The sequence below is a fragment of the Comamonas sp. JUb58 genome, from assembly GCF_004364775.1.
In the GTDB taxonomy this organism is placed as follows: domain Bacteria; phylum Pseudomonadota; class Gammaproteobacteria; order Burkholderiales; family Burkholderiaceae_C; genus Comamonas.
Window position 1 is genome coordinate 1 of sequence record NZ_SOAL01000021.1, and the last position, 56,229, is coordinate 56,229.

Annotated in this window: 51 protein-coding genes (1 of these 51 only partly in view); 27 read left to right on the top strand and 24 right to left on the bottom strand. The window is 63.6% G+C overall.

Features of this window, described 5'->3' with window-relative positions:
- Window positions 1–195 precede the first annotated feature (195 nt).
- The 3 genes from EDF71_RS20055 to gudD all read left to right on the top strand — a co-directional run bounded on the left by EDF71_RS20055 (window position 196) and on the right by gudD (window position 3,838).
- Entirely contained in the window at window positions 196–1,242 is a 1,047-nt protein-coding gene (locus tag EDF71_RS20055; RefSeq protein WP_133858315.1) for a LacI family DNA-binding transcriptional regulator, read from the top strand.
- A 174-nt stretch (window positions 1,243–1,416) separates the two neighbouring features.
- A complete protein-coding gene (locus EDF71_RS20060; RefSeq protein ID WP_133858316.1) occupies window positions 1,417–2,412 on the top strand; it encodes a tripartite tricarboxylate transporter substrate binding protein in 996 nt (331 codons plus the stop codon).
- A 73-nt stretch (window positions 2,413–2,485) separates the two neighbouring features.
- Entirely contained in the window at window positions 2,486–3,838 is a 1,353-nt protein-coding gene (gene gudD, locus EDF71_RS20065; RefSeq protein ID WP_133858317.1) for a glucarate dehydratase, read from the top strand.
- A gap of 67 nt (window positions 3,839–3,905) precedes the next feature.
- Here the strand turns inward: gudD and EDF71_RS20070 are convergent, their stop codons facing one another.
- Window positions 3,906–4,838, bottom strand: coding sequence for an alpha/beta hydrolase-fold protein (locus EDF71_RS20070; protein ID WP_166656593.1), 933 nt, complete (start codon window positions 4,836–4,838; stop codon window positions 3,906–3,908).
- Window positions 4,839–4,845: 7 nt separating this feature from the next.
- A complete protein-coding gene (locus EDF71_RS20075; RefSeq protein WP_166656594.1) occupies window positions 4,846–7,338 on the bottom strand; it encodes a TonB-dependent receptor in 2,493 nt (830 codons plus the stop codon).
- A 265-nt stretch (window positions 7,339–7,603) separates the two neighbouring features.
- Between EDF71_RS20075 and EDF71_RS20080 the strand changes: the two genes are divergently transcribed.
- The 3 genes from EDF71_RS20080 to EDF71_RS20090 all read left to right on the top strand — a co-directional run bounded on the left by EDF71_RS20080 (window position 7,604) and on the right by EDF71_RS20090 (window position 9,672).
- Window positions 7,604–8,101 (top strand): DoxX family protein, encoded by a 498-nt coding sequence (locus EDF71_RS20080; RefSeq protein ID WP_133858320.1) that lies wholly within the window; start codon window positions 7,604–7,606, stop codon window positions 8,099–8,101.
- Between the two features lie 131 nt (window positions 8,102–8,232).
- Entirely contained in the window at window positions 8,233–9,162 is a 930-nt protein-coding gene (locus EDF71_RS20085) for a restriction endonuclease (protein WP_133858321.1), read from the top strand.
- A gap of 21 nt (window positions 9,163–9,183) precedes the next feature.
- Window positions 9,184–9,672 carry a DUF4124 domain-containing protein gene (locus EDF71_RS20090; RefSeq protein WP_166656595.1) on the top strand — a complete coding sequence of 163 codons (489 nt, stop codon included), beginning with the start codon at window positions 9,184–9,186 and terminating at the stop codon, window positions 9,670–9,672.
- Between the two features lie 68 nt (window positions 9,673–9,740).
- Here the strand turns inward: EDF71_RS20090 and EDF71_RS20095 are convergent, their stop codons facing one another.
- From EDF71_RS20095 to EDF71_RS20110, 4 genes are all read right to left on the bottom strand, one after another.
- Window positions 9,741–11,312 (bottom strand): hypothetical protein, encoded by a 1,572-nt coding sequence (locus EDF71_RS20095; protein ID WP_133858323.1) that lies wholly within the window; start codon window positions 11,310–11,312, stop codon window positions 9,741–9,743.
- 276 nt (window positions 11,313–11,588) lie between these two features.
- A complete protein-coding gene (locus tag EDF71_RS20100; RefSeq protein WP_133858324.1) occupies window positions 11,589–12,509 on the bottom strand; it encodes a PDR/VanB family oxidoreductase in 921 nt (306 codons plus the stop codon).
- A gap of 7 nt (window positions 12,510–12,516) precedes the next feature.
- Window positions 12,517–13,461 (bottom strand): pyridoxamine 5'-phosphate oxidase family protein, encoded by a 945-nt coding sequence (locus EDF71_RS20105; protein ID WP_133858325.1) that lies wholly within the window; start codon window positions 13,459–13,461, stop codon window positions 12,517–12,519.
- A gap of 49 nt (window positions 13,462–13,510) precedes the next feature.
- Complete coding sequence (locus EDF71_RS20110; protein WP_116924303.1) at window positions 13,511–13,882, bottom strand: DsrE family protein; 372 nt, start codon at window positions 13,880–13,882, stop codon at window positions 13,511–13,513.
- A gap of 301 nt (window positions 13,883–14,183) precedes the next feature.
- On the opposite strand from EDF71_RS20110, the gene EDF71_RS20115 reads away from it, so the two are divergent.
- Window positions 14,184–15,104, top strand: a complete 921-nt coding sequence (locus EDF71_RS20115) for a LysR family transcriptional regulator (protein WP_133858326.1) — start codon at window positions 14,184–14,186, stop codon at window positions 15,102–15,104.
- Between the two features lie 23 nt (window positions 15,105–15,127).
- Here the strand turns inward: EDF71_RS20115 and EDF71_RS20120 are convergent, their stop codons facing one another.
- The gene (locus EDF71_RS20120; protein WP_133858327.1) at window positions 15,128–16,042 is read right to left on the bottom strand and encodes a LysR family transcriptional regulator; all 915 of its coding nucleotides are present in this window, start codon (window positions 16,040–16,042) and stop codon (window positions 15,128–15,130) included.
- A gap of 136 nt (window positions 16,043–16,178) precedes the next feature.
- Here EDF71_RS20120 and EDF71_RS20125 point away from each other — a divergent pair, with 136 nt between their 5' ends.
- Window positions 16,179–16,934 carry an SDR family oxidoreductase gene (locus EDF71_RS20125; RefSeq protein WP_133858328.1) on the top strand — a complete coding sequence of 252 codons (756 nt, stop codon included), beginning with the start codon at window positions 16,179–16,181 and terminating at the stop codon, window positions 16,932–16,934.
- A 169-nt stretch (window positions 16,935–17,103) separates the two neighbouring features.
- Window positions 17,104–17,391 (top strand): hypothetical protein, encoded by a 288-nt coding sequence (locus EDF71_RS20130; RefSeq protein ID WP_133858329.1) that lies wholly within the window; start codon window positions 17,104–17,106, stop codon window positions 17,389–17,391.
- Between the two features lie 55 nt (window positions 17,392–17,446).
- Here EDF71_RS20130 and EDF71_RS20135 read toward each other — a convergent pair whose 3' ends face one another.
- Genes EDF71_RS20135 through EDF71_RS20145 form a run of 3 tightly spaced genes read right to left on the bottom strand, consistent with a single transcriptional unit; the run spans window position 17,447 to window position 21,088 of the window.
- Window positions 17,447–17,839 carry a hypothetical protein gene (locus tag EDF71_RS20135; RefSeq protein ID WP_133858330.1) on the bottom strand — a complete coding sequence of 131 codons (393 nt, stop codon included), beginning with the start codon at window positions 17,837–17,839 and terminating at the stop codon, window positions 17,447–17,449.
- Entirely contained in the window at window positions 17,836–19,095 is a 1,260-nt protein-coding gene (locus EDF71_RS20140) for an MFS transporter (protein ID WP_133858331.1), read from the bottom strand. The genes EDF71_RS20135 and EDF71_RS20140 overlap by 4 nt, the downstream gene beginning before the upstream one ends.
- Window positions 19,082–21,088, bottom strand: a complete 2,007-nt coding sequence (locus EDF71_RS20145) for a TonB-dependent receptor (protein WP_133858332.1) — start codon at window positions 21,086–21,088, stop codon at window positions 19,082–19,084. Before EDF71_RS20145 ends, EDF71_RS20140 begins: the two co-directional genes overlap by 14 nt.
- 126 nt (window positions 21,089–21,214) lie before the next feature.
- On the opposite strand from EDF71_RS20145, the gene EDF71_RS20150 reads away from it, so the two are divergent.
- Both EDF71_RS20150 and EDF71_RS20155 read left to right on the top strand, forming a co-directional pair.
- On the top strand, window positions 21,215–22,207 hold the full coding sequence (locus tag EDF71_RS20150) for an AraC family transcriptional regulator (protein ID WP_133858333.1): 993 nt from the start codon (window positions 21,215–21,217) through the stop codon (window positions 22,205–22,207).
- Window positions 22,200–23,123, top strand: coding sequence for an AraC family transcriptional regulator (locus tag EDF71_RS20155; RefSeq protein WP_166656596.1), 924 nt, complete (start codon window positions 22,200–22,202; stop codon window positions 23,121–23,123). Before EDF71_RS20150 ends, EDF71_RS20155 begins: the two co-directional genes overlap by 8 nt.
- Window positions 23,124–23,146: 23 nt before the next feature.
- Here EDF71_RS20155 and EDF71_RS20160 read toward each other — a convergent pair whose 3' ends face one another.
- From EDF71_RS20160 to EDF71_RS20180, 5 genes are all read right to left on the bottom strand, one after another.
- Window positions 23,147–23,566 (bottom strand): DoxX family protein, encoded by a 420-nt coding sequence (locus EDF71_RS20160; protein WP_279586300.1) that lies wholly within the window; start codon window positions 23,564–23,566, stop codon window positions 23,147–23,149.
- Window positions 23,563–24,207: a nitroreductase family protein gene (locus EDF71_RS20165; protein ID WP_133858335.1), complete on the bottom strand. Its 645-nt coding sequence runs from the start codon at window positions 24,205–24,207 to the stop codon at window positions 23,563–23,565. Before EDF71_RS20165 ends, EDF71_RS20160 begins: the two co-directional genes overlap by 4 nt.
- A gap of 306 nt (window positions 24,208–24,513) precedes the next feature.
- Window positions 24,514–25,407, bottom strand: a complete 894-nt coding sequence (locus tag EDF71_RS20170) for an ABC transporter permease (RefSeq protein WP_133858418.1) — start codon at window positions 25,405–25,407, stop codon at window positions 24,514–24,516.
- 36 nt (window positions 25,408–25,443) lie between these two features.
- Complete coding sequence (locus EDF71_RS20175) at window positions 25,444–26,304, bottom strand: ABC transporter ATP-binding protein (protein WP_133858336.1); 861 nt, start codon at window positions 26,302–26,304, stop codon at window positions 25,444–25,446.
- Between the two features lie 80 nt (window positions 26,305–26,384).
- The gene (locus tag EDF71_RS20180) at window positions 26,385–27,341 is read right to left on the bottom strand and encodes an ABC transporter substrate-binding protein (protein ID WP_208301102.1); all 957 of its coding nucleotides are present in this window, start codon (window positions 27,339–27,341) and stop codon (window positions 26,385–26,387) included.
- 254 nt (window positions 27,342–27,595) lie between these two features.
- Between EDF71_RS20180 and EDF71_RS20185 the strand changes: the two genes are divergently transcribed.
- Both EDF71_RS20185 and EDF71_RS20190 read left to right on the top strand, forming a co-directional pair.
- Window positions 27,596–28,276, top strand: coding sequence for a response regulator transcription factor (locus tag EDF71_RS20185; protein ID WP_133858338.1), 681 nt, complete (start codon window positions 27,596–27,598; stop codon window positions 28,274–28,276).
- Window positions 28,277–29,764 (top strand): sensor histidine kinase, encoded by a 1,488-nt coding sequence (locus tag EDF71_RS20190; protein WP_133858339.1) that lies wholly within the window; start codon window positions 28,277–28,279, stop codon window positions 29,762–29,764. It begins immediately after the preceding gene.
- Here EDF71_RS20190 and EDF71_RS20195 read toward each other — a convergent pair.
- On the bottom strand, window positions 29,761–30,678 hold the full coding sequence (locus tag EDF71_RS20195) for a LysR family transcriptional regulator (protein ID WP_133858340.1): 918 nt from the start codon (window positions 30,676–30,678) through the stop codon (window positions 29,761–29,763). The genes EDF71_RS20190 and EDF71_RS20195 overlap by 4 nt on opposite strands.
- A gap of 109 nt (window positions 30,679–30,787) precedes the next feature.
- Between EDF71_RS20195 and msuE the strand changes: the two genes are divergently transcribed.
- The 3 genes from msuE to EDF71_RS20210 all read left to right on the top strand — a co-directional run bounded on the left by msuE (window position 30,788) and on the right by EDF71_RS20210 (window position 33,553).
- Window positions 30,788–31,369, top strand: a complete 582-nt coding sequence (gene msuE, locus EDF71_RS20200) for an FMN reductase (RefSeq protein ID WP_133858341.1) — start codon at window positions 30,788–30,790, stop codon at window positions 31,367–31,369.
- A gap of 41 nt (window positions 31,370–31,410) precedes the next feature.
- Window positions 31,411–32,394, top strand: a complete 984-nt coding sequence (locus EDF71_RS20205; protein ID WP_133858342.1) for a DUF1852 domain-containing protein — start codon at window positions 31,411–31,413, stop codon at window positions 32,392–32,394.
- A 133-nt stretch (window positions 32,395–32,527) separates the two neighbouring features.
- Window positions 32,528–33,553 (top strand): methionine synthase, encoded by a 1,026-nt coding sequence (locus EDF71_RS20210; RefSeq protein ID WP_133858343.1) that lies wholly within the window; start codon window positions 32,528–32,530, stop codon window positions 33,551–33,553.
- A 176-nt stretch (window positions 33,554–33,729) separates the two neighbouring features.
- Here EDF71_RS20210 and EDF71_RS20215 read toward each other — a convergent pair whose 3' ends face one another.
- Complete coding sequence (locus tag EDF71_RS20215; protein WP_133858344.1) at window positions 33,730–34,038, bottom strand: DUF4236 domain-containing protein; 309 nt, start codon at window positions 34,036–34,038, stop codon at window positions 33,730–33,732.
- A gap of 395 nt (window positions 34,039–34,433) precedes the next feature.
- Between EDF71_RS20215 and EDF71_RS20220 the strand changes: the two genes are divergently transcribed.
- The 4 genes from EDF71_RS20220 to EDF71_RS20235 are packed head-to-tail and all read left to right on the top strand — an operon-like array spanning window position 34,434 to window position 38,386.
- Window positions 34,434–34,802 (top strand): hypothetical protein, encoded by a 369-nt coding sequence (locus EDF71_RS20220; RefSeq protein WP_133858345.1) that lies wholly within the window; start codon window positions 34,434–34,436, stop codon window positions 34,800–34,802.
- A 16-nt stretch (window positions 34,803–34,818) separates the two neighbouring features.
- Complete coding sequence (locus EDF71_RS20225; protein WP_133858346.1) at window positions 34,819–35,493, top strand: VWA domain-containing protein; 675 nt, start codon at window positions 34,819–34,821, stop codon at window positions 35,491–35,493.
- Window positions 35,490–36,440, top strand: a complete 951-nt coding sequence (locus tag EDF71_RS20230; RefSeq protein ID WP_133858347.1) for a PP2C family serine/threonine-protein phosphatase — start codon at window positions 35,490–35,492, stop codon at window positions 36,438–36,440. Before EDF71_RS20225 ends, EDF71_RS20230 begins: the two co-directional genes overlap by 4 nt.
- Window positions 36,437–38,386, top strand: coding sequence for a helix-hairpin-helix domain-containing protein (locus EDF71_RS20235; protein WP_133858348.1), 1,950 nt, complete (start codon window positions 36,437–36,439; stop codon window positions 38,384–38,386). Before EDF71_RS20230 ends, EDF71_RS20235 begins: the two co-directional genes overlap by 4 nt.
- A 91-nt stretch (window positions 38,387–38,477) precedes the next feature.
- Here the strand turns inward: EDF71_RS20235 and EDF71_RS20240 are convergent, their stop codons facing one another.
- The 4 genes from EDF71_RS20240 to EDF71_RS20255 all read right to left on the bottom strand — a co-directional run bounded on the left by EDF71_RS20240 (window position 38,478) and on the right by EDF71_RS20255 (window position 42,696).
- Window positions 38,478–39,569 (bottom strand): nitronate monooxygenase, encoded by a 1,092-nt coding sequence (locus EDF71_RS20240; protein WP_133858349.1) that lies wholly within the window; start codon window positions 39,567–39,569, stop codon window positions 38,478–38,480.
- Window positions 39,570–39,596: 27 nt separating this feature from the next.
- Window positions 39,597–40,592, bottom strand: a complete 996-nt coding sequence (locus EDF71_RS20245; protein ID WP_133858350.1) for a tripartite tricarboxylate transporter substrate binding protein — start codon at window positions 40,590–40,592, stop codon at window positions 39,597–39,599.
- An 82-nt stretch (window positions 40,593–40,674) separates the two neighbouring features.
- On the bottom strand, window positions 40,675–41,829 hold the full coding sequence (locus EDF71_RS20250) for an acyl-CoA dehydrogenase family protein (RefSeq protein WP_133858351.1): 1,155 nt from the start codon (window positions 41,827–41,829) through the stop codon (window positions 40,675–40,677).
- 57 nt (window positions 41,830–41,886) lie between these two features.
- Complete coding sequence (locus tag EDF71_RS20255; RefSeq protein ID WP_133858352.1) at window positions 41,887–42,696, bottom strand: IclR family transcriptional regulator; 810 nt, start codon at window positions 42,694–42,696, stop codon at window positions 41,887–41,889.
- A gap of 157 nt (window positions 42,697–42,853) precedes the next feature.
- On the opposite strand from EDF71_RS20255, the gene EDF71_RS20260 reads away from it, so the two are divergent.
- On the top strand, window positions 42,854–44,071 hold the full coding sequence (locus tag EDF71_RS20260) for a CoA transferase (RefSeq protein ID WP_133858353.1): 1,218 nt from the start codon (window positions 42,854–42,856) through the stop codon (window positions 44,069–44,071).
- Between the two features lie 25 nt (window positions 44,072–44,096).
- Window positions 44,097–45,098, top strand: coding sequence for a YhdH/YhfP family quinone oxidoreductase (locus tag EDF71_RS20265; RefSeq protein ID WP_133858354.1), 1,002 nt, complete (start codon window positions 44,097–44,099; stop codon window positions 45,096–45,098).
- 87 nt (window positions 45,099–45,185) lie between these two features.
- On the opposite strand, the gene EDF71_RS20270 is transcribed toward EDF71_RS20265, so the two are convergent.
- The 3 genes from EDF71_RS20270 to EDF71_RS20280 all read right to left on the bottom strand — a co-directional run bounded on the left by EDF71_RS20270 (window position 45,186) and on the right by EDF71_RS20280 (window position 47,431).
- Window positions 45,186–46,142 (bottom strand): FecR family protein, encoded by a 957-nt coding sequence (locus tag EDF71_RS20270; protein WP_133858355.1) that lies wholly within the window; start codon window positions 46,140–46,142, stop codon window positions 45,186–45,188.
- On the bottom strand, window positions 46,142–46,645 hold the full coding sequence (locus EDF71_RS20275; RefSeq protein WP_133858356.1) for a sigma-70 family RNA polymerase sigma factor: 504 nt from the start codon (window positions 46,643–46,645) through the stop codon (window positions 46,142–46,144). Before EDF71_RS20275 ends, EDF71_RS20270 begins: the two co-directional genes overlap by 1 nt.
- Window positions 46,646–46,768: 123 nt before the next feature.
- Complete coding sequence (locus EDF71_RS20280) at window positions 46,769–47,431, bottom strand: TetR/AcrR family transcriptional regulator (protein ID WP_166656597.1); 663 nt, start codon at window positions 47,429–47,431, stop codon at window positions 46,769–46,771.
- Between the two features lie 258 nt (window positions 47,432–47,689).
- Between EDF71_RS20280 and EDF71_RS20285 the strand changes: the two genes are divergently transcribed.
- The 5 genes from EDF71_RS20285 to EDF71_RS20305 all read left to right on the top strand — a co-directional run.
- Window positions 47,690–48,766 carry an alcohol dehydrogenase gene (locus EDF71_RS20285; protein WP_133858358.1) on the top strand — a complete coding sequence of 359 codons (1,077 nt, stop codon included), beginning with the start codon at window positions 47,690–47,692 and terminating at the stop codon, window positions 48,764–48,766.
- A gap of 25 nt (window positions 48,767–48,791) precedes the next feature.
- Window positions 48,792–50,222 carry an NAD-dependent succinate-semialdehyde dehydrogenase gene (locus tag EDF71_RS20290; protein ID WP_133858359.1) on the top strand — a complete coding sequence of 477 codons (1,431 nt, stop codon included), beginning with the start codon at window positions 48,792–48,794 and terminating at the stop codon, window positions 50,220–50,222.
- Window positions 50,223–50,303: 81 nt separating this feature from the next.
- Window positions 50,304–53,585 (top strand): carboxyl transferase domain-containing protein, encoded by a 3,282-nt coding sequence (locus tag EDF71_RS20295; protein ID WP_133858360.1) that lies wholly within the window; start codon window positions 50,304–50,306, stop codon window positions 53,583–53,585.
- A 72-nt stretch (window positions 53,586–53,657) separates the two neighbouring features.
- The gene (locus tag EDF71_RS20300) at window positions 53,658–55,295 is read left to right on the top strand and encodes an AMP-binding protein (protein WP_133858361.1); all 1,638 of its coding nucleotides are present in this window, start codon (window positions 53,658–53,660) and stop codon (window positions 55,293–55,295) included.
- On the top strand, window positions 55,292–56,229 hold the 5' portion of the coding sequence (locus EDF71_RS20305; RefSeq protein ID WP_133858362.1) for an AMP-binding protein. Its footprint extends 877 nt past the window's final position; the window shows 938 of its 1,815 coding nt (coding positions 1–938); its start codon is at window positions 55,292–55,294; its stop codon lies beyond the right edge, outside the window. The genes EDF71_RS20300 and EDF71_RS20305 overlap by 4 nt, the downstream gene beginning before the upstream one ends.

Here is a 56,229-nt window from a genome sequence, read left to right on the forward strand (position 1 = left end):
GTGGGGTGGGATGGGTCTAACACGGTCGGTCTGCGCTAACAGCCGATAGCGGCTCTAGTCCCTCACCCCGACACCTGAAGCATACAAGCGGCTCTAAACCTCGGAGTGATGGCTATTGGCACGGGACGACTACCACCACTCCAACTTCGTCCAAATACCAGCCAAATCCCGCTGCACCGCCCCGCAGCAGCTGGCATGGACTACGATAGCGGCACTTTCAGCCACCATCCCCACCAGCCCGTGCAAGACAGCAACCGACCGTCCAAAATCCAAGATGTAGCCCGCGCTGCGGGCGTGTCTGCGATGACGGTGTCGCGGGCGATCAACCACCCTGAGCGGCTCAACCCGGAGACCTTGCAGCGTGTGCGCGATGCCATCGCCAGCATGCGCTATGTGCCCAATGCGCTGGCCAGCGGGTTGCGGCTGTCGCGGGCGCGGCTGGTGGCGGCCTTGCTGCCGACCTTGGTGGGGCCCGTGTTCCAGGAGCTGATCCAGTCGCTGGACCATGCGCTCAACCAGCACGGCTACCAGCTGATGTTTGGCCGCACCGGCTATGACGCCGCGCAGGAGGCTGACCTGATCCGCGCCATCATCCAGCGCCGGCCTGATGGCATTGTGATGATCGGCATGGCGGCATCCGAAGAAGGCCGGGCGCTGTTGCAGGCCTCGCGCATTCCGGTGGTGGAGACCTGGGACCTGACCGATTCGGCCATCGACATGCTGGTGGGCTTTTCGCACAGCGCCATTGGCCAAGCGGTGGCGGCGCATTTCATTGGCAAAGGGCACCGGCAGCTGGGCATGGTCAGCGGTGACGATGCGCGTGCCCGGGTGCGTGTGGCGGCCTATGCACAAGCAGCGCAAGCGGCCGGCCTGCCCGAGGTAACCGTGGCCTATACCCCAGCCCCCAGCACCTTGGGTGGCGGCCGGCGCGGGCTGGCCGAGATCCTGGCCCAGCGCCCCGAGGTGACTGCTGTTTTCTGCAGCTCGGACACCCTTGCCTTGGGCGCCTTGATTGAGGCGCAACACCAGGGCCTGCAGGTGCCGCAACAGTTGGCCGTTGTGGGTCTGGGCGACCAGGAGTTTGCCAAGGACACCGCTCCGCCCCTCACCACTGTGCGGCTGGATGGCACCCGCATTGGGCAACTTGCGGCCGACATGATTGTGGCCCGCACCCTGGACCAGCCCGTCGATGCGCAGCGTGTCGATATCGGCTTTTCCATCACCCAGCGCAGCAGCGGCTAAGCCGCCGCACCCGCAAAACTCCCTCTCCTGCCCACTTATAACATCGGGTAATTACTGATTTCTCAGAAAAAGTTAACGTTAACAATACGACAAATTCCAATGTTAACGTTAACTATACGAAGCGATCCATCGCTCAGCCAGATTTCAGCAACGCCTTAGAAGCAGGAGACAAACATGAGCACCACCCCAAAACAAGGATGGAAAAAGATAGCGGCCCTCGTCTGCGCCAGCGCTGCGGCCTTGGCCGCCAGCCCTAGCGCCTGGGCCTGGCCGGACAAGCCGATCACGATCATCGTGCCCTTCCCCGCAGGCGGCGCGACCGACACGGTGGCCCGCGCCATTGGCAACAACCTGGGTCAGCAGTGGGGCCAGACCGTGGTGGTGGAAAACAAGGCCGGAGCCACTGGCAGCATTGGCGCCGCCCAGGTGGCCCGCGCCCCGGCGGATGGCTACACCTTGCTGGTGTCGTCCCTCGCGCCGCTGGTGGTGGCACCCCATTTGATCAAGGGCCTGTCCTATGACCCGACCCGCGACTTTAGCTACATCACGGTGGCAGTACAAACGGCCAATGTGCTGGTGGTCAACCCCAGTCTGGCGCCCAAGGTCAACAACGTGCAGGATGTCATCGCCATGCTCAAGGCCAAGCCCGATTCGGTCAGTTTTGCGACCTCGGGCGCGGGCTCGTCCGATCACCTGACCGCCGAACTGTTCTGGCAGAAAACGGGCACCAAGGGCCTGCATGTGCCCTACAAAGGCGGCGCACCAGCCACTGCCGATCTGCTCGGCAGCCAGGTCGCCATGTCCTTCCAGAACGTGAACAGCGTGTTTCCGCATATCAAGTCGGGCAAGCTCAAGGCCATTGCGGTCACCGGCGACAAGCGCTCTGCCGTGCTGCCCGATGTGCCCACGATGGCCGAAGCCGGCATTGACGGCATGGACGTCTATGCCTGGCAAGCCTTTGCTGCCCCCAAGAACCTGCCGGCCGATGTCAAGGCCAAGCTCTATGACGGTATCGCCAAAGCCCTGCATGACCCCGCCGTCAGCAAGCAGTTCACCGACATGGGCCTGGAAGTGGTCGGCAACAGCCCCGAGGTCTTTACCGAGTTTCAGCGCAAGGAGTTTGCGCGTTGGAAGCAGGTCATCACCACGGGCAACATCACCGCACAATAAACAGAAAACTAACCCCGCAGCGGGCCAGCCAAGGCGCCCGCTGCACACCCCCAACATTCAACCTTTGCCCACCATGCAAGCCACCCCCAGCACCTCCCCCAGTTCCACCCCCCGCATCACCGGCTACCGCGTGGTGCCCGTGGCCGGGCATGACAGCATGCTGCTCAATCTGAGCGGCGCCCACGCGCCGTTCTTCACCCGCAACCTGCTGATCCTGACCGACAGCGAAGGCCGCACGGGCGTGGGCGAGGTGCCCGGTGGCGAGAGCATTCGCAACACCCTCGAAGATGCGCGCGCGCTGATCCTGGGCCAGCCGGTGGGCAACTACAACGCCGTGCTCAACGCGATGCGCAGCAACTTTGCCGGCCGCGACAGCGCCGGCCGTGGCCTGCAGACCTTTGACCTGCGCACCACCATCCATGCGGTGACCGCTGCCGAATCGGCCCTGCTGGATTTGCTGGGCCAGCACCTGGGCGTGCCGGTGGCGGCACTGTTGGGCGAAGGGGTGCAGCGCACCTCGGTGCAGATGCTGGGCTACCTCTTCTACGTGGGCGACCGCGCATTGACCGACCTGCCCTACCAGAGCTTTCCCGACGAGGCCGATGACTGGAAGCGCCTGCGCCATGAAAAAGCCATGGACCCGCAGGCCATCGTGCGCATGGCCGAAGCCGCCTATGCGCGCTATGGCTTTGAAGACTTCAAGCTCAAGGGCGGCGTGCTGCGCGGTGAGGACGAGGTCGAAGCCATCCGCGCGCTGCACGAGCGCTTTCCCAAGGCCCGCATCACCCTGGACCCCAATGGCGGCTGGTTGCTCAAGGATGCGGTGCGCATCACCCGCGATCTGCACGGCATCCTGGCCTATGCCGAAGACCCCTGCGGTGCCGAAGAAGGCTTCTCCGGCCGGGAGGTGATGGCCGAGTTCCGCCGTGCGACCGGTCTGCCAACGGCCACCAACATGGTCGCCACCGACTGGCGCCAGATGGCGCATTCGCTGTCGCTGCAATCGGTCGATATTCCGCTTGCCGACCCGCACTTCTGGACCTTGTCTGGCTCGGTCCGCGTGGCCCAGCTCTGCCAGGCCTTTGGCCTGACCTGGGGCTCGCATTCGAACAACCATTTCGATGTCTCGCTGGCCATGTTCACCCATGTGGGCGCCGCCGCGCCCGGCAAGGTCACCGCCATCGATACGCACTGGATCTGGCAGGACGGCCAGGGCCTCACCAGAAACCCGCTGCAGATCAAGGGCGGCTACATCGAGCTGCCGCAAAAGGGCGGCCTGGGCATTGAGCTGGACATGGATGCCGTCGAACGCGCCCACCAGCTCTACCTGCAACACGGCCTGGGCGCCCGCGATGATGCGATCGCCATGCAGTACCTGGTGCCCAACTGGCGCTTTGACAACAAGCGCCCTTGCATGGTGCGCTAAGCCAAAACAAAGCCGCCTTCAGCACCACTAGGAAACGCTGAAGGCGGCTAAAAATGGGAGCTTCTGGCTAACGCAGCGTAAACGCAAAGCGCATCGTGTCATTGGCCGCCTGCGCCGGCACGCTGGCATGCACCTCATTGGGGTAGCGCTGCAGCCGCACGCGCAGGCCCCAGCCTGACAGGGCTTCCAGGCGCTCGGCCAGCATGCGGGCCGATTCGGGATCGCCATCGGCATCGCGGTCGCCCACGACCACCATCAGGCGGCTGGTGGCACCCAGCTTGCCGGCCTGCACCTTGTCGCGGAACACGCGCTCCTCGTCCAGAATGCTCTGGCCGTTCCACTCCATCGAGGGGCTGGCCGCCACAATCGCCTCAAAGGCCTGGGGACGCTCGTACAGCGCATAGAGCGCAAACAGCCCGCCAAAGGAATGGCCGAACAGCGACTGGCGCTCCAGGTTGACGGGGTAGCGCTGGGCGATTTCGTTGCGCAGCTTGCCGGTCAGAAAGTCCAGAAACGGCGCGCGTGCGCCGCTCTTGTACTTGGCAAAAGGGCGCACCTCGGGCGACAGCGGCTCGCGCAGCTGCGCCGTGTAGTCGGCCATGCGGCGCACATCCCAGGCCTTGTCGCCCGGGTAGCCCACGCCCACGATGATGGCCTTGCCCACGGGCAGGTAGTCCTGCACCCAGCGCGCCTGCGCGAAGGAGCCAAAGTAGGCATTGCCATCGAGCACATAAAGCACTGGGTAGCCGCCCTTGGGTGGCTCGCCCTTGTCGGGCGCGGAGACAAAGATGCGGTAGACCTCGCCGTTGTCCGATGGCATGTCCCAGACCTGGGTGGCGGGCATCACATAGGGGCTGGCCGGGGTGGCTGCAGTGCTGGGCGTGGCTGCATCGGCTGCAGTGCCCTGCTGGGCGGTTTGCGCCCAGGCTTGCGGCGCCGTGGCCAGCAAGCCGGCCAGCAGCGCCGCGCAGGCGCTTGGGTAGAGGGTGGACAAGCGCATGGGTGGCTTAGAAATCATGGCGCAGGTTAGCACTGAACTTGCGCGGCTCGCCAAACGGCGCGTACTCGCGGCCATACAGGTGGCGGTAGCTGCGGTCCGTGAGGTTGCTGACGACCAGGTTCAGCTGGGTCTTGGGGGTGATGCGGTACTTGGCGTTCAGGCCCACCAGCACCAGCGCGCCTTGCTCGATGGTCCAGGCATTGGCGCCCGAGCCGCCGTTTTTATAGGCCTTGCTGGTGGCAGATACATTGCCGCCCAGCGACCACTGGGTGCCCGGCAGCTGGTAGTTAGCGGCCACGCGCATGCTGTGGCGAGGCTGCTCGGTGCGGAAGCGCTGGTCCTTTTGCGGGCCGGCCACATACTCGGCACTGGTATAGGTATAGCCCGCTGCCAGGTTCAGCTCGCGGCTCACCTGGCCGTTCACGCCCAGGTCAATACCCTGGCTGACGACCTTGCCCGCTGCGGTATAGCAGGCACCACCGCAGGCATTGCTGGGGTTGTTGGGCACCGAGGAATCAAGCACGGCCAGGTTGGACTGCGCCAGGCGGAACAGCGCGGCCGACACATTGAGGCGCTTGTTCAGCAGCTCGCCCTTGATACCCACTTCGTAGTTGGCACCCACCACCGGATCGAGCACATTGCCATCCTGGCTGCGGTTGGTCTGCGGGTTGAAGATGTCCGAGTAGCTGAAGTAGGCCGAGTACTGGGAATTGATGTCATAGACCAGCCCGGCATAGGGCGTGACTACGCCCTTTTCTTTGGGCGCAACAACGCCGGTCAAGGTGTTCTTGCGCTCGTAGTTGCTGATGCGGGTGCCGGTGATCAGCTTGAGCGAGTCGGTCAGGCTCCAGCGCGCGACGCCATAGGCGCCCATATTGCTGGTCTTGGTCTTGCTGGTCGATGCGCGCAGGCCATCGGGGACGGGGCCCAGGCCTTCGGGGTCAAAGGTGTAGACATTGATCGGCGTGGTGGACGAGTAGCCGGTGCCGGCGTTCTCATCGCGGTAGCTGGTGCCGTTGATGCCCAGGGTCAGCTCATGGCGGCGGCCCAGAAAATCAAAGGGGCCGGTGGCATAGACATCGACCACATTGGCGTGCATCACCGAGGTGTAGTTGCGCTGGCGGCTGCCGATGAAGAGGCCATCACCAGTAACAGGGTTCAGGCTGCCCGAGAGGCTGCTGAAGTTCTCGATGTCGTTGTTGGTCTTCTGCCAGGCGTAGTTGGCCTTCAGGCTCCAGGCGCCGGCCAGCTGCTGGCTCAGGCCCACGGTGTAGATGTTGTAGTCGCGCACCGAGCGGTGGTCGGCATCGCCCCAGAAGGACGAGCGCGACAGGCCGGCATCGCTGCCATCGGCCGCCAGCGGCACCCCAAAATGGCCGCGGCTGGTGTCCTTTTGCAGCTGCACGCTGGCGCTCAAGGTGGTCGTGGGGCCCAGGTCGGCCTCGACAATGCCGTAGCCCGCATAACGGTCGCGATAGACATAGTCGGTAAAGGACTCGCTGTTATCCGACACGGCCACCAGGCGGCCCCGGATCACGCCCGAGTCGATCAGCGGGCCGGACACATCGCCGACCAGGCGCCGCTCTTTCCAGGAACCCAGCTGTACTTCGCCCTGCGCCTGGAAGGTGTCGGTCGGGCGCTTGAGCACCATGTTGACCGTGCCGCCCGGGCTGCCTGCGCCCGCCAGCAAACCGGCCGCGCCTTGCAGTACCTCGACCCGGTCGACAAAGGCGCTGTCAAACTTGGGCGAGCGGTTGCCGCTGTCGATGCCCGAAGGCGTGGCCATGCCATCGACCTGGGCCTGCATGCTGAAGCCCCGGCTGTAGTAGTTGCTGCCAATGCTGCCGCCGTCGACCGCAAACACGCCGCTCACTGCGCGCAGCGCGTCATCGACCGAGGTCATGCCGGCATCGTCCATCTGCTCGCGGGTAATCACCGTCAAGGTCTGCGGGGTTTCGCGCTGGCTCAGGTTCAGTTTGGAACTGGTGCTGGACTGGGTTGCCGCATAGCTGCCCGTGCCTTCGGTGGTGCCGCTGCGGTGGGCCGCCGCCGTCACGGTGACCGTGTTCAGGGTCATGTCCGATGCCGCCGTGCTGGCCGCTGCCGCAGGGTTGGCCGCTGGCAGCTTGCGCAGCACATAGGTGGCCCCGCCTTGCTTGACCACCTCAAAGCCACTACCGCGCAGCAGCTGGGCAAAGCCCTCCGCCTCGCCATAGCTGCCTTGCAGGCCGCTGCTGCGCAGTCCCGCCAGGGTGGACTGCTCAAACACCAGCTGCACCCCAGCGGTGGCCGCGTACTGCGCCAGCACATCGGACAGCGGGCCCGCTGCAATCGCATAGCTCTTGGCGCCGGCTGCCGGCTCGGCCGCCATGGCAAACGGCGCTGCCAGCGCCAGGCCTGCGGCACTGCCCCCGACGAGGGTGGCGCGGATGGCGCCATGCAGCAAAGCCAGCGCAAAGCGTTCACGGTGCCGGCTGCGGCGTTGGGAAGAGAGAGTCATGGTTCGTCGTCCTGGTGATCTGGAAAAAAAAGCGGCACTGCGTAGCGCCATTGCCCTGTACACCGAACGAGATCCAAAAAGTGATCACCTGGATTGAAAAATAGTTGAAAAAAGTTTGCGCACCCGTTTGCCGCTCTCTGGCTGCCCCCACAACGCCACGGCGATGCATAGCATCCCGCAAACAAAAAACAATTATTGATAGTCACATTAGGAACTTTGATGAACGCCAGGCCCCCAAGCCAGACCTTTGTTCAGAAAGTCCTGCATGTCCCGCTATTCAGCGCTGCTGTCGTCGCCAGGCGGCGGCTTCTTTACGCCCCTGGCCCTTATCCGCATTGCCTTTGGTCTGTTCTTCTTTGCCTCCGGCTTCAACAAGGTATTTGTGCCGGCGAACCAGGCCATCATGCTGGAGACCATCACCGAGGCGGGCATTCCGTTCCCGCATTTCATGGCCGTGTTCGTGGCCGCCTGTGAAACGGTCTTCGGCCTTTTGCTCGCCATCGGCCTGCTGACCCGGCTCAGCGCCTTGGTGCTCCTGTGCATCAGCACCGTCGCCCTCTTCACCGTGGGCTTGCACCATATTCCCCCCAACCTCAACCTGCTGACCTGGTACAGCTGGCTGCTGTACCTGCCCGAGAGCGGCTATATCTTGATGGCCATGCTGCTCATCGTTCAAGGCTGTGGGCCTTGGGGGTTGGACCGCTGGATCCATCAACGACTCCACGAAGGTGACAGGCCCCGCCAAGGCGTCAGCCAAGCGTAAGATCACAAAGATACATTTTGTAATACAAGGCACCTGATGGTCTGTGCGTGGCGTTTAAAGAAGCGCTGCACCGCCGTCAGCCAGCCGCACAAAGACAGGCATCCATCAGCAAACCAGGACAGGGGGACACCATGGCAAGACGCAAGAAAAGCAGCGGGTTCGAAGACATGCTGGATCTGCTGGCGCTGCTCCCCTGGTGGATCTGCGTGGCACTGGCTGGGGCCAGCTACGTGTTCCTGCACCGTCTGGCGGTAGTGCCGCCAACGGCAGACCTGGTGGGCCGCCCCGGCGATATGATGGCAGCCGTGATTCAGAAGGGCTTCATCTTTGGACTGGCTTCCATCGGCCAATACCTGCTGCCCTTGATGTGTTTGATAGCCGCCGCTATGTCGGCCTGGCGCAGAAAGCAGCGCAAGGCCCTGGTCAGCACGGTGGCACAGGCACAAGACGCCGCAGCGCTTGACGGCATCAGCTGGCGCGAGTTTGAGCTGCTGGTGGGCGAGGCCTACCGGCTGCAGGGCTTTCGCATCATCGAGCTGGGCGGCAACGGGCCCGATGGCGGCGTGGACCTGGTGCTGCTCAAGGGCAGCGAGAAATTCCTCGTGCAGTGCAAGCAGTGGAAGGCCCAGCGCGTGGGCGTTGCCACCGTGCGCGAACTCTATGGCGTCATGGCCGCCAGGGGCGCAACAGGCGGCTTTGTGGTGACCTCTGGCCGGTTCAGCAACGATGCCCAGGAATTTGCACGGGGTCGCAATATCACCCTGGTCGATGGCCACCAGCTGTTTGCGATGGTGCAGCGCGCGCGGCAATCGCTAGTAAATGGGCCCAAGGTTACGCAAGCCAGCAGTACCCCGGCTGCAGCGCCAGCGCGCACCACTGTTGCGACTACCTCGGCCACCGCTCCTGTCGCAACCAGCCCTGCCCCGGCCCAACCCGCCTGCCCGCGCTGCAGCGCCGCAATGGAGCTGCGCACCGCACGCCAAGGTGCCAATGCCGGCAAGTCCTTCTGGGGCTGCTCGACCTTCCCGGGTTGCCGGGGCACGCTTGCGGCGGCGGTGTGATGGATGGCTGAGGATCTGCCGATGCGCTTGCCCTCCACCCCTCGCCATGCAAGCCGCGGTCAATCCGCGCGTTCGCTGCTGCTGCTGGCCCTGGTCTGCTGCGCCGCACCGGCCTTTGCGCAAAAGCCGGTCTACCGCTGCGAGACCGCCGGGCGCGTGAGCTACTCCGATGCGCCCTGTGTAGGTGCCAAGGAAATCGACGCCACTCCTACCCAGGGCATGGACAAGATGACAGGCAAGAGCCGCAAGGGCAAAGATGTGCGGCGCGACGAGTACAACACCGCCCTGGCAGAAGCCATCCAGCCCCTGACAGGGATGAACGCCGATGAGTACCGGGTGCACCAGCGCCGCTTCAAGCACAGCCCGGCTGACAAGCTGGAGTGCGCAAGGCTGGACAACCGCCTGCCCGGGCTCAAAACAGCTGTGCAAGCAGCAGCAGCCAACGACCTGGCCCAGGCGGAGGTCGATCTGTACCAGGCGCGCAAGCGCTTCAATGATCTGAACTGCTAGGCGCTACCTTGCGTTTTAAAACGGCAAAGCAGAGGCCAGCGCTTGCCAAAAGCCAGCGCTGACTTGTGTCAATCCAAGGGAACATTCCCCAAGCCCATTCCATGGCCGTGGCGATCCTTGACTTGGAGTTGCCCACCAAAGCGATTGTTGGGTTCGTTACTCAGATAGCCCGTCATCAGCACGCCATCGCGAGTCCACAGGCACCTCACCGACGGGAACTCGGCGTCGATACGGTTGCACACGACCTGTCCGTCTTCGCTGGTCAGGTAGTCACCCTCCAAGGTCGTCAGTGTCACGAGCTTGAAGACCGGGAGGCTTTGACCGTAGAAGCCCATCCACCACTGGCCCAGCAGGCCTTGCAAGCTGGCAGCATCCGGCTCCAGCGACATGCGCACAATGCGCTTGGGCTCCTCACCGGGGATGGAGGCAATGCCCACCAAACGGTTGTCATCGTAGCCTTGTCGTACCGCATTCTCAGAAAAGCGAATCGACAGATCACCTGCGGAATCCACCAGATGTCCGCTCGCTGCCGGTCCGCCCAAAGCGCGGCCGCCAGCGTATCGGTTGAGCGGAAAACTGGCATTGATGCCTTGGTACAGACCGCTTCCCATATGGAAGGTCGGTGCACCATCAGGCCGGTAATTGAATACCTGGGCCAGCACCATGCCGTTTTGCACATCGATGGCAAAACCCCGCCCCGGTTTACCGAGCAGCTCGTCCTCTACCACCCAGGTTCCACTGCTAGGGCTGGTCACCGGGTGGCAGTTGCGCGGATAGCCAACATATGCGTCGATAAAGGAGCCACAGCCAGTGATGGACACCTCTCCTCCACCAGCCACCGTGATGCCCTGAAGCGGCAGTTGTTGACTGACACCATTGCTCAGAATATCAACCGTGCCGTAGACATCGATACCCGCAATATGCAGACGCAGCGACTGTATATTTGCCTGCTCCGTGGGAATTCCACCGTCGACGGGTTTGCAGGTATAGACATCCCGACCTTCCAGCCGCTCGCAATCCATTCGCTGCCGCAAATCACCGGGTATGTCGCGCAAGGTCATCAGCATTCCACGACCCGGGGTGGCAGAAGCACTCAAAGACATATTCGCAATAAACGCCATCTGGCGATCGGCATCTACCGCCGAAACAATGAATCTGCGGGACCGTCTCTGGGCCCAATAGCGGTCTTCAAATTCAGCACTTTGCATATGAAAGCGCTGTATGGCGACCTCCTCTTCGCCAGGAAACTGCACCGTGCCTTGCAGGCCGTTGGCAAAGCTGACGGTGACATTGCCGGGCGATCCATCTTCCACGGCATCCCTTGCGGCGCTGCCAAAACTGCGCCCACCGCTGTAGCGGTTCAGCGGGGCGGTGATGGTATTGCCATCCATTTGGCCAGTGGCCATATAGAAAGTGGCATCGCCATTTTTCTCATAGCCAAAGACCTGCATGAAAAAGGTATTGCCCTGCACATCAATGGCAAGGCCACGCCCTGGTTTGCCATCGAGCTCTTCACTAATGATCCAGGTACCCGCTTGCGGCGTGAAATCTCGCGCAGCCCAGCTGGAGACATGTGAAAAAGCAAGGCCTGCTGCAAGCACGGCCATGCGTAAGGTTTGGATACGGATGGGAAGGCGCACTCTCTCTCCTATTTGATTATCAAATCAGTATAGATGAGTGACTTATAAAACCCGTAGGCAAAGTGACAGCTGGCACAACGGCACCGGCGATTTTCCGCTCGGGATCAGCGCCCCATTACTTGGGGTAGCCTGCATTTATCTAGCCAGTAAGCGCGCAGAGAGTATTGCGCCCGACTGCGCATGCTGCACCAGGGATACGCTGCAAAATCCTTGCCCCATGGAAAGAACGCGGATCTCCCGAGCGCGCATTCAGACCAGGGCAAGTTTTGCCGAGGGCTAGAGATTCAACGCCAAATCCGGCCCTTCCGCCCAGGACACACAGGTACACATCGCATTGCCGCGCAATGCAGGTGCGATGCTGTCGCGGTGGATGGGGGTGCCGCTGACCACCTCGGTCAGACAGGCACCGCAAACGCCGCGCCGGCACTCGTAACCCGTCCAGGCGCCTGCAGCCAGCAAGGCATCCAGCAGGGATTGGCCGGGCTCCACATCAATGCTCAGGCCCGACTGCACCAAGGTGACCCGCAATGGGCTGTCGCTGGCATTGGCAGCGGCCCCGAAGCTCTCGCTGTGGATGCGCTCTTTTGCCCAGCCCAGTTGCTCGGCAGCGGCGCGCACGGCGCCCACCAAACCGGCAGGACCGCAGACATAGACCTGGCTGCCGGGCACTTGCGCGGCCAGCAAGCCGGGCAGGTCCAGGCTGCTGCGGCCGATGTGGGTCTGGGCCGGCAAGCCGGGTGCCAGTGGCCACTGCCGGGTGGCGTCGTGCACGATCTGGTGCAAGGCAAAGCTTTGCTCTTGTTGCTGCAGGTGCTCGACCATGCTCAGCAGGGGGGTGATGCCGATGCCACCGCCGATCAGGAGCGCATGCGGCGCATCGGGCTGCAGCGCAAATTCATTGGCCAGCTCCAGCACGCGCAGTTGGTCCCCCACGGCCAGCTGGTCGTGGACGAAATGCGATCCGCCCTGGCTCTGCGCGGTGCGCAGCACGGCGACGCTGTAGTGGTCCAGTGCCGGGCCGGTGTGCAGCAAGGAGTAGCGCCGCACGCAACCGTCCAGATCCAGGGCGATGTGGGCGCCGGGTTCTGCGCCGGGCAGCATCTGGCCTTCGGGGTGGCGCAACACCAGGCGCACGATGTCAGTGGCGATGGCTTGCTTTTCAGCAACCACCAGGTCCAGGCTTGTCAGGGGTTCCATAACAGTCTCAAGGGTTGTAGGGCGAGGCTTCCAGCAGGCGCCAGCGCTGGGGCAGGTTCAGCGGCGTGCTGCGCCAGCTGTCCACCCGGAACTCGATCCAGCGCCCGGTTCCTCCTGTCTGGTCGATGTCGGCCTCGACACCAAAATGGGCGCGCGCATGGCCGGTCAGCTGCAACTGGCGCGCGCCTTCAAAGTCCGGAAAGACCAGGCCACAGCGCGACTCCAGCTCCAGATTGCCCAAGGTGTTGAACATGCTGTTGCCGTTGAAATCAGGGATGCGCAGCACCTGGCCCTGTTGTTGCACAAAGCCAGACCGGCCACCCCGGTGCGATACATCGGCGTCCTCGCTGGGGCCCAGGCTGGCGATGAACAAGGTGTCGGCGCCAGCAATCCAGGCGGATGTGGCCTCGTCCAGCAGCGTGCCCGAAGTGGCATCCGTGTCGGTGCTGTTGTCGGAGATGGGGTCTTCCTCCAGCGGCAACAGCTCGCGCTTCTGGATATAGCGGGGGCAGACCGGAAAGGCCTGGCCCACCGCCACCTCCAGCGCCTGCGCGGATGCCTGTGCTGTTACCTGGCTTACATGGCCATTGATACGCAGGCGCCTGCGGGTCTGCAGCTCGATCAACAGCACGGCAATGGATTGCCCGGGCTGCAGATCTGCTATCGGGGCCATGCGGGCCAGCACGCCCTGTGGATCGCTGCTGGTCACCTGCAGGCTGCGCAGGTCATCGCTGGCCTGCACAAAGCTGGGCTCGCCACCCAGCAGGCAAGCCCACATGGCGCCTGCCGCATCGACCGCGCCCACTATGCACCAGCGCTGCTGGCCCACAAAGTTGCGTGCGGCCGCCGGAATGCCGGGGCTGATGCTGCGGCTGTTGATGAGCGCGGTGCCGCGCTCGCCCGTGCGCTCCTGCACCAGGCGTTCGCCAGGGTGAAAGATGGTTTCGTCCATATCGGTTCCTTCTCAGGTGCAGGCTCGCAGCGGGTGTCAGCGAGCTGGCTTAGAACGTGACCAGGGTGTGGCCAGCATCCAGGTGGCGCGACAGATCCAGCACGCCGGTGGTACCAGGGATGGTCTTGTCGCGCACCAGTTCGATGCCGGTAGGGGCCAGGCCTGCGCCAGCACCAAACACGTCGGCGCAGCCGCCGCAGGCAACGATGTGGTCCAGCACGGCTTCGTACAGCGCATGGCCGGGGTGTTCTGGCTTGACCAGCTCGGCAGGCCAGCGCACGCCCGTGCCTTGGAACACCAGGTCGAAGTCCCGGTTCTTTTCCTTGAGCTCATAGGCCAGGAACAGCGCGTTCACGACGCGGCCCAGCGCTTCTTGCGTGCCGGATTGGGGATCGGAAAAAACAACGATGACGGTTTTCATAAATAGTCCTTTATGGATCGTCTGCAGAACCCTCGCCCAGTGGTATGGACGCTGATCGGGATGAGCCGCAAGGCGTCTTTTGCAGTCAATAGCGAGCTATTGACAAGAAAGACAACGCAGCGGATCGCCCGAGCCCGCGTTCAGACCAAAGCAGGGAGTTCTTGCAGAGGATCCTTATGGCGGCGTTGTGAAAGAAAACGAAGGTTGCCGCCACGGAAGTAAATTTATCTATTTACTCAAACGTGATAAATGCTAGAGAATTGATTTGATTCTTCCACTTTTTGCAGTAATCACTCCCACCATGGACCGCCTCCACGCCATTGATGTCTTTCTTGCCATTGCCGATTTGGGCAGCCTGACCCGCGCGGCCGAGGCGCTGGAGCTTTCCCTGCCCAGCGTGGTGCGCACCCTGGCTGCGCTGGAGAAGCACCTGGGCGTGCGCCTGTTCAACCGCAACACCCGGCGCCTGGCCATCACCGACGAGGGCCGGGCCTACCGCGTGCATGCGCTGGCCATTCGCGCCGCGGTTGCCGATTCGGAGCAGGCGATGAGCCGGGCGCAGGCCGAGCCCTCGGGCAGCATCAGCCTGACGGCCTCGGTCAAATTTGGAGAGCTGCATGTAGCCCCGCTGGTGGCCAGCTACCTGCAGCGCTATCCGCAGGTGGAGGTACAGCTCCTGCTGCTGGACCGCGTGGTCAATCTGGTCGAAGAAGGCCTGGACCTGGCCGTGCGCATTGCGCCGCTGCCCGATTCAAGCCTGGTGGCGCGCCATGTTGTGAACATCCACCAGGTAATTGCAGCCAGCCCCGCCCTGGTCGCCGCCTGCGGTATGCCCCAGCAGCCGCAAGACCTGGCCGCCCTGCCCTGCATAGAGTTCGGCGGTGTGGGCGATGCCAACCTCTGGGAGTTTGTTAGCAAGGGCCGGCTGGAGCGGGTCAAGGTGCAGGGCCGCATGCGCTGCAACACCGTCGGCGGCAATATCGCCGGTTGCATCGCTGGCCAAGGCTTTGGCCGCTTTTTGCACTACCAGGTGCTCGATGCGATTGCGCGCGGCGAGCTGGTCCGCATCCTGCCGGGCCTGGAGCCTGCGCCGCGCCCGCTGTCCCTGGTCTATCCCAGCAAGCAGCATGGGACGGCGCGGGTGTCGACCTTGGTCGAGCATTTGTCCGAGCATCTGCGTGCGCGGCTGGGGGAGTTTGCGCTGCCTACAGAACAACGCTGATGGGCTTGGCTGCAGCAGCGCCGCTAGCTCGCCGTTGCGGTATTGGCCAGCTCGCCTTTGAAGCGCCCGGCCAAATGCTCGATAAACGCCCGCACCACCGGCGGCAAGCCCCGCCTGGTGGTGAACACGATATGCACAATGCCGGTCTCCGTGCGCCATTGCGGAAACACATGGACGAGGCTGCCAAGCTCCAGCTCCTTGCTGCAAAAGTGCTCGGGCAAGAGCGCAATGCCCAGGCCAGCCAGGGCCGCTGAGCGCAGCGCCCCAAAATCGGCGCAGGTCATGCGGGGCGTGTGGCTGATGGCACTGGGCTGGCCATCGCCATCCCAGAACTCCCAAGTGATGGTGCCGGTCTGCTCGGTGCTGGCCAAAGTGGGCAGCTCGCCCAGCAGCTGCAGATCACCCTTTTTGCACTGCTTGGCCAGGCTGGGCGCAGCCACCAGAATGCGGCTTGAATGGCCCAGGGTGCGCATCACCAGGGCGGCATCGGTCGTCAAGCTGGTGCGCACGCGGATGGCCACATCAATGCGCTCATCGATCAGATTGACCGGCCGATCGGCGGCCACCATCTGCAGCTGCGCCTTGGGGTAGGTCTGCAAAAAATCGGTCAAGGTGGGCGAGAGGATTTCCATCAGCCCCAAGGGGCAGCTGCAACGTACGACGCCATGGGGCTCGCCGAGCGCATCGGACACCACGGCATCGGCCTGCTGCACATCGAGCACGATGGTGCGGCAGCGCTCGTAAAAGGCCTGGCCGACCTCGGTCACCCGAAAGCGCCGGGTGGAGCGCTCGATCAAGCGCACACCCAGCCGCGACTCCAGCGCCGCAATGCGCCGGCTCAAGGTGGACTTGGGCATGCCCAGCGCACGGCCCGCTGCAGCAAAGCCACTGTGCAACACCACCTCGGCAAACAGTGCGTAGTCGTTGATATCGCGCATGGGCTTCGCTCCCGGTTTTTGTCTCAATATTGGAACAATGATATCCATTTTGACCGTCTACTCAAAACTTTGTTCCACCTGCATCATTACATCACTGCGACGAATGGTTCGGCGCACAACCCAAGGAGTAGGAAAAATGGAACGCAAGTTTGACAACAAGGTCGTCGTAGTCACCGGTGGTACCAGCGGTATTGGCCTGGCCACCGCCAAGAAATTTGCCAGCGAAGGCGCCTATGTGTTTGTCACCGGCCGCCGCCAGGAAGAGCTGGACAAGGCCGTCAAGGCGATTGGCCCCCGCGCTACCGGTGTGCGTGCCGACATGTCCAAGCTGGCCGACATCGACCGCCTCTACGACGCCGTGCAACAAAGCCACCCACAAATCGATGTGCTCTACGCCAATGCCGGCGGCGGCTCGATGCTGCCCCTGGGCGCCATCACCGAGGAGCATTTCGACGCCACCTTTGGCACCAATGTGAAGGGCCTCGTGTTTACCGTGCAAAAGGCCTTGCCGCTGCTGCGCGATGGCGCCTCCGTCGTGCTGACCGGCTCGGTCGTTGGGTCCTCCGGCACCGCCGCCTTCAGTATCTACAGCGCCTCCAAGGCCGCCGTGCGCAATCTTGCCCGCAGCTGGACGCTGGACCTGAAGGAGCGCGGCATCCGCGTCAATGTCGTCAGCCCCGGTCCCATCCGCACCCCTGGCCTGGTCGAACTGGCCGGCAACGATGCCGCGCAGCAGCAAGGCCTGCTGGACTATATGGCCAGCCAGGTGCCGATCGGTCGCGTCGGTGAAGTCGATGAGATTGCAGACGCGGTGCTCTTTCTGTCTTCACCACAGGCAAAGTTCATCGCCGGTACCGAGCTGTTTGTCGATGGGGGCTTGGCCCAGGTCTGAGCGGCTTAAGACCCAGAGCAACAGCGGATCACCAACACGATCCGCTGCTGCATCCCACCGTAAGGGGTCAGGCGATCGGTCGGCTTGGCATCGCCTGGTTAAGCAGCGAGAATGCGCCGGTTACATGCCGCTCCAAGTGGTGCCCCACCAACCCACCGACACAAGCCCCATGAACCAACGCACTTACCGCGCCATCGGCTACACAGCATTGGTTGCCGCACTCAACCGCTGGCAGCAACGCCCCATCGCCGAGCTGGTGGCGTGGGTGGATTTGCCGGCCGAATCGTCTCTGGTCACGGTGGACGGCGAGGAAGTATTGGTGGATATAGCTGTGCGTTGGCTGGATGCCAAGCGCAGCGCCTTGCTGATCCAAGGCTTTGCCCATGGCAGCAGCCATTTGCACATCGAGCGGGTCAAGGAGCAGCTCGTTCTGCCGCTGCGACGCGCGGAGCCATGACCATGCCCCGGCATGGCCGGGACGAGCCTGGTTACCGCGGTGCCGCTGGATGGGCCTAGTGCTGCGCTGCATAGGCAGCCATTTGCGCGGTGAGCCAGTCCATCGCCTCAGCCTCCTCCACAAACAACTCGGCGTTGATGCCCAGCAGCTTGCCAGCGGGGAATTGCTTGAGCGTTTCGTACTCGGAGGCGGGCACCACGGTGGCCATTGCCATCACCGCGCCTTTCAGGCGGGGCACGGTGTTCTGCAGCCAGGCCTTGGCAAGCGGGGCGCTGCCTTCGGGGTGCTGCAGGGCGGCGGCGCTGCGGTAGATGCGCAGCAGCGCAAAGGGCTCCTTGCGCGCCAGCCAGAGGGCCCAGTTATCGAGCTGGCTGCTGTAGTGTTGCAGGTCCATCGCCTGGTCATAGACGCTGCGGACCAGGGGCCAGCGTTGAAGATCGCATGTCATAAAGAGTTTCCTGAAACCTGGGAAGTACGCACGTACCAGCGCGGCGCAAGCACCAAGCCCAGCAAGGCCAGCACGGCGCAGACCGCGAATGACCAGCCGTAGCCCAGGTGGTGGGTAAAGGCACCAGCGCTGAGGCCAAACACGATGGCGCAGAGCGCATCGGTGCACTGGAGCAAGGAGAAATCGGTGCCCGGCTGCTGGGGTGAGCACCAGTCCATCATGGCGGTGTAGAGCACGACAAAGCCCAGGGCCATCGTCGTGCAGAACAGCAGAAAGATGGCAGCCAGCACGGTGCTGGAGCGCAGGCCCGATGCCTCTATGGCCACATAGCCCAGCTGTATGGCGAGGTACAGGCCCAGGCAGACCTGCAACAAGGGCCGCCGGCCCAGGCGCTTGAGCAACCAGCCGCCCAGCACTGCACCCGCCACACCCGCCAGCGCAAGGCCCGCGCCCGACAGCAGACCCACCGAGCCCAGCGGCATGCCCCGGTCGAGCAGATAGGTCAGCATGATGGCGGTGAACCAGCGCGTGGAGGCCTGGCAGGCGATGACGGTGGCCATGCCCCAGCGCATGCCGGGACGGCGCCAGGCGGCTTTCAGGCTGGGCGCGGCATGGTTGGCTACGGCGATGACTCCGCCTTGCAAACCGCGCCGGCATGCCCAGAGCGTGGGCGCTGTACACAGCAGCAACAGCGCGCTGAGATAGAGCATGCCGCTGCGCCAGTCCGTCGCGTTGACGACGACTACCAGCATGCCGCCACCCAGGATGTAGCCGCTGTAGCTGCCGCCAATCTGCATGGTGTTGCCCCAGCGGCGCTGGTCGGCTGCGAGCATTTGCACGGCCATGCCATCGGTGGCGATGTCCTGCGTGACCGACAGCAGCATCAGCCCGAGCAGCACTACGATCACCGCGCCCCATTGCGACTGCAGCGTCAGCAGGCTCAGCGCCAGCACCCCGGCAAGCAAGGCACATTGCAAGGCACGCGCCCACTGCAGGCGCCGATGCGCGCTGCCTTGCGCCGCACGGTCCATCGCCGGCGCCCAGAGGAACTTGATGGCCGAGGGCAGAAACAGCAGGGACAGGAGACCAATGACATCCAGGCCCACGCCCTGGGCGCGCAGCAGCACGGGCATGGCCTCATGCACCAGGCCGCCCAGCAGGCCCTGGGTGGCGTACAGACCGCCCAGCAGCGACAGCATGCCGCCCGGGCCAACGCTGCTTGGCCTCAAGCGCCCGTAGGACTCAGAAGCGTACATTCAAGCGCGCTCCCAGGCTTCGGCCACGGCCCAGTTGGTAGGCCGTGCCCAGGCCCATCGATGCGGCATCAAAGGCATAGACCGCATAGGTCTTGTCCGTGGCATTGTCGACAAAGAAGTCGGCCGTCATCTGCGGGTTGATCTTCCAGCTCACGCCCAGATCCAGCAGCGCATAGCCGCGCTGCGCAATGCGGTTGTCCATGTCGAAATAGGTCTTGCCCACATAGCTGACGCCCATGCGCGGCGTGAGCTTGCCGCCCCCGGCCAGCGGGATGCCGTATTCCACGCTCAGGTTGGCGGTGGCCTTGGGGGCATAGGGGACGGTGTTGCCGCTCAGGTCGGTACCACTGCTGCCGCTCGGGTCGCGGTAGTTGTGCAGCTTGGAACTGTTGAGGGCCAGGCCCGTCTTCAGGTGCAGCTGGCTGCTGGCTTTCCAGTCCACATCGATGCTGGCGCCCCGTGTGCGGGCATCGCCCACGTTCTGCAGGTACTGGCCTTCAACCGGGCCGACCGACAGCTGGTAGTCCTTGATGCGCATCAGATAGGCGGCGGCGCGCAGCTCCAGCGTGTTGTTCAGCATCAGCGCCTTGAATCCCAGCTCAAAGTTGTCGGCCTTTTGCGGCTGGTAGGAGAAGGCGATGTTCTGCGGCGTCACGGCGCGGGTGAAGCCCCCGGCCTTGAAGCCCGTGCTGTAGAGGCCGTAGACCGAGACATCTTCCGTCAGGCGCAGGCTGGCACCGAGCTTGGGCGACGTCGATTGGAAGGACTTGTTGCGCTGCAGTGCCATGTCCTGCAGGCGAGTGTCCACCTTGGCCTGCTCGCGCTCGCTGCGCAGGCCGGCAGTCAGGTCCAGCCGGTCGGTCGCATGCCAGGTCGCATCGCCATAGAGCGCATAGGAGCGCAGGTTCTGCTGGGAGCTGAGTGCATAGGCTGGCACATTGCGCTGAAAGTCGATGTCCTGGTAGTAGGCGCCCACCACATAGTCCAGCGCACGGTCCTTGCCCGGCTTGGTGGCCAGGCGCAGCTCCTGGCTGAAGGTGGTCTGCAGCTCGGGGGGATAGCTGCCAAACACCGTGCGGTCAAAATCGCGGTCCTGGTAGCCGGTGAGCGCACTAAAGGTGTAGCCGCCCAGGTCATAGTTCAGATGCAGGCCGTAGCTGCTGGTGCTGAGCCGGTAGTACGAGGGCACGGGCAGCACCTCGCGCAAGCGCTTGCTGGGGTCGACGGCGAAATACTCCTCGTCGGTGGAGCGCTTGCTGTGCGCGGCCGTGAACATCACATCCAGCGGGCCGCCGGTAGGCGCATAGCGCAGCCGAAAACGGCCATTGAGGTCATCGCTGTTGCCGCGCCGCTCGCCCGTCTGCATCTCGTGCAGATCGCCCCGGGTGTTTTGCGAATCGATGGCCACATCGGCATAGAGCATGTCCTGCACGATAGGCGCATTGAGCAGCAGGCTGGCACCCTTGTCGCGGTTGCCGATGTTGCTGCTGAGGCTGCCGCGCAGCTGGTTGTCCGGCTTGCGCGTGACGATGTTGACCACGCCACCCACCGCGCCCCGGCCGTAGAGCGTGCCCTGCGGGCCATACAGAATCTCGACCTGTTCCAGATCCCCGGGCAGCAGCTGCGACAGCAGTGCATAGTCCTGCGGCAAGCCATCGACATACAGCTGCGCGGCCGGGTTGTAGAAGTCCGGCGAGGATTGGCCGCGGATGGTCAGGTTGGAGTAGGCCCGGTTGGAGCGCTGGCGGATGTTCACATCGGTGAACACGCGGTCCAGGTCGTCCACCTTGCGAAAGCCCCGGGGGGCCAGCTCCTCGGCAACCGCCACATCCGCAGCGCCTATCAGCTCCCTGCTGCTTTGGCCGCGCTTGGTGGCGCTCACGGTCACCACGGGCAAGGAGGCGCTGTCATCGGCAGAGGGATCGGTGGCAGGCTGGGCCACCGCTTGGGTGGCCAGAAACGGCAATAAAGCCCAGTAGGCTTGGCGCTGCATGGAGGAACTCGCTCATCAGTTGAAAGCCGTAACGATAGAAATACCGGGCGCTTTTGATGAGCACAATGCGGCGGAAATTAGCACCATCAGAAATATTAATGATATTTATTCTCGTTAAGATGCCGCATGCCCCGCAAAGCCCTGCTCCGCCAGACCATCCTGAACCATGCCGACTCGGCCGAGCCGCAGACGGGAGCGACTTGGAGCAGCCTGGAAGGACCGGTGCGCGTGGGCCGCGTCAGCCGCGTGACCGAGGCCGACTTGCGCCTGCCCTCGGAGGCCGCTGCGCCGCACTTCTCGCTGTTGCTGCTGCTGGAGGGACAAGGTCACTTCCACATGCCTGATGCGCAAGACAGCAAGCAGGGGCGCTACCTGGAGTTCCTGCCCGGCCACTGCTACCTCAGCTGCAGCTACCAGCCCTTTCGCTGTGAAGACTATGTGCCTGCCAACATCAGCTTCCGGGCGATTTTTCTGCACTTTCCGCTGGCCTTGCGCGGCGTGGTCGAAGGGGGTGCGCCGGCCAGCCATGCCGCCGCCCAGGTCCTGGCCCACCGCGAGGGCCATGCCTGGATTGCCCGCCTGGCGATGGCGCCCGCCATCCGCAGCTTTGCCAGCAGCCTGATGGCGCAAGGCCTGCCGCAGCAGCCCCTGGAGCTGCTGCAGGTGCAGTACCGCTCGCTGGAGATTCTGCATTCGGTCGTCAGCAGCCTGCTGCTCAAAGATGCGGCGGACATGGCGACGGCCACCACGGTCTCCACCGCTGCACCGCCGGCTGCATCCGCACATCCCCACCTCTCCAGCCGCGACCGCCGCCAATTGCTGGAGGCACGCCGCTTTATCGATACCCACCTAGCCGAGCCGCTGCGCCTGGCCGATGTGGCGGCCGCCTGCGGCCTCAGCGAATCGACCTTGAAAACCGGCTTCCGCGTGCACTTTGACAGCAGCGTCTACGACTATGTGATCCAGCAGCGCTGCCTGCAGGCGGTGCGCCTGCTGCGCGAGACCCCCCTGAGCGTGCTCGATGTCGCACTGCGCTGCGGCTTCTCCAGCGCCAGCTTGCTGGCCCGGCATTTTCGGGCGCATGTGGGGCGCACGCCCTTGCAGGTGCGCCATGGCTGAGGCGCTGCGCATGCCCGAGATGAGCGACCAGGCGCACTCTGGTTGGCAGCGCAGCCGCCTGCCCGAGGGTGCCGGCGCAGGCTTTGCCGACCGGCGCGTGCTGGAGTCCGGCCTGGCTTTGTCCTATATGCGCTATGCCCCCACGCGCCCGTTGCGCGAAAGCTCGGACATGGACTATGCCGAGCGCCACCTGACCTTGGCCATAGCGCTGCAAGGCCGTTGCCGCACGGTGGCCAGCGATGGCAGCCATATGGACTTTCTGGCTGGGCACAGCACCTGGGGACTGTTCCGCCAGGCGCGCGGCCAGCGGCAATTTTTGGCAGATGAGCCGGTGCAGCACATGCGGCTGATCGTCAGCGAAAGCTTGCTGCAACGCTATGGGCTGGAGCAGCTGCTGGCGACACCGGAGCAGCCCGCTTCGGCTGCTAGCGCCCATACCCGCAAAAGCAGCTATGTGTTGCAGCAACAGGCCGCTGCGCTGGTGCAGCTGCACCGCCGTGCTGCAGGCCCCTTGGAGCTGCACATTGCCGCGCTGCGTTTGCTTGCCGAGCAGGTCAGCTTGCTGCGCCCTGCCCCTGTGGCGGGCGCCAGCGCATGCAACGCGGCCCTGCAAGAGAAGGTACTCGCCGCCCGTGATCTGCTGCATCAGCAGTATGGCCAGACGCTCAGCGTGGCCTACCTGTGTGCGGCAGTGGGTACCAACGAATGCAGTCTCAAGCAGGGCTTCAAGTCGCTGCTGGGCACCAGCCCGCATCGCCTGTTGACAGCCGTCCGCATGCAAAAGGCGCGCGAACTCTTGCAGGCCGGGCAGCAGGTCGCCGCCGTGGCCTACCGTGTGGGTTACCAGCACCCCTCCAGCTTCAGCACCGCCTTCCAGCGCTACTACGGAGAAGCGCCCAAGGCCCTTCGGCCTTAGCGCATGGTTTGGGCGAGGTTGCCCTAGCGCCGCCCATGGCCGGCGATGGCCGCAGCCAGCAGGCCACCGATGACCGTGGCATGTTCCAGCGCAAAGAACAGCGCCTGGAGTGCCTGCGGCTCGGGCAGCGACCAGAACCGGTGCACGACTGCAATGGTGAGCAGCAGAAACACCGACAGCATCCCAGCTGCGATCCAGATCCAGCGGCCCAGCAGCAGCAAGACCGCGCCCAGCAGCAAGACCGCCGCCGTGGCCAGATTGAACAGCCAGTCGGGCTGCAGACCGGCCGCGCGCATTTCCGCCAGGCCGCCAGAGAAATCGATCAGCTTGGCCAGTCCGGACGACAGAAACACCACCGACAGCAGAAGGCGCGCCAACAGCCAGAGCCAGCGGCTTTCCAGCGCGGCATCGATGCCCTCGGCCAAAGCCCCGCGCCGCCTCATACCAGCTCCAGTACATCGGCCAGCGGCCGGCGCCGCTTTTGGCGTTCATCAGCGGTGGCCGCATGGCCGACGGCGACCAGCACGACAGGCACCTCCTCCGCGCCCAAGGCAAAGGCCTGCGATACCCCTTGCGGATCGAAGCCAGACATGGCACAGGACACCCAGCCCTGCCCCTGGGCAGCCAGCATCAGGGTCATGGCTGCCAGCGATGCCGAACGGATGGCCTCGTCGCGTTGCACAGCGGCATTGCCCTCATGCACCGCATGGGCCGCGTTGACCAAGGCGTCGGCGACGTCCAGCGCAATGATGCCGTCGTCCACCGATGGCTGCAGCACTTCTGCCAGCCTGCGGTGGGCCTGCAAGCTGCCGCAGATGATGAAGACCACCGCAGCGTCCTCCACCTTCTGTTGGCCATAGGCGACCGCACGCAGGCGCTGCTTGGCCGCAGGCGAGCGCGCCGCCACAAAACGCCAGTTCTGAAAATTGAAGGCCGTCGGCGCCTGGGTGGCCTGCTGCACCAGCTGCTCAATGTCGGCGTCGGCGAGCGCATGGCCTGGCGCGAACGCATGGATCGATACACGCGACGCAATCGCCTGTTGGATGGTGGTGGCCGCTGGGGCCAGGGCTTGGTGGATGGCCATAGGTAGTGCTCCGAAGATGGTTGGTTGAGCGCCCTGCCTACGCGGCTTGGCGCCCGATCAGCATCTTGTTCCCGCACCGCCCCTGCCGCCCTGCTCGTTTTTTGGCAAAACGGAGCCGTTCATAGGGCAATCGGAAGCCCGAGTCATGGACCGCTAAATTCCCGCGAATCCCAGACAAAAAAAAGCCAGCTCGGTTGGCGGAGCTGGCTTAAGGCCGGTAAGCGAGAGAGCGCTTGTTCCACCGGCGAGGAGACAGGCAAGCGGGCCAGGGCCGCGCTTGCATAAGGTTCAACAAAGGTCAGTGCATCAGAAGGCAGCGGGGCGCCATTTGAGCAGGCGTTTTTCCAGGCGGGTCAGCAAGAAGTCGGCGCCCAGGGCCACCACGGCCAGCACGATCATCGCGGCGAACACGCCGCTGGCGTTGAATGCGCCCTGCGCGGTGGAGATCAACAGGCCGATACCTTCCTTGGCGCCGAGGAACTCGCCCACCACAGCGCCGACCAACGCAAAACCAAAGCTCACATGCAGGCTGGCCAGAATCCAGGACATGGCAGAAGGAATCACCACCGACATGGTGACCTGGCGTGGCGATGCACCCAGGATCTGGGCATTGGCGATCATGTACTTGTCGGCTTCACGCACGCCCTGGAAGGCATTGGCAAACACCACAAAGAAGACCATCACGACAGCCAGCGCCACCTTGGAGGCCATGCCCAGGCCCAGCGCAATCACAAACACGGAGCCCAGCACCACGCGGGGGATGGAGTTGGCGATCTGGATGTAGATCGAGAACACATCGGACAGCAGCTTGTTGCGGCCCAGCACGATGCCGCAGATCACGCCGGCGATGGAGCCAATCAGAAAGCCGATCACCGTTTCCTCCAGGGTGACCAGCACCTGCTGCCACAGCGGGCCTTGCGATGTGCCGTCGCGCATCCACTCCACAATCTGGTTCCAGATCATTGAGGGCATCGAGTAGAAGAAGGGGTCGATCCACTTCATGCGGGCCGAGACTTCCCAGCCGCCGAGGACCAGCACCAGCACCAGCAGGCGCAGGCCGATGATGACGGCCTTGCGGCGCTTGATGGCCGCCTGCGCGGCAATGGATTCCTGCGCGAGCGCGGCATCGCTCACGGCAGCGGGGGTGTGGTCTGCCGCAGCCGACGCGGGTGCCGGGCTGCGGGAGGCGGCGGGGTTCATGGTGAGTTCAGACATGGTGTATTCCTTGCCTTGTGTTTACTGGATATGGACTTCTTCGCGCAGGTCATCCCAGATGCGCTTGGACAGGTCGATGAACTGCGGGTCGTAGCGCACCTCGCTCATCACGCGGGGGCGCGGCAGGTCGATCTCGTAGACACGCTTCAAGGTGGCGGGGCGTGCCGTCAGCACAAACACGCGGTCGGCCAGCGCAATCGCCTCTTCCAGGTCATGGGTCACAAACACCACCGAGCCGCCCGAGGCCGACCATAGGCGCAGCAGCTCGTCCTGCATCAGGGTGCGGGTCTGCATGTCCAGCGCCGAGAAGGGTTCGTCCATCAGCAGGATTTCAGGCTGGTTGATGAAGGTCTGCGCCAGCGCCACGCGCTTGCGCATGCCGCCCGAGAGCTGGTGCGGGTAATGGTTGCCAAAGCTGGCCAGGCCCACGCGGTGGATCCACTCATCGGCCAGCTTGAGCGCCTGCTCACGCGGCGTGCCGCGAAAAATGGGGCCGGCGGCCACGTTGTCGCGCACCGACTTCCAGGGGAAGACGGCATCGGCCTGGAACACAAAGCCGATGCGCGGATCGATCTGCTCGACCTTCTTGCCCATCACGCGCACCTCGCCCACCGTCGGTTGCAGCAGGCTGGTGATCAGGTTCAAGGTGGTGGATTTGCCGCTGCCGGTGGGGCCGACGATGGCGATGAATTCGCCCCGGGCCACCGACATCGAAAAGTTGCGCAGTGCCAAGGTCGCTGTGCCGTCCGGCGCGATAAAGCGCAGCGACACCTTGTCGAATTCAATGGCCGCATCGGCCTGGGTTGCAGAGGCAGCGGCATTTTTGGGCTGCACGGTGCTGGACGGTTGCTGGCTGGCAACCGCCTGAGTGGCATAGGACATGGTGGTCTCCCGAGTGGGTGTGGATGGCGGGCAAGCTGCAGCACGGCGTGGCCGCGCTGCTGGCCGGCTTGCGCCGCTTTTTACTTGGCGCTCAAGTAGGCGTTGGAATAGGTCTTGGCCAGGTCAATGTGCGCGCTCTTCACATTGGGCTTGTAGGCCGACAGCACCTTGAGCACCGTCTCTGGGCCGCCTTCGGGCATCTTGCCGTCCTTGGTGTACATGGGCAGCGAAGCCTTCAGGGCTGCCACATACAGCTCCTTGTCGTTGCCGTAGTAGTCCTTGGGCATCTTGTCGGCAATCTCTTCGGCGCTGTGGCTGCTGATGTACTGCATGGTCTTGCCAAAGGCGCGGGCCAGCTTGGCCGCTTGGTCCTTGTGGCTGGCGGCCCATTCGTTGCGCACATACAGGCTGGCAGCGGGGTACAGGCCGCCCAGTGCGGCCTGGGTGCCCTCTTCGCTGCGCATATCCACCAACACCTTGGCATCGCCGGTCTTGAGCATTTGCGACACGGTCGGGTCGGTGGTCATGCCGGCCTGGATGCGGTCCTGCTTCATGCCTGCGATGAAGGAGTTGCCAGCGCCCACGGGCAGCAGCGAGTAATCCTTGCTGGCCACGCCTTCCTTGTCGACCAGGTAGCGGGTCAGGAACTCGGTGGACGAGCCCAGACCTGTGACGCCCAGGGTCTTGCCCTTGGCATCGGCCATCGACTTGAAGCCGCCCGCGGCTGCCTTGGTGGACACCAGTTCCACCTCACCGGGCACCTTGCAGAACACCGCAATGGCCTGGATGTCCTTGCCCTTGGCCTGCAGGTCGATGGTGTGGTCGTAGAAACCCACCACGCCTTGCACGGCACCGGCGATCAGCTGGTTTTCTGCATCCACGCCGGCGGGCTGCGATTGCAGCTCGACCTTCAGGCCCTCTTCCTTGAAGTAGCCCAGCGACTCGGCCAGCTTGGCGGGCAGGTAGATGATCTTGTTGATGCCGCCCACCATGATGGTGACGGTATCGTCTGCCGCCTGGGCAGCCGTGCTGGCCATGCAGCAGACAGCAGCAGCGGCGATGGCTGCCAGGGCATTGCGGCGGGTAGCGTGGAATTGGGTCATGCAGTGTCTCCTTGAAGTTGTGGTCCTGGCATCTGCAGTGGTGGCTCCCCGAGCTGGGCGACCGCATAATGCACCGGATAGGAATAGAGTCTAGAAACTGCACCCTTTCAGTGCGCTTTCGCTGCACTGCAGCATTTTTAGTGGTTATCCCTGATCTATTTGCGGGCGCCCGGCGCCCCACCCCTCCGATGAAGATCCTTCTGGTCGAAGACAACTTGGAACTGGCCCAGTCCCTGGCCGAGCTGCTGCGCCAGCATGCTTTTGTGGTGGACCATGTGGACCGTGGCGATGCGGCCGACCAGCTGCTGAGCCAATCGCACTACGACTTGCTGCTGCTGGACCTGAACCTGCCCCAGCTCAGCGGCAAGGCCCTGCTGCGCCGCCTGCGTGAGCGGGGTGACAGCCTGCCGGTGATCGTGCTGACGGCCAGCGATTCGCTCGACCAGAAGGTGCTGTGCCTGGAGATTGGTGCCGATGACTACCTGGTCAAACCGGTGGAGGTGCGCGAGCTGCTGGCCCGCATGCAGGCCATTGCAAGGCGCCAGATGCCCGGGCGCGACAACCATGTGCGCTGCGGCAACCTGCAGCTGGACTTGCGCACGCGCCTGTTCAGCGTGGCGGGCGAGGAGCTGGCCCTGCCGCCGCGCGAGCGCAGCGTGCTCGAAGCGCTGATGCTGCAAAACGGCAGCGCCCTGCCCAAGCAGCGTTTGATGGATGTCATCTACGGCATGGATGAAGAGGCCAGCGCCGATGCGGTAGACCTGTATGTGCACCGCCTGCGCAAGAAGCTGCAGGCCAGCGACACCACCATCATGACCTTGCGCGGCGTGGGCTACCTGCTCAAGCAAAGACTGGCGGGCGGGGACTGAATGCTGCACAGCCTGCGCGCACGCCTGGCCCTGTGGCTGCTGCTGCCGCTGGCGGTGCTGGTGGGCCTGTGCGGCTGGTTTGCCCATGAGCATGCCGAGGACGCGGCCGACTATGTGCAGGACCACGACCTGCTGTCATCGGCCAAGATCCTGGCCGACCGCCTGATCTGGGAAGACGGCGATGTGCGCGCCAGCGTGCCACCCTCGGCGCTGAGCCTGTTCATGTCGCCCGCGCGCGACCATGTCTACCTGAGCGTGATGGATGCGCAGGGCCAGTTGCTGGCGGGCCAGCAGAATTTTCCGCAGCCGCCACAACTGAAGCTGAGCGGCAGCGACAACGCCCAGTGGTATGACGCCGTGTGGCAAGGCCAGCCGATCCGCGCCGTCATCACGCGCCGGGCGATGTACGACGTGGACGGCGCGCGCGAGATCACCATCCTGGTCGGCAAAACCACCCACAGCCGCGACGACATGGTGCAGACCTTGTGGTGGCCGACGATGGAATACCTGCTCTGGGCGCTGGCCGTGGCCGTGCTGGTGAGCGCCACCGCCCTGACCCTGGAGCTGCGCGCGCTGCTGCGCATGGCGCGCCAGCTGGCCGAGCGCCCGGCCCGGGATCTGGATTTTCACCTGGACTCGCGCCAGATCCACCAGGAGCTGCGGCCGCTGACCGACACCGTCAACCAGTTTGCCCGCACCATCCGCGCCCAGGTGGCGCGCCAGCGCCAGTTCATATCGGATGCGGCGCACCAGCTGCGCACACCGTTGGCCATCCAGGCCCATACGCTGGAGCAGGCGCTGGGCCAGACGCCGGCCGAGCTAGCGGCCCTGTCGGTCGCGCAACGTTTAGCCGTGTTGCAGCGGCTGCAGCGCAGCAACCAGCAATTGCTGAATGTGGCCAACCAGTTGCTGACCCTGGCGCAGGCCGAGGCCGGCAGCGCCGCGCATGCCACCCAAACGCCGCAGTGGGTGGACCTGCGCGCCCTCTGCCTGCAGTGCCTCGAAGCCCTGGCGCCGGCGGCCGACCTCAAGCAGATCGACCTGGGCTGGGAGGAAAGCGAAGCGCCTGCTGCGGCAGCAGCGGATGCGGCCCAGCGCTCGCCCGATCCGCATGCGTTTGCGCTGTACACCAGCAGCCGTTTGTTGCCGGAGCTGATTGCCAACCTGGTGGACAACGCCATCCGCTACACCCCCCCGCGAGGCCAGGTCACCCTGGGCCTGGAGGCCAGCGCCGACAGCCTGCTTTTGTGGGTGCAAGACAATGGCCCGGGCATACCGGCGCAAAGCCGCGACCTGGTGCTGGAGCGCTTTTACCGCCTTGCCAATGACACGCCCGGCACCGGCCTGGGGCTGGCGATTGTGCAGGAGGTGGCACGTGCAACCGGCGCCAGCCTGCAACTGGCCGATGCCCAGCAGCGCTATACGCCACCCTTTGGCCCAGGCCTGCGCATCAGCGTGCGTTTTGTGCGCGTGGCCGGCCCCGGCTAGGCTTTGTTGGCTGTAGCAGAAGCGGCGGTAGCGCGCGGCTGGCGCGCCAGATCGATAAAGGCGCGCACATAGTCAATGGCGGTGTCCGATTCGCGGGCACCCAGAAAGATCTGCTTGGCAATGCCGCGCGGGCCCAGCCGCACCGGCACCACGTCCATCTTGGCGGCGTACTCCTCCACCAACCAGCGCGGCAGCGCGGCCACGCCCCGGCCGCTGGCGACCATCTGCACCATGATGTCGGTGGTCTCGATGGCCTTGTGGCGCCGGGGTGTGACGCCCGCGGGCAGCAGGAACTGGTTGTAGATGTCGAGCCGCTCGATATCGACCGGGTAGCTGATCAGCACCTCCTGCGTGAGCTGCTGGGGCTTCACATAGGCGGCAGAGGCCAGCGCATGACCCCGGGGCACGACGAGTACCTGCTCATAGTCAAACACCGGCTCAAACTGCAGCCCGGGTTTGAACAGCGGATCAGGCGTGACCAGCAGGTCGATCTCATAGCCAAACAGCGCGCCAATGCCGCCGAATTGGAATTTCTGTTTTACATCCACCTCCACATCGGGCCAGGCGGCCAGATAGGGCGAGACGACCTTGAGCAGCCACTGATAGCAGGGGTGGCATTCCATGCCAATGCGCAGCTCGCCGCGCTCGCCCTGGGCAAACTGGCCCAGGCGCTCCTCGGCCAGGTCCAGCTGTGGCAACACGCGGTTGGCCACCGCCAACAGGTACTGGCCGGCCTGCGTCAGCCGCAGGCTGCGGCCTTCGCGCAGCCATACATCCGTGCCCAGCTGCTGCTCCAGCTTCTTCATGCTATGGCTCAGGGCCGATTGGGTGAGGTGGAGCACGCCGGCAGCGGCGGTGAGCGAGCCCTGCTTTTCGACCTGCTGCACGATGCTGAGGTGGATACGTTCAAGCATTCAGATGAACCATATTCATGGATTTATGAGATAAAACCATTTTACTTCATAGACCGATCTCCCTACCATGGGCGCCTATCGATGGTTCACGCCATCCCTGAAAGCCACCATGACCACTCCCCTCCGCGTCGTCGCCGTCTCCGGCGGCATACAGCGCCCCTCCAAATCTGCAGCACTGGCAGCGCACCTGCTGGACCTGATTGCCGACGAAGTGCCCAGCCAGCAGACCGTCGTCGAGATGGCGGCGCTTGCACCCCAGTTGGCGGGCGCGGTATGGCGCTCGCAACTGCCCAGCGCAGTGGAGCAGGCACTGCTGGCCGTGGAACAAGCCGATGTGCTGGTGGTTGCCACTCCGGTGTTTCGCGGTTCCTACACCGGGCTTTTCAAGCACTTCTTTGATTTCATCGACCAGGATGCCCTGATCGACAAGCCGGTGCTGCTGGCCGCCACCGGCGGCAGCGAGCGCCATGCGCTGGTGATCGACCACCAGCTGCGGCCGCTGTTCAGCTTTTTCCAGGCCCGCAGCCTGCCGCTGGGCGTGTATGCCACCGACAAGGATTTTGTGGACCACCGCCTGCACAACCCGGACCTGCTCGCCAGGGCCAGGCTGGCGGTGCAGCGGGCCAAGCCCTTGCTGGCCTTGGCCACCCCAGCCCCAACGCTGGCAGTACCCGCATTCACGCAAGCCTGAACCTTTACTTTTTTCCTGGGCCAGACGCTCAGCAGACCATGATGACCACCGAACTCCACTTTCAGCTCAAGCGCCTGCGTTTTGACGAGCACTACCAGCCCGCCGACAGCACGCGCATCACCACCAACTTTGCCAACCTGGCCCGGGGCCAGAGCCGGCAGCAGAACCTGCGCAACACCTTGCGGATGATCGACAACCGCTTCAACGAGCTGGCCCATTGGGACAACCCGAGCGCTGACCGCTATGCAGTGGAGCTGGACATCGTCACGGTGGAAATGCAACTGGGCGCGCAGCGCAGCCAGGAGGCCTTTCCGCTGATCGAGATTCTGCAGACCCATATCCTCGACAAACAGACGGGCCAGCGCACGGCCGGCATTGTGGGCAACAACTTCTCGTCCTATGTGCGCGACTATGACTTCAGCGTGCTGCTGCCAGCGCACAACCTGGACCGGGCCGGCTTCAGCACCCCGGAGCATTTTGGCGAGCTGCATGGCAAGCTGTTCAAGGCCTTTGCGGGCTCCAGCACCTACCGCGACAACTTCAGCAAGCCGCCGGTGATCTGCATCAGCGCATCGACCAGCAAGGTCTACCAGCGCACGGGCAACCTGCACCCGGTGCTGGGCATCGAGTACCAGCAAAACGAGCTGTCGTCGACCGACCAGTACTTTGCCAAGATGGGCATGCAGGTGCGCTTCTTCATGCCCGCCAACAGCGTTGCGCCGCTGGCCTTCTACTTCCATGGCGACCTGCTGGGCGACTACAGCAGCCTGGAGCTGATCGCCACCATCAGCACGATGGAGACCTTCCAGAAGATCTACCGCCCGGAAATCTACAACGCCAATGCCGCCGCCGGAGCGCGCTACCAGCCGAGCCTGAAGCACGAGGATTACTCGCTGACGCAGATCGTCTACGACCGCGAAGAGCGCAGCCAGCTGGCCGTCAAGCAAGGCAAGTTTGCCGAAGAGCACTTCATCAAGCCCTATCAAGGTGTTCTGCAAGCCTGGGCGGCCCAGGCCAGCGTTTAAGAACCTGTTCCAAGGCCTAGGTGACATCGGCAGCATCCTGCCGATGTCACCTAGGCAACCCCATTCAGCAGCGGCCTGCGCACAATGCCTTGCACGCCAACCTGCCCCTCATTTTTGAAAAAGGAAATCTTTGATGTTTGAAACCTCCATTGCCGGCAGTCTGCCCAAACCCGCCTGGCTGGCCGAAACCAACAAGCTCTGGCCCCAGTGGATGGCAGAAGGCGATGCACTGCGCCAGGCCAAGGCCGATGCCACCTTGCTGTGGATCAAGGCCCAGGAAGATGCCGGTCTGGACATCGTCGGCGACGGCGAGCAGGCACGCCAGCACTTTGTGCATGGCTTTCTGGAGCAGGTGGAGGGCATCGACTTCGACAACAAGGTGAAGATGGGCATCCGCGACAATCGCTATGACGCGATGGTGCCGCAGGTGGTGGCGGCCTTGCGCCTCAAGGGCCGCGTGCATGCGTTTGAAGCGCAGCTGGCACGCGCCCACACCAAGAAAAAGCTCAAGTTCACCCTGCCCGGCCCGATGACCATTGTGGACACCGTGGCGGACCGCTTCTATGGCGACAAGGTGAAGATGGCCATGGCCTTTGCCGAGCTGCTGAACCAGGAAGCGCTGGCCCTGCAGGCCGATGGCGTGGACATCATCCAGTTTGATGAGCCGGCCTTCAACGTCTACATGAAGGACGCAGCCGACTGGGGCGTGCAGGCGCTGGAGCGCGCAGCGCAGGGCCTCACCTGCACCACCGCCGTACACATCTGCTACGGCTACGGCATCAAGGCCAATACCGACTGGAAGAGCACCCTGGGCGACGAATGGCGCCAGTACGAGACGGTGTTCCCCGCACTCGCGCGCAGCAGCATCGACCAGGTGAGCCTGGAATGCATCCACTCCCATGTGCCACCCGACCTGATGAAGCTGCTGGCGGGCAAGGATGTCATGGTCGGTGTGATCGATGTGGCGAGCGACACCATCGAGACGCCCGAGGAAGTGGCCGACACCATCGCCCGCGCACTGGAGTTTGTGCCCGCAGACCGCCTCTTCCCTTGCACCAACTGCGGCCTGGCGCCCATGTCGCGCGATGTGGCCTGGGGCAAGCTCAAGGCACTGGCAGCGGGCACCCAACTGGCCAAGGAGAGGCTGGCTGCTGCTTGATAAGTGAGTTGCGTCATCCAGCAGTGAATAGTTAATACGGTAGCGTCCGGCCCCCAATGACGGCTGACGCCTGCCGACCTATTGCTAAAGGAGTACCCATTAGAACTTCGCCCTAGAGCTTACGCTGATGGATACCTATGGGACCTTTCGGGCTGACACTGCTGGCCTCCCTTATCTCATCTCAAATTGGCAACAACAAAAAATGCGGCTAGTGCAGCCGCGATGCCCAAACCCGATAACAAGATCCAGGCCAGCAACCGAATTAGCTTTCGGGTGCGACGATGTGACACTGATCCATTCAAATCCAATATCTGTCCTGAGCATGACAAGCCCGTTCCCCGAAGACCAGCATTGAGCCGTACTTTGCCACCTCGAAAGTTGATGGTGGCGCCTTTTCGCCCAACCGACGTACTAATTCCCGACTTGCTCACATTGAGCCAGACGCCGGGTAAGAGCTTGATCCGCCTTTGAAATCTCCAACGCATTGCTATCCCTTTCACAGGCGGACTAATCAATGGCCGGTCGGGAATTAGTTCAACTGCTCCTCCCCCGACTCAATTACCAACCATCACACATTGCACATTTTGCTACATAATCGAAGGTATTTCGATAGGGCTTTTTGCTCAGATTGGGGGACGTGGTGGCTCGGAAAAAGACGGATGACGGTTTTTTGGTGGGCGTCGGGTTGCTTGTAGGAGCCGTACTGTCAATGGCTCCATTCGCATTGTTGTATCTCGGCTGCCGTACAGGACCCAGACTGACCACTCACATTGACGACTACGCCCTTACCTCTGATGAGGCTCAGAGATTGCAGCACTTCAGCGCCCGCGCGACTTCATTGCATGCAACACACCAAGGATATCTTTCCCAAGGGCTGACGATGACCAAATCCGGCGAGTTCGACCGCCGCTCAAGAGCGGGCAAAATCGCGTATGACGTAAATGCTCAGCTCAGTGACGCGATTGACGAATGTCAAGATTTGCAGGAGCTTCCGCTTAATCGTCTGTCGTCCGCTATTGGTTTTGTGAAGCTGCGTGACTCAGCTCGCTTCGCGATTCTTGGCTTCATCGCTTGGTTCATCTATGCCGCAATACATCTACTGAACAAGGACTTCGGATGGATGAGTGCGTACTTCGCATCTTCAGCAGTCAGTCTCGGCGTATTTGCGGTCGCCTGGATCTGGTTCACCATTTATTACTGGGCCAGCTTCTCCCAGTTACGCAGCCAACTCAAGACCCAATCGACTTAAATTTCACGGAATAGCAATGATCGACCAAATCACCTTTAACGACTTCACCCCGAAAGGCGACGACTTCGCGGACAACCCAGAACCGCGATGCCCATGCGTACTGTTGCTTGACGTATCTGGATCCATGAATGGTCGCCCACTTGACGAGCTGAACGCTGGACTTCAAGTATTCCGAGAAGAGTTGCACTCTGACTCACTTGCCATGAAGCGGGTAGATGTCGCTATTGTGACCTTTGGCCCAGTGAAAACCGAGGTCCCCTTTACCAACGCGTCGTCCTTCTTCCCGCCTGCTCTGCGTTCGCAGGGAGACACGCCAATGGGCGGAGCAATCAATACAGCGCTGAACCTGTTGGAAGATCGAAAGCGGGAATACCGTGCCAATGGCATCGCCTACTACAGGCCTTGGGTCTTCCTTATCACTGATGGCGGGCCAACCGATGAGTGGCAATCGGCAGCTGCTGCGGTTCGAGAAGGAGAGGCTTCCAAAAAATTTGCATTTTTCTCAGTCGGTGTTGAGGGAGCAAATATGCAAACGCTGGAGCAGATTTCATCACGCCAGCCACTGCGATTGCAGGGATTGAAGTTCCGCGAGTTATTTAGCTGGCTTTCTGCCTCCATGAGCTCGGTTTCGCGCTCGACGCCAGGAACAGAAGTTGCACTCATTGCGCCCACAGGCTGGGGCGCTGTGTGAGCTGGCTAGTTATCTCAGCATCTGAGGTTGGAACATCCCACACGGCGACTGCAGCTCCATGCCAAGATTCATGTGGCGGTGGAGTCGAGACGCTCCACAGCCGTGAGCCGGAGCCGTTGTTATGGCTTTTTGTGGCAGATGGTGCCGGTAGCGCATCTATGGGCGGCGAAGGAGCAGATCTCGCTATCGGAGAAGGTATTCGGTTTGTAACGGAGAAACTTGCTCGCAAGGAGTTCGGTCTAGGTGATACCTTCGCCTGCGACCTCGTTCGCGAAGTTCGTCGCAAATTGCATATCGAAGCTGAAAAGCAAGATAGGCCTGTGCGTGACTATGCTTGTACCTTCCTAGGAATCGTGTCAACCAAAACGGGCACTATCGCTTTCCAAGTTGGCGATGGAGGAATAGTGCTGGACACCGGCGCTGGCTTGGAACTCGCTTTGATTCCCGCACAAGGAGAGTACGCAAACCAAACGTATTTTGTTACCGACGAAGATGCCATCAACCGGCTTCAAAGCAAGGCCTATCCAGACCGTGCGCTAAGAGTGGCTGCTTTCACCGATGGGATCCAGCGTTTGGCGCTCAATATGGCGACTAACAAGCCGCAAGAAAGCTTCTTCACACCCTTTTTCGCGGGCATGTCCAAGGCCAGCTTCGCTCATGAGGATCAATTAGCAGGACTACTTCAGCAGTTCCTCGCAAGCGATCACGTAAATGCGCGCACTGATGATGACAAAACCTTGGCCCTCGCATACTGGAAAGGGCAATGGCCCGAGACCAAGCTTGTGGCGTCATTGGACACGCCGCCAGAACCTTCCGAGATAGAAACTGGCCAAGGGGTCTCGGGTTCAAAAGGCCATGTTGATGACGGCCTAGACAAGGAAAATCCTTGCTCAGCGCAGTCGAATTCATCGTCTGACTCGCCAGCTGAAGGCGATCACGCAGCATGAACCGTACGCTGGTCGACAGCACCGGTCGGCAACTCAGACTCGGGCGCGAACTGGGCAAAGGCGGAGAAGGCTCAGTCTTTGAACTGCCGGACTTGCCTAAACAGGCTGCAAAGCTCTATCACAAGCCACTAGATCTGAAAAAGCAGGCCAAGCTGTCTTTTATGGCCCGCAGCAGTAACCAAGAGCTGGAGCAGTTTACGGCCTGGCCACAGACGACGTTACACGAAAGTGCGGGAGGTCCTGTAGTCGGCTTCGTGATGCCGAAGATGTCTAGTAGAGCTGAGCTGCACATGGTGTACGGTCCTGCTCATAGAAAGAAAGACTATCCTCGATACGGGTGGGATTTCTTGCTCTTCGTAGCTCGAAACGTCGCGAGCTGTGTGGATGTTGTGCACCGTCAGGGACATGTACTGGGGGATGTGAACCAAAGCAGCTTCATGGCTGCAAAGGACAGTACGGTCGTCCTGATCGATACAGATTCCTTTCAGGTGAGCGCCAACGGCACCTTGCACATGTGCGAAGTCGGGGTGGCCTATTTCACACCTCCTGAACTTCAAGGCACGACAAGCTTCAAGACAGTTCCACGCACACAGAATCATGATAATTTTGGACTGGCGCTACTGATCTTTCATCTGCTATTCGGGGGCAGACATCCTTATGCTGGTGTTCCTCTCACCAAAGGTGCTGGAGATGCATTGGAGAGTGACATCCAGGCGATGCGCTACGCATATGCACGCGATGCACAACGACGAGGCATCGGTGTTCCTCCACGCAGCTACCCTATAGACCTATTGCCTCCATCAGCAGAAGCATTGATGCATGCCGCATTCACTGAGCAAGGAGCCAGCGGCCAACGCCCCACAGCGCGTCAGTGGGTGAATGCACTCGATGAGATCCGCAAATCGCTTCTTAGATGTAGCAAAACCAAGACCCATGCCTATCCGGACCACCTGACAACATGTCCATGGTGTGTGATGGCTAACGATCCATTTCCAGACCCGGACATCCATGTAGGAACAGCAAATCTACCGCTCTTTGATTTCGAAAAAGTCTGGTCACTCATTGACACTTTGAAGCTGACAGGCAACTTCGGGACGCTCCCCAACCACACGACGTATACCGCCTCGGGTGCCCCAGCGCGAAAGCATGGGGAGGGGAACCATATGTTGCCCTTAGGCTTAGGCGTGGCAGCGCTATTTCTCGCATCTTTTGTAGCCGGAAAGCCGTGGTTGATATTTGCAGCGCTGGTGGCAGGAATACTGCTTCGCTCAGTTGCCCGAGGGTATGACGGGCGTCCAGAGGTCGTCAAGAGACGCGAAGCAGCTCGAATTGCAGAGGCAGAGTACAAAGCAGCGGTTGCTGCCTTGCACTCTGGAGTGGGAGCAGTGGCCGCAGAATTCCAAAAGCGAAAGGACCACCTCAACCAGGCCGTGAAGTTTTTGCGCCAAATGCCAGCTCGTGCAGCGGATGAATTGCGTAAGCTCGATGGGATGGCGCGCGAATACCATCTCAGAAAGCATTTAGAGCAGTTCTACATTGATGATGTGCAGATCCGTGGACTCGGACCCGCTCGAAAAGCAGCACTTCAATCCTTTGGTATCGAAACTGCGGCAGAGGTTGTGGAAGCCGATGTGCGACAAGTAAAAGGCTTTGGAGGCGCGCTCACGCAGGCACTGCTGGACTGGCGAGCCTCGCATGAGCGCTCTTTCGTATTCTTGGCACATATGCGGCCACCAGCAAGTGAGATCGCCAAGGTACAACAGAAGCAGAATGCAGAGCGCGCGCCCGCCGAAATGCTTCTGCGAAAAGGCCCTGATGTGCTTCGAGGGCTAGTATCCGATGCACAGCGTCAGCACAGCATGCTTCTTCCTCGCGTGGAGACTGCGGCAAAGTTACTCGCCCAAGCGAATGCCGACCTTTCAGAAGCGATCAACGCGATGCAGTGATAAATCTGAGACATATCGACAAGCCAAGCGCCTCAATTGTCCAGCTACTCATACGCAGAAGCACCGAGAAGCTTTATGCCTCTTTGCTTAGCTACTGCACAAACCCACTCACCCGCCCCCAGGCCTGGTGCATCTCGGCCACCAGCATCTCCATCTGCGCGGCGACCGTCGTGCGCGCCTTGATGCCAAAAACGCTCTGCCCGGCGGCTTCGTAGATCAGCCCCGCATGGTTGTGCTCATGGATGGAGGCGAACACATCGCCCGTCAGCGCCTGCTGATGGGGCATGCCCAGCGGCGCAGGCGCATCCGCCTCGTTCCAGGCGTCGATCCATTCACTGCGCAGCACACGGCAAGGCTTGCCGCTATGGGCGCGGGATATGACCGTGTCTTCGCTGCTGCTGGCGATCAGCCGATCCAATAGTGCTGCTGGTGTGTGGTTCTCTTGCGCGGCCATCCACAAGGTGCCGAGCCAGGCGCCCTGCGCGCCGCTGCAGATGCTGCCCAACACCTGCGCACCGGTGGCGATGCCGCCAGCGGCCAGCACCGGCGTGTTCTGCGCCACTTCCACAATCTGCGGCAGCAGCGACATGGTGCCCACCGTGCCGGTATGGCCGCCCGCGTCATAGCCCTGGGCCACCAGCACGTCCACGCCCATGTCCAGCGCCTTGCGCGCATGGCGCACGGAGCCGATCAGCGAGAACGTGAGCTTGCCTCTGCGCTTGGCCTCGGCAATCAGCTCGGCACGCAGGCCGATGGCGGTTGCCACCGCGCAGGCCTGGGAGTTCAGCACCGCATCGATCTGCGCCTGGAACAGCGCCTCCGAGCGCGCATGGGCAGTAAAAAAGCTGGGCTGCCTGGGCGGCTGGATGGCAAAGCGCTGCCGCAGCCCGGCCACAAACGCCACATGCGCGGGCGGCAGCGCCGCCTGCAGGCTTTGCGGATCGGCATGGCTGGGCACATGGGCCGGCAGCATCAGGTCAATGCCATAGGGCAGGCCCGCCAGGCGCTGCTGCACATCGCGCACGATGGCCGGAATATCCTGCGGCGCATCGCGCGCCAGCCCCAGTACCGGAAAGCCGCCGGCTTGGGCAATGGCGACCACGACATCGGGCTCATGCGAGAAACCAAAGATGGGATGCGCAATGCCCAGGTGCTGGCAGAGCGGTGTTTGAAATTGCGGCATGGTGCGGGCCTTGTCTGGGTGCTGTCATCAGTTCGGCTCAATGCCGGCCTGCTTGATGACCTGGCCCCACTTCTCGCTCTCCTGCGCGATAAAGGTATCGAACTGCTCAGCGTTCTGCGGTGCCAGCTCCATGCCCAGCGATTCGAGTTTGGTCTTGACATCGGGCTGCGCGAGGATCTGCGCAATATCCGCCGACAGCTTTTGCAGCACAGGCGCCGGCGTCTTGGCCGGGGCCACAAAGCCAAACCAGGTGCCCACGTTGTAGTTGGGCAGTTGCGCCGCCTCGGCCACGGTCGGCAGATCGGGCGATGCGCTGGAGCGCTTGGCGGTGGTGACGGCCAGCGCACGCAGCTTGCCGCTTTTGACATGCGGAATCGCCAGCGCCGAGGTCAGCGGCATCATGTTGACCCGGCCGGAGAGCAGGTCGTTCAAGGCCTCGGACTGGCCTTTGTAGGGCACATGCGCGAGCGAGATATGGGCCTCTTGCGCCAGCAGCTCGCCCGACAGATGGTTGGAGGTACCCAGGCCGGCGGTGGCATAGGTCAGCGGTGGCTCGCTCTTCTTGGCCAGCGCGACGAACTCGGCCATGGTCTTGGCCGGCAGGCTGGGGTGCACGACGATGATATTGGGCACATAGCCAAAGCCGGCAATCGCCTTGAAGTCGCGCACGGGGTTCCAGGTGATGCTCTTTTGCAGCGCGGGCGCCACCGCATGGCTGGGGCTGACCGCCAGCAGGGTGTAGCCATCCGGCGCGGATTTGGAGACATAGTCGGTGCCGATGGAGCCGCCCGCACCCGTCTTGTTCTCCACGATAAAAGGCTTGCCGTACTGGGTAGAGAGCTTGTCGCTGATGATGCGCGCGACCGAGTCGACCACCCCGCCCGCCGAGAACGGAACGATGACCTTGACCGGCTTGGTGGGATAGCCTTCCGCCTGGGGCTGCGCCTGCGCAAGCGCAGTGGCGGCCAGGCTGCACGCCAGCAAGGCGCGCGCCGCATGGGCAAGGGATGGGATGGTCTGCATGGCTTTGTCTCCTGAGAAGGGTGGATTGCGCTTTTGTCGGTCTGCTCTTGTTCTTGTCTCGGCGCGCGGTGGCGGCTGGCCGCTAAGTGCTCAGCGCTGCCATCGTGCGTTTGGCGATATTGGTGATGTGGACCTGGCTGGTGCCTTCATAGAGCCGGAACAGGCGCACATCGCGGTAGAAGCGCTCGGCCACGTTGCCGGCCACATAGCCGCTGCCGCCAAAGATCTGCACGGCCCGGTCGGCCACTCGGCCGCAGGTCTCGGAGGCAAAGAGCTTGCACATGGAGGCCTCCATGGTCACGTCCTGGCCATCGTCGCGCTTGCGGGCGGTCTCCAGCACCAGGGCGCGGGCGGCATGCACCTCGGTATTGCTCTCGGCAATCAGCTGCTGCACCAGCTGGAACTCGCTGATCGGCTGGCCAAACTGCTGGCGGCGCTGCGCTTGCAGGGCCATCTCCTGTACCAGGCGGATGGCCGGCCCCACGCAAAGACCGGCCAGGTTGATGCGCTGCTTGTTGAGCGCACGCATGGCCGTGCGAAAGCCCTTGCCCTCCAGGCCGCCGACGATGGCGCTTTCATGCACGCGCACCTGGTCCAGCAGCACCTCACCGACGGGCGAGCCATGCTGGCCCATCTTGCGCATCGCCGGTGGTGTGGACAGCCCGGGCGTGCCGCGCTCGATCAGAAAGGCACTGATGCCGTTGGCGCCCTTGCTGCCGGGCTCGGACCGGGCAAACACGGTGAACAGGTTGGCAATCGGCGCATTGGTGATAAAGCACTTGCGCCCGCTGATCACAAAATGCTCGCCGTCGCGCACGGCCGTGGTCCGCAGCGCGGTGGCGTCCGAACCGGCCTCGGGCTCGGTCAGCGCAAAGCAGCCGGTCACCTCGCCGCTGGCCAGCAGCGGCAGGTATTGGCGCTTCTGCGCCTCGGTGCCATCGACCACCAGCGACTCCGACGCAATACCGGTGTTGCCGCCAAAGCGCGCGCGGAAGGTGGTCGCAACCTGCGAGACCTCGATGTTGACCAGGGCCAGTTCCTCGGTCGTCAGGCCCGCGCCGCCATAGGCCTCCGGAATGCTGTGGCCAAACAGGCCCAGCTCGCGCATGCGCTGCACCACCAGCTCGGGGATCAGGTCCTGTTCATCGACCTGTACCTCAATCGGCTGGCATTCCTTGCGCAGAAAGACACGTAGCTCAGCCAGCATGGCGTCAAACTTCTGGGGGTCTCGGATCATCACTCTTCTTTCTTGGGAGGTGAACCGGCGCTGGCGGCAAGGCTTGGGCGGTGTGCCCTAGCGCATGCCCAGCGCCAGCTCCAGTTGAAAAACGGCTTCCTTGAGCAGCGGTGCCACCTCGCGGGTGAGCAGGTTCCTGGATGCACGGTGGGTGGACAAGGTGCAGTTCAGCGCCACCGGCAAACCGCCCAGGTGGGTGCGCACCGGCACGGCAATCGCATGGATCTCCTTGCGCCAGTCGCCCTTGGAGTGGCAGTAGCCCTCGTCCTTGAAGCGCGCTACATCGGCCTGCCAGTTGGGCAGTTGGGCCTCGTACTCGGCACGGTCCTTGACCTTGAGGTAATTGACGATGGCGCGCTGCTCGGCCGCCGGGCAGGCCAGGATCAGCGCCCGGCCTATGGCGCTGGACAGCAGCGGGCGGGTGGAGCCGATATCGGGCAGATGCTGGTTGGTGGAATCGGCCCGCACCGAGTCGATATAGACCACCAGATCGCGGTCGCGCACGCCCATGTTGACGGTGCAGCCGGTGCTGCGCGCCAGCGACTCCATCAGCGGCTTGGCCGACTGGCGCACGGCCATGCTGGCCAGCAGCGGGTGGCCCAGCGACAGCACGCCTGGGCCCAGCCGGTACTTTTGCAGCTGGCCGTCGCGGCTCAGATAGCCCAGCAAGGTGAGCGTATAGGTCAGCCGCGAGACGGTGGGCTTGGGCAGGCCGGTGCGGTCGGCAATCTCCCGGTTGCCCAGCACCGGGCTGGCCGGTGTGAACGCGCGCAGCACCTCCAGACCGCGCGCCAGGTTCATCGAAAACTGGCGGTCTTGCGTGAGGTCATGGGGGCTGACGAGCCCGGGCAGGGAGATGGTGTTCACGGGGCGTTGGGCGGTGGTTCGTGTGGTCATGATTGGGCGGCGGCCTTTCCAGGTCAATCGTTTGAGCCGAGTGTTTCGCTAAGCGAAACATGCTATTGCAGCCGCCATTCCGCTGTGGGACAAAGCGGCTATTGCGCTTACTGCACGAAGAGTTTTCATGACCCACCACAAGACCAAGACCAACCCGGGCTCGCTGGCCGGCATACGCATCCTGGACATGGCCACGGTGCTGGCTGCACCCAGCGGCGCGACGATGTGCGCCGACCACGGCGCCGATGTTGTCAAGCTGGAGCTGCCCGATGGCAACGATGCACTGCGCCATATGCAGCCCATCAAGAATGGATCGCCGCTGTGGTGGAAGGTGGCCAACCGGGGCAAGCGCGGTATCACCCTGGATGTGCGCAAGCCGCAGGGGCGCGAGTTGCTGCTGGCCATGCTGGCGCAGTTCGATGTGCTGGTGGAGAACTTTCGCACCGGCAGCCTGGACCGCTGGGGCCTGGACATTGCCACCCTGCACCGCGCCAACCCGCGCCTCATCGTGGTGCGTCTGACCGGCTTTGGCCAGACGGGCCCCTACAGCGCCCGCGCCGGTTTTGCACGGGTGTTTGAGGCGATGAGCGGCTTCACCAACCTGACGGCCCCGGCAGGCGGCGCGCCGATGCACAGCAACTACCCCATCGGCGATGCGGTGGCCGGCATCTTCTGCGCGTTCTCGATCGCCGCAGAAATTGCCCGCCTGCGCGCCGACCCCGAGGCCCGGGGCGTGGAGGTGGACCTGTCGGCCACCGAGGCGCTGTTCCGCATTCTCGATCCGCTGCCCGTCGAGCATGAACAGCTGGGCCTGGCCCGGCGCGGCGAAGGCAATCTGGCCACTTACACGGCGCCGTCCAATATGTACCGCAGTGCTGACGGCGTGTTCTTCTCGATGGTGGCCTCGTCCCAGGCCGTCTGGCTGCGGCTATGCAAGGCCATGGACAAGCCCCAGCTGGCCGAGGACCCGCGCTTTGACAGCCTGCCCCATCGCGTGGCCCATGTGCATGCGCTCGATGCCATCGTCAGCGGCTGGTTTGCCGAGCATGGTTTTGCGCTGATCTGCCAGAAGCTGGAGGCCTGCGAGATTCCGTTCAGCAAGGTCTACGACATAGCCGACATCGAGGCGGATCCGCATTTTCAGGCGCGCGAGGCCATCATCCGCCTGCCCGATGCCGACCATGGCAGCCTGCCTGCGCCCTGCATTGTTCCGCGCATCATCGGCCGCGACATGCCGGTGCCCCGCACCGGCCCGGCGCTGGGCGAGCACAACGCCGAGGTCTATGCCGCGTTGGGCGTATCGGCCGATGCATTGGCACAGTTGCGCGCGCAAGGCGTGGTCTGACCGAACAACTTACCAGGAGAACTGCATGAACTGCTACCAGGCCATGGTCACGCGCAGCGTGGACAGAGCCATCCACTCCCAGATGGAGACCTTGCAGCGCGGCGAACTCGCGCCCAGCGAGGTGCTGGTCCAGTCCCACTATGCGGGCGTGAACTACAAGGATTGTTTGTCGCTGCATGGGGCGGCCAGGATCATCACGCAGTTCCCCCGGGTGGCGGGGATCGAGGTGGTGGGTGAAGTGCTTGAATCGCGCAGCGACCAGTTCCGGCCTGGTGACATGGTGCTCAGCCATGGTTTCCAGCGCGGCATTGATGTGGACGGCGGCTTTGCCGAGCTGGTGCAGGCGCCCGCCGAGCACCTGCAAGCGCTGCCCCCAGGCCTGAGCGCCGAGCAGGTCGCCATTCTGGGCGTGCCCGGTTTTACCGCAGCGATGGCGCTGGAGCGCTTTGAAGAACTGGGCCTTCAGCCCGACAGCGGCCTGGTCGCCATCTCCGGCGCTGGCGGCGCCGTGGGCCGGCTGGCCATCCATATGCTGCACCGGGCCGGCTACCGCACAGCAGCGCTCACCCGCAACCTCAGCAACGAAGCGGCTTTGCGCGCCCTGGGCGCCAGCGAAGTGATCGACATCAGCCAGGTGGTAGATTCCAAGCGCCCCATCGAGAAGCCGCAGTTCGCGGCCGGCATCGACAACGTGGGCGGCGCGGTGCTGTCATGGATGCTGCGCTCTCTCAGCGATGGCGGCCTGCTGGCCAGCGTGGGCAATGCCTCGGGCAACAGCTTTGATGGCAGCGTGCTGCCCTTCATCATGCGCCGCGCGCAGATGTTGGGCATCGTCGCCAACGCCCCCTGGCCGCAACGGCGCAGGCTGTGGGACAAGCTGGCGGGCGACTGGAAGCCGGACTTTGCCGCGCTGCAGCCCGATGTGCGCTTTATCGGGCTGGACGAGTTGCTGGGGCATGCGGCACGGCAGTTGGAGGGGGTGACGAGTGGGCGTACGGTGGTTCGGTTTGGGGCGGCTAAGCCATAAAGTGGGCCTCCCTGAGGTCAGTCCGTGCATAGGCTACTGCGGCTGAATGCAGTTTCCCAACATGGTCACCGCAAGCGCACAGCAACGCTAACGTCCCACCACCCTCACCTGCCCATTCCCCAACCGCTCAATCCGCACCGGCAGCGACTGCGCCAGCAGCGCCAGACTGGCATCCGTGTCCTTGAGCGACAGGGCACCCGATAGCCGCAGCTGGGCCACGGCAGGGTCGCAGTGCAAACGGCCAGTTCGATAGCGGGCGATCTCGGTCACAACCTCGGCCAAGGGCATGTTCTTGGCCAGCAGCATGCCCTGCTCCCACAGCGCGGCGCTGGCTTGCACATCGGTTTGCGGGCCGATGCCGCTGCTGCTGAAGTCGGCGGTGTGCCCCTCTTGCAGCAGTAGGGTGGCGCCTTGCTGGTTGGTGATGGCGACGGCGTGGCTGAAGACAGCGACGCGGCTGGTGTCCGCATCCACACGGCGCACGCTAAAACGCGTGCCCAGCGCCTGCACCGTGCCTTGCCGGGTTTCCACGACAAAGGGGCGGTAGCTGGGCGATGGGTCGGCATGCGTGGTCACCAAGATCTCGCCACCCAGCAGCCGCACCCGGCGCTCTTGTGCGTTGAAATGGATGGCCACTGCGCTGGCGGTGTTGAGCGTCAAGGTGGAGCCATCGGGCAGCAGCATGGAGCGCGACTGCCCCACGGCGGTGGCCTGGTCGGCCATCCAGTCGCGCCAGGACAGCTCTCGCCAGGCCAGCCAACCAGCGGGCGCCGCCACCAGAAGGCCACCCAGCCAGGCCAGGCTTTTGCGCCGGTCGGGCCGCTGCACGGCGTGCAAGGTTTGCTGGCAGACCTCGGCTGGCACTTGGGCGAACACACCCAGCATGGCTTCGGCCTTGTGCCAGGCGGCCTCATGCGCGGGGCTTTGGCTGCGCCATTGCTCAAAACGGGCCTGCTCCTTGGCAGTGGGCGTTTCGTAGCGCAGCACGATGAGCCAGTCGGCCGCTTCGCTGAGCAAGGTGTTTTGCGCGGCAACGCCCGCCATCACGCGGCCTCCAGGCACAGCATCAAGGCCTTGTGGATATGGCGGCGCACGGTGATCACCGGCATGGCGACCTGGTCGGAGATCTGCTGCAAGCTCAGCCCATCGAGCTGGGCCAGCAAAAAGACCTGGCGCGTGCGGGGCGCCAGGCCTGAAAGCAGCCGGTCGATCTGCACCAGCGCTTCGATGACCTGCAGCTGGGTCTCGGGCGACGGCGCATGCGGCTCGGGCATGGCCTGCAGGGTCTCCAGGTAGGCGCGTTCGATCTCGCGCCGGCGCCACAAGTCGACCACCAGGCCTTTGGCCACATGGGTCAAAAAGGCACGCGGCTCATCAGCAGCATCCACATTGCGGGGCGACAGCATGAGCCGAATAAAGGTGTCATGGGCCAGGTCGGCCGCGTCGCCTGCATTGCCCAGACGGCGCCGCAGCCAGGACTGCAGCCAGGCATGGTGGTTTTTGTAGAGCGCTTCGATGGGCGAAGCCGAGTATCCGGGAGATGCCATGCGATGTCCGCGCCCTGCTGCCACAGTGAATAGTTGAGAATGAATCTCAATTATATTCAATTGTAAAGACCGTCTTTACGCAGGACATTCGCGGCCGCCTGGCGTGCCAGCGGCGCAGGTAGATCAGCGCTGCGCAACAGGCGGCGCGGGCAGCACGTACTGCCCCGTCCAGCCCACCAGGCGCAGCGCCATCTGCGTCATCTCCTGGCACAGCGCCTCGATGGACAGCTTGCCGTTGGGTTGGTACCAGCGGTGCGTCCACTGCACCATGCCGCTGATGGCGAAAGCCGTGACCTTGGGGTTGCCGACCTGGAAAACACCCGCCTCCACGCCGTTGACGATAAGCCGCGTCACCAGCGCATCAAAGCCGTGGTACTTGCTGCGGATATCGCTGATTTTTTCCGGGCTCAGGCTTTTTTCTTCTTCAAGCAGGATGACCGAGAAGGTGCTCAGCTCGATCTTGCGGCGCGTGTAGGTGTCGATAAAAAACTCAAAGCGCCGCACCGGGTCCTTGTCTTCGAGCTGTTCGCACTGGCTCACGGCCTCATACAGGCCGGCAAACACCTTGTCAAAAAGCCGCTCCAGCAGCTCGTGCTTGGACTTGAAGCGCTTGTAGATAAAGGGCTTGGTCACGCCAATCGAGGCCGCTATCTCATCGAGCGTCGCGCTCTTGAAGCCGCGCTTGTAGAACAGCTCGGCAGCGGCATTGATGATCAAGGTGTCCTTGTATTCCTGGATCTGGTTCTTGGCATCGCCTGCGTTGGTGTCGGTGGGTTGTAGCTGCACTGCTGAATGTCTCCTGGTGGGCGTGGGGCTGCGGCGATAACGCGCGCCAGCACGCTGTACGCATGGCCCCAGCATAGTGGAAAGGCGGGCCGTTTTGTACAAGATGCCACCCCGCCATCCATGCGTGAAATCCCCAATAGTACCAATCGATACTGATCAGTATCTTTGGGCTTTTCCAACGCTGAGCAGCCGTTTCAGGCCCTTGCCAAAGCGCCGCGCCAGCAGCCATTGAGCCCCGTTGATTAAGGAGACAAGCGCATGTCGAACGCAACCGCCAGCCCTGGCGAACAGCTGAGTTACCAGGTCGTCGATTTTGGCCAACCGCTGCAACTGGCGCGCCGCGCCATTGCCGCGCCGCAGGGCAGCGAGGTGCTGGTGCGCATCAGCGCCTGCGGCGTCTGCCACAGCGATCTGCACATGGCCGAGGGCTTTTTTGACCTGGGCGATGGCCGCCATTTCGGCCTGGAAAAAGTACTCAAGCCGCCACGCACCTTGGGCCATGAGATCGTCGGCACCGTGGCCGCCAACGGGCCCGATGCGCAAGGAGCGCTGGGCCGCTCGGTGATCGTCTTCCCCTGGATTGGCTGCGGCCAGTGCGCGCTTTGCGCCCGGGGTGATGAACACATGTGTGCCCGCCCCGAGAGCCTGGGCACCACGCGGGATGGCGGCTTCAGCACCCATGTGCGCGTGCCCCACCCGCGCTACCTGATCGACCATGCCGGCATTGACGCCGCCTTTGCCGCCACCCTGGCCTGCTCGGGGCTGACGGCTTATTCGGCGCTCAAAAAAGTGGCGCCTGCGACCGAGCAGGCGCCGCTGGTCATCATCGGCGCGGGTGGCGTGGGCCTGGCGGCCGTGGCGCTGGCCAAGGCCTTGCATGGCCTGGGGCCCATCGTTGTCGACATTGACCCGGCCAAGCGCCAGGCTGCGCTGGATGCCGGCGCCAGCCGTGTGGTGGACCCGGCCGAGGCGGATGCCGCCAAGACCCTGGCGCGCTCCAGCGCCGAAGGCGTATCGGCCGTGCTCGATTTTGTCGGCTCCACACGCACTTTCGAGTTTGCCAATGCCGTCGTCGGCAAGGGCGGAAAAATCCTCATCGTCGGCCTGTTTGGCGGCAGCGCCAGCATCCAGCTGCCGCTGATCCCCATGCGCGCCATCTCCATCGGCGGCTCCTATGTAGGCTCGCTGGCCGAGCTGCGCGAGCTGGTGGCGCTGGCCCAGCAAGGGGTGTTGCCATCCTTGCCGCTCAGCAGCCGCCCGCTGGGCGATGTGCAGACCGTGCTGGACGAGCTGCGTGCCGGCAAGGTCACCGGCCGCGCCATTTTGCAAAGCTGAAGCCAGAAAGAACCAGGAGCACCGCATGAACTACCAAGTCCAATTGCTGATCGACGGCCAGTGGCGCGACAGCAGCAGCCAGGAATGGCTGGACATCATCAACCCCGCCGACGAAAGCAGCATTGGCCGCGTGGCCAAGGCCAGCCGCGCCGACCTGGATGCCGCGCTGGCCGCGGCCCAGACCGGCTTTTCCGCCTGGCGCAAAACCTCGGTGATGGAGCGCTCGACCTATCTGCGCAAAGCCGCCGCGCTGGTGCGCGAGCATGCCGAAGAGATGGCGCTGATGCTGGTGCATGAGCAAGGCAAACGTCTTACCGAGGCGCGCATCGAGCTCTCCGGCGCCAGCGAGGTGCTGGAATGGTTTGCCGAAGAGGCGCGCCGCTGCTACGGCAGCATGATCCCGCCGCGCTCGCCCGAGCTGCGCCAGTATGTGCAGCATGAGCCCGTGGGCCCGGTGGCGGCGTTCACGCCCTGGAACTTCCCGATCAACCAGGCCGTGCGCAAGATAGCCGCCGCACTGGCTGCGGGCTGCTCGATCATCGTCAAGGGCTCGGAAGAAACGCCGGTGGCGCTGGCCCGCTTCATCCAGGTGCTGGAGCAGGCCGGCCTGCCCGCAGGCGTGCTCGGCCTGGTCTATGGCGTGCCGGGTGATATCTCCGAGCACCTGATTGCCTCGCCCGTGGTGCGCAAGATCTCGTTCACCGGCTCGACCTCGGTGGGCAAGCTGCTGAGCGCGCAAGCGGGCGCCGCGATGAAGCGTGTGTCGATGGAGCTGGGCGGCCATGCGCCTGCCATCGTCTGTGACGACGCCGACCTGGCGCGCAGCCTCAAGCTCCTGGGTGTGCAGAAGTTCTGGAACGCCGGCCAGGCCTGCATCTCGCCCTCGCGCTTTTTGGTGCAGGCGCCCTTGTATGACGAGGCCATTGCCGGTTTTCAGCGCATTGCCGAAGGCTATGTGATGGGCAATGGCCTGGACAAGGCCACCCGCATGGGCCCGCTGGCCAACCCGCGCCGCGTGGCCGCCATGCAGGCGCTGGTGGATGACGCGGTGGCCAAGGGCGCCCGTGTGGTGACGGGCGGCAAGGCGCCGGATGGCAAGGGCTACTTTTTTGCGCCCACGGTGCTGGCCGATGTTCCGCAGGACGCGCGCATCTTCAACGAAGAGCCCTTTGGCCCGATTGCCGCGTTTGCACGCTTTGACAGCGATGCCCAGGCGCTGCAAGAGGCCAACCGCCTGCCCTGGGGCCTGGCGGCCTATGTGTTCACCGGCTCGGCCACGCGCGGCGAGTGGTTCAAGAACGAGATCGAAAGCGGCCTGGTCGGCATCAACTCGATTGCGATGGGCTACCCCGAGCAGCCGTTTGGCGGCGTCAAGGATTCGGGCTATGCCAGCGAAGGCGGCGCCGATGCGCTGGCCTTCTACCTCAGCAGCAAGTTCGTCAGCCAGACCATCTGAGTGCGCAGGCCGGCGCCCATCCGCTGCCGGCCCGCTGCCGCGCCGATGCGGGGCAGTGTGATCGAAGAGAGAAGGATTTCCATGCACAAGGTACTGATCGCCAACCGGGGGGAGATTGCGGTGCGCATTGCGCGCACGGCAGCAGACCGGGGCATCGCAAGCGTTGCCGTCTACGCCAGCGACGATGCAGCCAGCCTGCACCGCCGCACGGCCGACCAGGCGCGCGCGCTGGGCGCCCAGGGCGCAGCCGCCTATCTGAACGGCGCGCACCTGATCGAGATTGCGCACCAAGAAGGCTGCGATGCCATCCACCCCGGCTACGGCTTTTTGAGCGAGAACTCGGCCTTTGCGCAGGCCTGCACCGCAGCCGGCCTGCGCTTTATCGGGCCCTCGGTCCAGGCGCTGGAGACCTTTGGCGACAAGGCCCAGGCGCGCGCGCTGGCCCAGCGTGAGCAGGTGCCGGTGGCACAAGGCACGCAAAGCGCCACCAGCCTGGCGCAGGCCCAGGCCTTTATGCAGCAGCTCGGTGGGCCGGTGATGCTCAAGGCACTGGCGGGCGGCGGTGGGCGGGGCATGCGCGCGGTGATGGCCGTGGACGATCTGGGTGCCGCCTTTGACCGCTGCAGCTCCGAGGCCCTGAGCGCCTTTGGCCGCAGCGATCTGTATGTAGAGCAGCTCATTAGCGGCGCCCGCCATATCGAAGTGCAGATTGTGGGCGACGGCAGCGGCGCGGTGCAGCACCTGTTTGAGCGCGACTGCACTTTGCAGCGCCGCCACCAGAAGCTGCTGGAGATAGCGCCCAGCCCCTTCATCAGCCCCGCGCTGCGCGCGCAACTGCTGCAGCATGCCTGCCGGCTGGGCGCAGCGCTGCACTATCAGGGCCTGGGCACGGTGGAGTTTTTGGTGGACAGCCACAGCGGCCAGTACATCTTTATCGAATGCAACCCGCGCCTGCAGGTGGAGCACACCATCACCGAAGCCATCACCGGGCTGGACCTGGTGGCGCTGCAGTTTGCGCTGGCCGATGGCGCCAGCCTGCAGGACCTGGGCCTGAACCAGGCACTGCCGCTGCCCCGGCAATTTGCGCTGCAGGCGCGTGTGAACATGGAAAGCATGCAGCCCGATGCACAGGCCCTGCCCACTGGCGGCACCCTGACACGCTTTGAGCCGCCCACCGGCCCGGGCGTGCGCGTGGACAGCTTTGGCTATACCGGCTACGAGACCTCGGGCAACTATGACTCCTTGCTGGCCAAGGTGATCGTCAGCGGGCCCAGCCAGTTCGAGGTGCTCTGCGCCAAGGCCGATCGCGCGCTGGCCGAGTTCCATATCCAGGGTGTGGAGACCAACCTGGACTACCTGCGTGCGCTGCTGCGCGACGCGCAGGTGCTGCGTGGCGAGATCGACACCACCTATGTGGAACGCCAAGGCCCGGCGCTGCATGCGGCAGCCACGGCACTGGTAGCACAGCGCCAACCTGGTCCGCAGGCAGCCGGCCAGAACGCTGTGCCGAGTAACAACAACGACGAGCCCACACTGCCTGAGGGCGCGCATGCGGTGCGCGCTGCAATGCGCGGCCGCTTGATTGCGTTGGAGATGGATGCCCATACCGTGCAGGCCAAGGGCGCATCGGTGGCGGTGCTGGAGGCCATGAAGCTGGAGCACAGCGTGGCCTTGGGCCAGGGCGGCCGCTTTGTGGCGCGCAGCGCGCTGCTGGGCGAGGTGGTGGCCACGGGCACCCTGCTGGGCTGGGTGCTGCCCGATGCATCGGCCGATGCACTCGCCAGCGAGCAGCAGCAAGCCGACCTGGATGCGATACGCCCCGATCTGGCCAAGGTGCTGCAGCGCCAGCAAGGCTTGATGGACGCTGCCCGCCCCGAAGCGGTGGCCAAGCGCCGGCGCCATGGCAAGAACACCGCGCGCGAGAACCTGGACCAGCTGCTGGATGCCGGCAGCTTTGTGGAATATGGCGGCCTGACCCTGGCGATGCAACGCGGCCGCCGCAGCGAGGAGGAGCTGATTCGCCTGAGCCCAGCAGACGGCACCATCACCGGCCTGGGCCGCATCAACGGCCTGCAGTTTGGGCCTGAGCAATCGCGCTGCGCAGTGATGGCCTATGACTACACGGTGTTTGCCGGCACGCAGGGCTTTATGGCCCACCGCAAGATGGACCGTATCGTGCACACCAGCGAACGCCTGGGCCTGCCCTTTGTTTTGTTTGCCGAAGGCGGCGGCGGCCGGCCGGGCGACACCGACTATGTGGGCGTTTCGGGGCTGGAGTTCACCACCTTCACGCACATGGCGCGGCTGTCCGGCAAGGTGCCGACGATCGGCGTGGTCTCGGGCCGCTGCTTTGCCGGCAATGCCGCCTTGCTGGGCTGCTGCGATGTGATCATCGCCACGCAGGATGCCAGCATCGGCATGGCCGGGCCGGCGATGATCGAAGGCGGTGGTTTGGGTGTAGTGGCGGCCGACGAGGTGGGCCCGGCGAGTGTGCAAACGCGCAATGGCGTGATCGACCTGCTCGCCCGCGACGAAACCGAGGCCGTGGCCCTGGCCCAGACCTACCTGGGCTTTGTACAGGGCAAGCTGCCGCCTGGAGAACATGCCGACCAGCGCCTGCTGCGCGCGCTGGTGCCCGAGAACCGGGTCAAGGGCTATGACATCCGTGCCGTGGTGCAGACCTTGTTTGACAGCGGCAGTTTTATGGAACTGCGCGCCCAGTTTGGCCGCAGCGTGGTCACCGGCTTTGCGCGGCTGGAGGGCCAGGCCGTGGGCGTGCTGGCCAACGATGGCAGCCACCTGGGCGGCGCGCTCGATGCCAACAGCGCCGACAAGATATCGCGCTTTCTGGAGCTGTGCGACAACTACGGCCTGCCGGTCGTGTCGCTGTGCGATACGCCGGGCTTCATGGTCGGGCCGGAGAGCGAAAAGGCCGCAGCCGTGCGGCACTTTGCCCGCATCTTTGTGACGGCCAGCCACATCAAGGTGCCGGTGCTGGCGATTGTGCTGCGCAAGGCCTATGGCCTGGGCGCGCAGGCCATGCTGGGCGGCAACCTGTTTGTGCCCGTGGCCACCGTGGCCTGGCCCACCGGTGAGCTGGGGCCCATGGGCATTGAAGGCTCGGTGCGCCTGGCCTACCGGCGCGAGTTGGAAGCCTTGGAGGACGCGGCCGAGAAGGCGGCCTACTTTCAGGCCAAGACCGACGAGATCTATGCCCAGGGCAAGGCGCTGAACGTGGCCAGCTACAACGAGATCGACGATGTGATCGACCCGGCGCAGACACGCGATTGGCTGGCCAGCATGCTCGCCAGCCTGCCGGCAGCCAGCCCGGGGCGGGCGGCATCGGGGGTATCGCCCTGGTAGCCACCCCGCCCCCGCCTCACCTAAAACACTGCGACCGAGATCCCAAAAAACACCAGGACCGTAGGAGACACCATGACCCCCATCGCGTACCGGCAACAAGAAAAGCCTTTGCATGAGTACCTGCGCCAGCATGCGCGTACCCAGCCCGACAAGCCAGCCTTCATCTGGTACGGCAGCGCCATCAGCTGGGCGCAGCTGGACCAGATGAGCGACAGCTTTGCGTGCCAGCTGCAGCAGCGCGGCGTGGTCAAGGGCGACCGGGTAGCGCTCTTCATGCAGAACTGCCCGCAGTACGTGATTGCGCATATCGGCATCCAGAAGCTGGGTGCGGTGGTGGGGCCCTGCAGCCCGCTGTTCAAGGGCCATGAGCTGGAGTACCAGCTCTCCGACCTGGGCGCCAAGGTCATCGTCGCGGCCGATGTGCTCTACGAGATCGTGCAGGCGGCGCGCCCCAAGACGGCGATTGAAAATGTGTTTCTGACCCACTACGCCGACCTGCTGCCCGCTCAGCCGACGATCGACCTGCCTGCAGAAATCGACACACCCAAGCGCCATATCGAAGGCACGACAGACTTTTTGGACTGCCTGCGTACACCGTTGCACACGCCGTTGCCTGCGCCCGATGTGGGCCCGCTGGACATGGACGATGTGGCGCTGATGACCTATACCTCGGGCACCACCGGCCTGCCCAAGGGGGCGATGCTGACCTACCGCAATGCGCTGTTCAAAGCCCATGCAGCGGCAGACAACAACCCCATCCGCGATGACGACACCATGCTGGCGGTGGCGCCGCTGAACCACATCGCGGGCATGCTGATCGGCCTCAATGTCACCCTCTACACCGGCATCCCCTGCGTGCTGTTGTACCGCTTTGACCCCGTGCAGGTGCTGCAGGCGCTGGCGCGCTACCGGGTGACCTGGTGGTACAGCGTGGCCAGCATGAATGCAGCGGTGATGCAGGTGGAAGGCGCGCGCGAGTATGACCTCAGCGCGCTGCGCATCAACCCCAGCACCAGTTTTGGCATCAGCATCAACCAGGCGCTGGCCGAGCAGTGGCGCGGCTTTGCACCGCAGTGCCAGCTGTTTGAGGTGACCTATGGCATGTCCGAAACCCACACCTGGGACACCTCGATGCCCGTCGATGCCATCAAATGGGGCGCGCACGGCATTCCCATCCAGGGGGTGGAATGCCGCGTGATCGATGCCGGCACCGGCCAGGACCTGCCCGCCGGCCAGGTGGGTGAGCTGGTCTTGCGCAGCCCGGGCAACTTCAAGGGCTACTGGAACAAGCCCGAGGCCACGGCCAGCACCTTGAAGGACGGCTGGGTGCATACCGGCGACATGGCCAAGATCGACAGCGATGGCTACCTGACCTTTGCCGGCCGCTTCAAGGAGATGATCAAGGTATCGGGCTACAGCGTCTTCCCGGAAGAGGTCGAGTCCATCATGATCAAGCACCCCTCGGTGGCGCAGGTGGCGGTGATTGGCATTGATGATGCGCACAAGGGCCAGGCGGTCAAGGCGGTCGTCATTGCGCGCAAGGGAGCGCCAGCGGTGAGCGCGCAGCAGCTGATCGACTGGTGCCGTGAGCAGATGTCGGTCTACAAGGCGCCCCGGGAGATCGAGTTTCGGGAGGCGCTGCCCACGACGGGCACCGGCAAGGTGCTGCGGCGCCTGCTGAAGGAGCCGCAGAAAGCGAGCGCCGCATGAGCGCCGCCGCCCACCCCGTGGCAACGCTGGACAAGCCGGCGCTGCTGGAGCTGTTGCAACGCGATGGCGAACTGGTCACCGAACGGCTGGCGCACTGGGCGCGCACCAAGGGCGACCAGCTCTTCTACCTGTATGGCGAAGACGATGTGCGCCTGAGCTATGCCGAGTTTGACCGCATCACCGATGCCATTGCGGGCAACCTGGCCGCTGCCGGCATCGGCCGGGGCATGCCGGTATCGGTGTTCATGCGCAACCAGCTCATCAGCACCTTGGCCATGTTTGGCATCTGGAAGGCCGGCGCCGTCTTTGCGCCGATCAACTTTGGACTGACCGCGCGCCTGCTGGCCTACCAGATTGGCGACACCCAGCCGGTGATGCTGCTGGCCGAACGCGCGCTGGTCCCCGCCCTCAATGCCATCGCTGAGGAACTGGGCCAGGTCGCACCGCTGGCCCATGTGGTGGTCTACGAGCCGCCCGCCGGCAGCCATGATGCGGTAGCGGACGGCGTGGCCTACAGCGGCCCGCATGCGGAAACGGCATGGGCCGCGCTGCTGCAGCCCGCAGCCAAGCCGGATGTGGCCCTGGCCTTTGACGACCTCTGCAACATCATCTACACCTCCGGCACCACCGGGCCATCCAAAGGCGTGGTGCAGAGCCACCGCTGGATGAACCAGTACACCTACCTGTTCCGCCAGATGCTCAATGGCCATGACGTGGTCTACAACGACCTGCCGATGTACCACGTGGGTGGGGCGGTGTTCAATGTGGTGCGGGCGGTATGGGCCGGCAGCGGCCTGGCTTGCTGGGACCGTTTCAGCCCCAATGACTTCTGGCGCCGCATTGCAGTCAGTGGCGCCACCAGCGCGGTGCTGGTGGACACGATGATCTCCTGGCTGGCCAAGGCAGCGCCAGCAGCCACCGACCACCACAACAG

Excerpts from the sequence above, each read along its gene's own strand:
- EDF71_RS20055 (WP_133858315.1), top strand. The coding sequence starts at position 196 with ATGGACTACGATAGCGGCACTTTCAGCCACCATCCCCACCAGCCCGTG.
- EDF71_RS20060 (WP_133858316.1), top strand. The coding sequence starts at position 1,417 with ATGAGCACCACCCCAAAACAAGGATGGAAAAAGATAGCGGCCCTCGTC.
- gudD (WP_133858317.1), top strand. The coding sequence starts at position 2,486 with ATGCAAGCCACCCCCAGCACCTCCCCCAGTTCCACCCCCCGCATCACC.
- EDF71_RS20070 (WP_166656593.1), bottom strand. The coding sequence starts at position 4,838 with ATGCGCTTGTCCACCCTCTACCCAAGCGCCTGCGCGGCGCTGCTGGCC.
- EDF71_RS20075 (WP_166656594.1), bottom strand. The coding sequence starts at position 7,338 with ATGACTCTCTCTTCCCAACGCCGCAGCCGGCACCGTGAACGCTTTGCG.
- EDF71_RS20080 (WP_133858320.1), top strand. The coding sequence starts at position 7,604 with ATGTCCCGCTATTCAGCGCTGCTGTCGTCGCCAGGCGGCGGCTTCTTT.
- EDF71_RS20085 (WP_133858321.1), top strand. The coding sequence starts at position 8,233 with ATGGCAAGACGCAAGAAAAGCAGCGGGTTCGAAGACATGCTGGATCTG.
- EDF71_RS20090 (WP_166656595.1), top strand. The coding sequence starts at position 9,184 with ATGCGCTTGCCCTCCACCCCTCGCCATGCAAGCCGCGGTCAATCCGCG.
- EDF71_RS20100 (WP_133858324.1), bottom strand. The coding sequence starts at position 12,509 with ATGGAACCCCTGACAAGCCTGGACCTGGTGGTTGCTGAAAAGCAAGCC.
- EDF71_RS20105 (WP_133858325.1), bottom strand. The coding sequence starts at position 13,461 with ATGGACGAAACCATCTTTCACCCTGGCGAACGCCTGGTGCAGGAGCGC.
- EDF71_RS20110 (WP_116924303.1), bottom strand. The coding sequence starts at position 13,882 with ATGAAAACCGTCATCGTTGTTTTTTCCGATCCCCAATCCGGCACGCAA.
- EDF71_RS20115 (WP_133858326.1), top strand. The coding sequence starts at position 14,184 with ATGGACCGCCTCCACGCCATTGATGTCTTTCTTGCCATTGCCGATTTG.
- EDF71_RS20120 (WP_133858327.1), bottom strand. The coding sequence starts at position 16,042 with ATGCGCGATATCAACGACTACGCACTGTTTGCCGAGGTGGTGTTGCAC.
- EDF71_RS20125 (WP_133858328.1), top strand. The coding sequence starts at position 16,179 with ATGGAACGCAAGTTTGACAACAAGGTCGTCGTAGTCACCGGTGGTACC.
- EDF71_RS20130 (WP_133858329.1), top strand. The coding sequence starts at position 17,104 with ATGAACCAACGCACTTACCGCGCCATCGGCTACACAGCATTGGTTGCC.
- EDF71_RS20135 (WP_133858330.1), bottom strand. The coding sequence starts at position 17,839 with ATGACATGCGATCTTCAACGCTGGCCCCTGGTCCGCAGCGTCTATGAC.
- EDF71_RS20140 (WP_133858331.1), bottom strand. The coding sequence starts at position 19,095 with ATGTACGCTTCTGAGTCCTACGGGCGCTTGAGGCCAAGCAGCGTTGGC.
- EDF71_RS20145 (WP_133858332.1), bottom strand. The coding sequence starts at position 21,088 with ATGCAGCGCCAAGCCTACTGGGCTTTATTGCCGTTTCTGGCCACCCAA.
- EDF71_RS20150 (WP_133858333.1), top strand. The coding sequence starts at position 21,215 with ATGCCCCGCAAAGCCCTGCTCCGCCAGACCATCCTGAACCATGCCGAC.
- EDF71_RS20155 (WP_166656596.1), top strand. The coding sequence starts at position 22,200 with ATGGCTGAGGCGCTGCGCATGCCCGAGATGAGCGACCAGGCGCACTCT.
- EDF71_RS20160 (WP_279586300.1), bottom strand. The coding sequence starts at position 23,566 with ATGAGGCGGCGCGGGGCTTTGGCCGAGGGCATCGATGCCGCGCTGGAA.
- EDF71_RS20165 (WP_133858335.1), bottom strand. The coding sequence starts at position 24,207 with ATGGCCATCCACCAAGCCCTGGCCCCAGCGGCCACCACCATCCAACAG.
- EDF71_RS20170 (WP_133858418.1), bottom strand. The coding sequence starts at position 25,407 with ATGAACCCCGCCGCCTCCCGCAGCCCGGCACCCGCGTCGGCTGCGGCA.
- EDF71_RS20175 (WP_133858336.1), bottom strand. The coding sequence starts at position 26,304 with ATGTCCTATGCCACTCAGGCGGTTGCCAGCCAGCAACCGTCCAGCACC.
- EDF71_RS20180 (WP_208301102.1), bottom strand. The coding sequence starts at position 27,341 with ATGGCCAGCACGGCTGCCCAGGCGGCAGACGATACCGTCACCATCATG.
- EDF71_RS20185 (WP_133858338.1), top strand. The coding sequence starts at position 27,596 with ATGAAGATCCTTCTGGTCGAAGACAACTTGGAACTGGCCCAGTCCCTG.
- EDF71_RS20190 (WP_133858339.1), top strand. The coding sequence starts at position 28,277 with ATGCTGCACAGCCTGCGCGCACGCCTGGCCCTGTGGCTGCTGCTGCCG.
- EDF71_RS20195 (WP_133858340.1), bottom strand. The coding sequence starts at position 30,678 with ATGCTTGAACGTATCCACCTCAGCATCGTGCAGCAGGTCGAAAAGCAG.
- msuE (WP_133858341.1), top strand. The coding sequence starts at position 30,788 with ATGACCACTCCCCTCCGCGTCGTCGCCGTCTCCGGCGGCATACAGCGC.
- EDF71_RS20205 (WP_133858342.1), top strand. The coding sequence starts at position 31,411 with ATGACCACCGAACTCCACTTTCAGCTCAAGCGCCTGCGTTTTGACGAG.
- EDF71_RS20210 (WP_133858343.1), top strand. The coding sequence starts at position 32,528 with ATGTTTGAAACCTCCATTGCCGGCAGTCTGCCCAAACCCGCCTGGCTG.
- EDF71_RS20215 (WP_133858344.1), bottom strand. The coding sequence starts at position 34,038 with ATGCGTTGGAGATTTCAAAGGCGGATCAAGCTCTTACCCGGCGTCTGG.
- EDF71_RS20220 (WP_133858345.1), top strand. The coding sequence starts at position 34,434 with ATGACCAAATCCGGCGAGTTCGACCGCCGCTCAAGAGCGGGCAAAATC.
- EDF71_RS20225 (WP_133858346.1), top strand. The coding sequence starts at position 34,819 with ATGATCGACCAAATCACCTTTAACGACTTCACCCCGAAAGGCGACGAC.
- EDF71_RS20235 (WP_133858348.1), top strand. The coding sequence starts at position 36,437 with ATGAACCGTACGCTGGTCGACAGCACCGGTCGGCAACTCAGACTCGGG.
- EDF71_RS20240 (WP_133858349.1), bottom strand. The coding sequence starts at position 39,569 with ATGCCGCAATTTCAAACACCGCTCTGCCAGCACCTGGGCATTGCGCAT.
- EDF71_RS20245 (WP_133858350.1), bottom strand. The coding sequence starts at position 40,592 with ATGCAGACCATCCCATCCCTTGCCCATGCGGCGCGCGCCTTGCTGGCG.
- EDF71_RS20250 (WP_133858351.1), bottom strand. The coding sequence starts at position 41,829 with ATGATCCGAGACCCCCAGAAGTTTGACGCCATGCTGGCTGAGCTACGT.
- EDF71_RS20260 (WP_133858353.1), top strand. The coding sequence starts at position 42,854 with ATGACCCACCACAAGACCAAGACCAACCCGGGCTCGCTGGCCGGCATA.
- EDF71_RS20265 (WP_133858354.1), top strand. The coding sequence starts at position 44,097 with ATGAACTGCTACCAGGCCATGGTCACGCGCAGCGTGGACAGAGCCATC.
- EDF71_RS20270 (WP_133858355.1), bottom strand. The coding sequence starts at position 46,142 with ATGGCGGGCGTTGCCGCGCAAAACACCTTGCTCAGCGAAGCGGCCGAC.
- EDF71_RS20275 (WP_133858356.1), bottom strand. The coding sequence starts at position 46,645 with ATGGCATCTCCCGGATACTCGGCTTCGCCCATCGAAGCGCTCTACAAA.
- EDF71_RS20285 (WP_133858358.1), top strand. The coding sequence starts at position 47,690 with ATGTCGAACGCAACCGCCAGCCCTGGCGAACAGCTGAGTTACCAGGTC.
- EDF71_RS20290 (WP_133858359.1), top strand. The coding sequence starts at position 48,792 with ATGAACTACCAAGTCCAATTGCTGATCGACGGCCAGTGGCGCGACAGC.
- EDF71_RS20295 (WP_133858360.1), top strand. The coding sequence starts at position 50,304 with ATGCACAAGGTACTGATCGCCAACCGGGGGGAGATTGCGGTGCGCATT.
- EDF71_RS20300 (WP_133858361.1), top strand. The coding sequence starts at position 53,658 with ATGACCCCCATCGCGTACCGGCAACAAGAAAAGCCTTTGCATGAGTAC.